At 64.7% G+C, this 57,671-nt stretch carries 44 protein-coding genes, 3 tRNA genes, 2 pseudogenes and 1 riboswitch (1 of these 50 running past the window's edge); of the genes and pseudogenes, 23 read left to right on the top strand and 26 right to left on the bottom strand.

Annotated features, from left to right (window positions below; all coding sequences use genetic code 11):
• Positions 1 to 245, top strand: partial view of a carbohydrate ABC transporter permease gene (locus tag IV498_RS06620; RefSeq protein WP_269045771.1) — the end only. Its footprint begins 595 nt before the window's first position; the window shows 245 of its 840 coding nt (coding positions 596-840); its start codon lies beyond the left edge, outside the window; the stop codon is at positions 243 to 245.
• Positions 246 to 268: 23 nt separating this feature from the next.
• Positions 269 to 2,209 (top strand): glycoside hydrolase 5 family protein, encoded by a 1,941-nt coding sequence (locus tag IV498_RS06615; protein WP_269045770.1) that lies wholly within the window; start codon positions 269 to 271, stop codon positions 2,207 to 2,209.
• Here the strand turns inward: IV498_RS06615 and IV498_RS06610 are convergent.
• The 3 genes from IV498_RS06610 to tgt form a co-directional block, all read right to left on the bottom strand.
• Positions 2,206 to 2,904 carry a DsbA family oxidoreductase gene (locus IV498_RS06610; RefSeq protein WP_269045769.1) on the bottom strand — a complete coding sequence of 233 codons (699 nt, stop codon included), beginning with the start codon at positions 2,902 to 2,904 and terminating at the stop codon, positions 2,206 to 2,208. The genes IV498_RS06615 and IV498_RS06610 overlap by 4 nt on opposite strands.
• A gap of 328 nt (positions 2,905 to 3,232) precedes the next feature.
• A complete protein-coding gene (locus tag IV498_RS06605) occupies positions 3,233 to 7,171 on the bottom strand; it encodes a S8 family serine peptidase (protein ID WP_269045768.1) in 3,939 nt (1,312 codons plus the stop codon).
• Between the two features lie 389 nt (positions 7,172 to 7,560).
• On the bottom strand, positions 7,561 to 9,003 hold the full coding sequence (gene tgt / locus IV498_RS06600) for a tRNA guanosine(34) transglycosylase Tgt (protein WP_442951304.1): 1,443 nt from the start codon (positions 9,001 to 9,003) through the stop codon (positions 7,561 to 7,563).
• Between the two features lie 63 nt (positions 9,004 to 9,066).
• Between tgt and IV498_RS06595 the strand changes: the two genes are divergently transcribed.
• Both IV498_RS06595 and mctP read left to right on the top strand, forming a co-directional pair.
• Positions 9,067 to 9,387 (top strand): DUF3311 domain-containing protein, encoded by a 321-nt coding sequence (locus IV498_RS06595; RefSeq protein ID WP_269045766.1) that lies wholly within the window; start codon positions 9,067 to 9,069, stop codon positions 9,385 to 9,387.
• A gap of 2 nt (positions 9,388 to 9,389) precedes the next feature.
• Positions 9,390 to 11,075: a monocarboxylate uptake permease MctP gene (gene mctP, locus IV498_RS06590; protein WP_269045786.1), complete on the top strand. Its 1,686-nt coding sequence runs from the start codon at positions 9,390 to 9,392 to the stop codon at positions 11,073 to 11,075.
• Between the two features lie 70 nt (positions 11,076 to 11,145).
• Here mctP and IV498_RS06585 read toward each other — a convergent pair whose 3' ends face one another.
• The 3 genes from IV498_RS06585 to IV498_RS06575 form a co-directional block, all read right to left on the bottom strand.
• Entirely contained in the window at positions 11,146 to 11,862 is a 717-nt protein-coding gene (locus tag IV498_RS06585; protein WP_269045765.1) for an SRPBCC family protein, read from the bottom strand.
• 227 nt (positions 11,863 to 12,089) lie between these two features.
• Complete coding sequence (locus IV498_RS06580) at positions 12,090 to 13,061, bottom strand: DUF6707 family protein (protein ID WP_269045764.1); 972 nt, start codon at positions 13,059 to 13,061, stop codon at positions 12,090 to 12,092.
• 72 nt (positions 13,062 to 13,133) lie between these two features.
• The gene (locus IV498_RS06575) at positions 13,134 to 13,673 is read right to left on the bottom strand and encodes an NUDIX hydrolase family protein (protein WP_269045763.1); all 540 of its coding nucleotides are present in this window, start codon (positions 13,671 to 13,673) and stop codon (positions 13,134 to 13,136) included.
• 154 nt (positions 13,674 to 13,827) lie between these two features.
• On the opposite strand from IV498_RS06575, the gene IV498_RS06570 reads away from it, so the two are divergent.
• Positions 13,828 to 14,427 (top strand): GNAT family N-acetyltransferase, encoded by a 600-nt coding sequence (locus IV498_RS06570; protein WP_269045762.1) that lies wholly within the window; start codon positions 13,828 to 13,830, stop codon positions 14,425 to 14,427.
• A gap of 9 nt (positions 14,428 to 14,436) precedes the next feature.
• Positions 14,437 to 15,027: a YdeI/OmpD-associated family protein gene (locus IV498_RS06565; RefSeq protein WP_269045761.1), complete on the top strand. Its 591-nt coding sequence runs from the start codon at positions 14,437 to 14,439 to the stop codon at positions 15,025 to 15,027.
• A 144-nt stretch (positions 15,028 to 15,171) separates the two neighbouring features.
• On the opposite strand, the gene IV498_RS06560 is transcribed toward IV498_RS06565, so the two are convergent.
• The 5 genes from IV498_RS06560 to IV498_RS06540 form a co-directional block, all read right to left on the bottom strand.
• Positions 15,172 to 16,305, bottom strand: a complete 1,134-nt coding sequence (locus tag IV498_RS06560; protein ID WP_269045760.1) for a glutathione-independent formaldehyde dehydrogenase — start codon at positions 16,303 to 16,305, stop codon at positions 15,172 to 15,174.
• Between the two features lie 179 nt (positions 16,306 to 16,484).
• Positions 16,485 to 17,576, bottom strand: a complete 1,092-nt coding sequence (locus tag IV498_RS06555) for an ABC transporter ATP-binding protein (protein ID WP_269045785.1) — start codon at positions 17,574 to 17,576, stop codon at positions 16,485 to 16,487.
• A 62-nt stretch (positions 17,577 to 17,638) separates the two neighbouring features.
• Positions 17,639 to 19,219: an ABC transporter permease gene (locus IV498_RS06550; RefSeq protein ID WP_442951306.1), complete on the bottom strand. Its 1,581-nt coding sequence runs from the start codon at positions 19,217 to 19,219 to the stop codon at positions 17,639 to 17,641.
• Between the two features lie 19 nt (positions 19,220 to 19,238).
• Positions 19,239 to 20,288 carry an iron ABC transporter substrate-binding protein gene (locus IV498_RS06545; protein WP_269045759.1) on the bottom strand — a complete coding sequence of 350 codons (1,050 nt, stop codon included), beginning with the start codon at positions 20,286 to 20,288 and terminating at the stop codon, positions 19,239 to 19,241.
• 151 nt (positions 20,289 to 20,439) lie between these two features.
• Entirely contained in the window at positions 20,440 to 21,732 is a 1,293-nt protein-coding gene (locus tag IV498_RS06540; RefSeq protein WP_269045758.1) for a glycoside hydrolase family 76 protein, read from the bottom strand.
• Positions 21,733 to 21,934: 202 nt separating this feature from the next.
• Between IV498_RS06540 and IV498_RS06535 the strand changes: the two genes are divergently transcribed.
• Together IV498_RS06535 and IV498_RS06530 are read left to right on the top strand one after the other, a co-directional pair.
• Positions 21,935 to 22,711 (top strand): 3-hydroxyacyl-CoA dehydrogenase, encoded by a 777-nt coding sequence (locus tag IV498_RS06535; protein ID WP_269045757.1) that lies wholly within the window; start codon positions 21,935 to 21,937, stop codon positions 22,709 to 22,711.
• A 65-nt stretch (positions 22,712 to 22,776) separates the two neighbouring features.
• The gene (locus IV498_RS06530; RefSeq protein ID WP_269045756.1) at positions 22,777 to 23,994 is read left to right on the top strand and encodes an acyl-CoA dehydrogenase family protein; all 1,218 of its coding nucleotides are present in this window, start codon (positions 22,777 to 22,779) and stop codon (positions 23,992 to 23,994) included.
• 72 nt (positions 23,995 to 24,066) lie between these two features.
• Here the strand turns inward: IV498_RS06530 and IV498_RS06525 are convergent, their stop codons facing one another.
• Entirely contained in the window at positions 24,067 to 24,873 is an 807-nt protein-coding gene (locus IV498_RS06525; RefSeq protein WP_269045755.1) for a DUF1684 domain-containing protein, read from the bottom strand.
• A 78-nt stretch (positions 24,874 to 24,951) separates the two neighbouring features.
• Between IV498_RS06525 and IV498_RS06520 the strand changes: the two genes are divergently transcribed.
• Entirely contained in the window at positions 24,952 to 25,167 is a 216-nt protein-coding gene (locus tag IV498_RS06520) for a hypothetical protein (RefSeq protein WP_269045754.1), read from the top strand.
• A 27-nt stretch (positions 25,168 to 25,194) separates the two neighbouring features.
• On the opposite strand, the gene IV498_RS06515 is transcribed toward IV498_RS06520, so the two are convergent.
• The 4 genes from IV498_RS06515 to IV498_RS06500 all read right to left on the bottom strand — a co-directional run bounded on the left by IV498_RS06515 (position 25,195) and on the right by IV498_RS06500 (position 32,615).
• Positions 25,195 to 25,872 (bottom strand): DedA family protein, encoded by a 678-nt coding sequence (locus IV498_RS06515; RefSeq protein WP_269045753.1) that lies wholly within the window; start codon positions 25,870 to 25,872, stop codon positions 25,195 to 25,197.
• A 72-nt stretch (positions 25,873 to 25,944) separates the two neighbouring features.
• The gene (locus IV498_RS06510; RefSeq protein WP_269045752.1) at positions 25,945 to 26,871 is read right to left on the bottom strand and encodes a pseudouridine synthase; all 927 of its coding nucleotides are present in this window, start codon (positions 26,869 to 26,871) and stop codon (positions 25,945 to 25,947) included.
• Positions 26,872 to 26,944: 73 nt separating this feature from the next.
• Positions 26,945 to 27,772, bottom strand: a complete 828-nt coding sequence (locus IV498_RS06505) for a DNA-formamidopyrimidine glycosylase family protein (protein ID WP_269045751.1) — start codon at positions 27,770 to 27,772, stop codon at positions 26,945 to 26,947.
• Positions 27,765 to 32,615, bottom strand: coding sequence for an ATP-dependent helicase (locus tag IV498_RS06500; RefSeq protein WP_269045750.1), 4,851 nt, complete (start codon positions 32,613 to 32,615; stop codon positions 27,765 to 27,767). The genes IV498_RS06505 and IV498_RS06500 overlap by 8 nt, the downstream gene beginning before the upstream one ends.
• Positions 32,616 to 32,805: 190 nt before the next feature.
• Between IV498_RS06500 and IV498_RS06495 the strand changes: the two genes are divergently transcribed.
• A complete protein-coding gene (locus IV498_RS06495) occupies positions 32,806 to 33,342 on the top strand; it encodes a hypothetical protein (protein WP_269045749.1) in 537 nt (178 codons plus the stop codon).
• Positions 33,343 to 33,402: 60 nt separating this feature from the next.
• Here IV498_RS06495 and IV498_RS06490 read toward each other — a convergent pair whose 3' ends face one another.
• Entirely contained in the window at positions 33,403 to 33,789 is a 387-nt protein-coding gene (locus IV498_RS06490) for a DUF4232 domain-containing protein (protein ID WP_269045748.1), read from the bottom strand.
• A 13-nt stretch (positions 33,790 to 33,802) separates the two neighbouring features.
• On the opposite strand from IV498_RS06490, the gene IV498_RS06485 reads away from it, so the two are divergent.
• The gene (locus IV498_RS06485) at positions 33,803 to 34,153 is read left to right on the top strand and encodes a hypothetical protein (protein WP_269045747.1); all 351 of its coding nucleotides are present in this window, start codon (positions 33,803 to 33,805) and stop codon (positions 34,151 to 34,153) included.
• Positions 34,154 to 34,380: 227 nt separating this feature from the next.
• Complete coding sequence (locus IV498_RS06480; RefSeq protein WP_269045746.1) at positions 34,381 to 34,899, top strand: ferritin-like domain-containing protein; 519 nt, start codon at positions 34,381 to 34,383, stop codon at positions 34,897 to 34,899.
• A gap of 79 nt (positions 34,900 to 34,978) precedes the next feature.
• Here IV498_RS06480 and IV498_RS06475 read toward each other — a convergent pair.
• Positions 34,979 to 35,068: transfer RNA gene (locus tag IV498_RS06475), tRNA-Ser, on the bottom strand.
• A 65-nt stretch (positions 35,069 to 35,133) separates the two neighbouring features.
• Complete coding sequence (gene tadA / locus IV498_RS06470; RefSeq protein ID WP_269045745.1) at positions 35,134 to 35,712, bottom strand: tRNA adenosine(34) deaminase TadA; 579 nt, start codon at positions 35,710 to 35,712, stop codon at positions 35,134 to 35,136.
• Between the two features lie 22 nt (positions 35,713 to 35,734).
• On the opposite strand from tadA, the gene upp reads away from it, so the two are divergent.
• Together upp and IV498_RS06460 are read left to right on the top strand one after the other, a co-directional pair.
• Positions 35,735 to 36,370 (top strand): uracil phosphoribosyltransferase, encoded by a 636-nt coding sequence (gene upp, locus IV498_RS06465; protein WP_269045744.1) that lies wholly within the window; start codon positions 35,735 to 35,737, stop codon positions 36,368 to 36,370.
• A gap of 58 nt (positions 36,371 to 36,428) precedes the next feature.
• A pseudogene (locus IV498_RS06460) lies at positions 36,429 to 37,880 on the top strand (lipase maturation factor family protein).
• A gap of 107 nt (positions 37,881 to 37,987) precedes the next feature.
• Here IV498_RS06460 and IV498_RS06455 read toward each other — a convergent pair.
• On the bottom strand, positions 37,988 to 38,656 hold the full coding sequence (locus IV498_RS06455) for a transglycosylase (RefSeq protein ID WP_269045743.1): 669 nt from the start codon (positions 38,654 to 38,656) through the stop codon (positions 37,988 to 37,990).
• A gap of 4 nt (positions 38,657 to 38,660) precedes the next feature.
• Positions 38,661 to 38,834, bottom strand: a riboswitch (cyclic di-AMP (ydaO/yuaA leader).
• 252 nt (positions 38,835 to 39,086) lie between these two features.
• On the opposite strand from IV498_RS06455, the gene IV498_RS06450 reads away from it, so the two are divergent.
• From IV498_RS06450 to IV498_RS06435, 4 genes are all read left to right on the top strand, one after another.
• A complete protein-coding gene (locus tag IV498_RS06450; protein WP_269045742.1) occupies positions 39,087 to 39,650 on the top strand; it encodes a MarR family winged helix-turn-helix transcriptional regulator in 564 nt (187 codons plus the stop codon).
• 5 nt (positions 39,651 to 39,655) lie between these two features.
• Positions 39,656 to 40,912: an MFS transporter gene (locus tag IV498_RS06445; protein ID WP_269045783.1), complete on the top strand. Its 1,257-nt coding sequence runs from the start codon at positions 39,656 to 39,658 to the stop codon at positions 40,910 to 40,912.
• 572 nt (positions 40,913 to 41,484) lie between these two features.
• Positions 41,485 to 42,369, top strand: a complete 885-nt coding sequence (locus tag IV498_RS06440) for a winged helix-turn-helix domain-containing protein (protein ID WP_269045741.1) — start codon at positions 41,485 to 41,487, stop codon at positions 42,367 to 42,369.
• 116 nt (positions 42,370 to 42,485) lie between these two features.
• Positions 42,486 to 43,013, top strand: coding sequence for a SixA phosphatase family protein (locus IV498_RS06435; protein WP_269045740.1), 528 nt, complete (start codon positions 42,486 to 42,488; stop codon positions 43,011 to 43,013).
• Positions 43,014 to 43,076: 63 nt separating this feature from the next.
• On the opposite strand, the gene IV498_RS06430 is transcribed toward IV498_RS06435, so the two are convergent.
• Positions 43,077 to 44,495: a dihydrolipoyl dehydrogenase family protein gene (locus IV498_RS06430; protein WP_269045739.1), complete on the bottom strand. Its 1,419-nt coding sequence runs from the start codon at positions 44,493 to 44,495 to the stop codon at positions 43,077 to 43,079.
• 155 nt (positions 44,496 to 44,650) lie between these two features.
• A tRNA-Arg gene (locus IV498_RS06425) sits at positions 44,651 to 44,726 on the bottom strand.
• Between the two features lie 297 nt (positions 44,727 to 45,023).
• On the opposite strand from IV498_RS06425, the gene IV498_RS06420 reads away from it, so the two are divergent.
• From IV498_RS06420 to IV498_RS06410, 3 genes are all read left to right on the top strand, one after another.
• Entirely contained in the window at positions 45,024 to 46,850 is a 1,827-nt protein-coding gene (locus tag IV498_RS06420; protein WP_269045738.1) for a phosphoenolpyruvate carboxykinase (GTP), read from the top strand.
• Between the two features lie 165 nt (positions 46,851 to 47,015).
• Positions 47,016 to 47,465: an RrF2 family transcriptional regulator gene (locus IV498_RS06415; RefSeq protein WP_269045737.1), complete on the top strand. Its 450-nt coding sequence runs from the start codon at positions 47,016 to 47,018 to the stop codon at positions 47,463 to 47,465.
• A 128-nt stretch (positions 47,466 to 47,593) separates the two neighbouring features.
• A complete protein-coding gene (locus IV498_RS06410; RefSeq protein ID WP_269045736.1) occupies positions 47,594 to 48,760 on the top strand; it encodes a globin domain-containing protein in 1,167 nt (388 codons plus the stop codon).
• A gap of 10 nt (positions 48,761 to 48,770) precedes the next feature.
• Here IV498_RS06410 and IV498_RS06405 read toward each other — a convergent pair whose 3' ends face one another.
• Together IV498_RS06405 and IV498_RS06400 are read right to left on the bottom strand one after the other, a co-directional pair.
• On the bottom strand, positions 48,771 to 49,199 hold the full coding sequence (locus IV498_RS06405) for a hypothetical protein (RefSeq protein ID WP_269045735.1): 429 nt from the start codon (positions 49,197 to 49,199) through the stop codon (positions 48,771 to 48,773).
• A complete protein-coding gene (locus IV498_RS06400) occupies positions 49,199 to 50,629 on the bottom strand; it encodes a phosphomannomutase/phosphoglucomutase (protein ID WP_269045734.1) in 1,431 nt (476 codons plus the stop codon). The genes IV498_RS06405 and IV498_RS06400 overlap by 1 nt, the downstream gene beginning before the upstream one ends.
• Positions 50,630 to 50,896: 267 nt before the next feature.
• Here IV498_RS06400 and IV498_RS06395 point away from each other — a divergent pair, with 267 nt between their 5' ends.
• The gene (locus IV498_RS06395; RefSeq protein ID WP_269045733.1) at positions 50,897 to 53,050 is read left to right on the top strand and encodes a RecQ family ATP-dependent DNA helicase; all 2,154 of its coding nucleotides are present in this window, start codon (positions 50,897 to 50,899) and stop codon (positions 53,048 to 53,050) included.
• Positions 53,051 to 53,112: 62 nt separating this feature from the next.
• On the opposite strand, the gene IV498_RS06390 is transcribed toward IV498_RS06395, so the two are convergent.
• Positions 53,113 to 53,200, bottom strand: a tRNA-Ser gene (locus IV498_RS06390).
• 180 nt (positions 53,201 to 53,380) lie between these two features.
• A pseudogene (locus IV498_RS06385) lies at positions 53,381 to 55,492 on the bottom strand (prolyl oligopeptidase family serine peptidase).
• 88 nt (positions 55,493 to 55,580) lie between these two features.
• On the opposite strand from IV498_RS06385, the gene IV498_RS06380 reads away from it, so the two are divergent.
• The gene (locus IV498_RS06380) at positions 55,581 to 57,527 is read left to right on the top strand and encodes an FAD/NAD(P)-binding protein (RefSeq protein ID WP_269045732.1); all 1,947 of its coding nucleotides are present in this window, start codon (positions 55,581 to 55,583) and stop codon (positions 57,525 to 57,527) included.
• Positions 57,528 to 57,671 lie beyond the last annotated feature (144 nt).

The following is a 57,671-nucleotide window of genomic DNA, read 5'->3' as shown; positions in this document are numbered from 1 at the left end:
GCCTGATAGCCGTGGCGATCTACTCTTTCATGACTTCCTGGGGGGAGGTCCTGTTTGCCTCGGTGATGACCACTGACGCCAACCGGACCCTGGCCGTGGGACTGCAGCTCTACTCCACCCAGACCAATGTGTACTGGAACCAAATCATGGCCGCGTCCCTGGTGGTCAGTGTCCCGGTGGTCATCGGCTTCCTGCTGCTGCAGCGTAACTTCGTTGCCGGACTGACCGCCGGGGCCGTCAAGTAATCCCGAACAGGAAAGGCACGAGGATGAGGCGGCACTTCGCCAAGGTTGCAGGAAACGACGACGACGACGATGGCGGCGCCGGCTCAGTGGTCTGGCTCGGGGCGAACTTCTGGTCCCGGACCGGAGGGCCGCTGATGTGGCGCAACTATGATGGCGCCGTGGTGCGCCAGGAACTGCAGGTGCTGGCGGAGCACGGGCTGAACATGACGCGGTCCTTCTTCTACTGGCCGGACTTCCAGCCGGAGCCGGACCGGTTGGATGAACAATGCTGCGCGCACTTTGCCGATTTCCTGCAGGCGCACCACGAAATTGGCATGAGCACCATTCCGACATTCATCGTGGGGCACATGTCAGGGGAAAACTGGGACCCGTCGTGGCGCGCGGGCCGGAATCTGTACACCGACGTCTGGTTCGTCAACCGGCAGACCTGGTACATCAAATCCCTCACCGCCCGGTATGCCGCCCATCCCGCGGTGGCTGGCTGGTTGATCACGAACGAAGTGCCGATCTACGGCGGAGAGGCCAGCCGCGCCGAGGTGGCGGCGTGGTCTGAACTGATGGTCAATGCGGTGCTGGCCGGCGGTGGCCGGCAGCCGGTCTCGATCGGTGACGGTGCGTGGGGAATTGAGACGACCGGTCATGACAACGGTTTTTCGCTCACGGATTTGGCGCCCTTTGTGGATTTCGTCGGTCCGCATGTGTACCGGATGGAAACCGACGTGCTCCGGCAGCACCTGAAGGCGGCCTTCATCTGCGAAATGGCCTCGATGACCGGACAGCCGGTGGTGATGGAGGAGTTCGGGCTTTCCAGCGACTTCGTCTCCAACGCCAACGCCGGCCACTACTACCGCCAACTGCTGTACAACACACTGCTGGCCGGAGCCACGGGCTGGATTGCGTGGAACAACACGGACTACGACGCCATCGTGGAGCAGCGTCCCTACAGTCACCACCCCTTTGAGCTGCATTTCGGCATCACCGATGCCGCCGGCGCCCCTAAGCCTGCGCTGCGGGAGCTGAAGGCCTTCACCGACACGCTGCGGGCGATCGATCTGCCGCGGCTGCAGCGGGCTGAGGTATCCACGGCACTGGTGCTGACCTCCTATCTCGCCGCGGACTACCCGTTCACGCAAGAGGAGGAGCGCACCCTGATCGTGCGGACGGCCGAGCAGTCCTATGTGGCCGCGCACGAGGCGCATCTTCCGCTCGCCGTCGTGCGGGAAACCGAGGACGGCGGCCTACCGGAGGGGTACGGCCTGTATCTGCTGCCCTCCATCAAGGCGCTGACCGGCCCGTCCTGGCTGCAGCTGCCGGAGCTGGCCCGTTCCGGTGCCACCATCTATGCCTCCTACTGTGTGGGTGAAACCGGGGCGCAGCGCGGGCCGTGGTGGATTTCCACCGAGGAAATCTTCGGCGTTGAACGCCAGCTGGTTTACGGACTGAACAATCCGATCCGGGACGAGGTGGTAGAGCTGACCTTCAACACGGATTTCGGCACGTTGAAGGCCGGTGATGTGCTCCGTTTTACCGCGGCCGGCAACGCCCACGCACGCGCCTTCCTGCCGGTTACACTCACCGATGGCACCGTCATAGCGACTGACGCGCATGGCAACCCGGCGCTGATCGTCAAGGAGCATGGCGCCGGGCGGACGGTGCTGTGCACCTATCCACTGGAGTACCTAGCGTCGGCGCAGGGAGGCGTTAACCCCGAAGACACCCACCGGCTTTACCAGGCGCTGGCTGCGGTTGCCTGCATCGGGCCCACGCTGGAGCTGGCGGACCCGCTGCTGTTCGTGGACTCGTTGCTGCATCCGGATGGTCGGGAGTTCGTGGTGCTCGTCAGCCAGCACGCCGAGCCTGCCGACGTATCGCTGCCGGCAGACGCCGGACTGCGGACCCTGGACGGTGCAAACGTGGAAGCGCTGCGGCTGGATCCCTTTGGGGTGGCCGTCCTGCAGCGCTAGCGGGCGCAGCCGTCCGGACCACAGGCCGCGGAGTCTCCGCTCGGCACCATGACCAGCGGATGAGTGGCTTGCCAGGCTTCGTTGAGTGCTTGGGTGAACAGCTCGGACGGCTGGGCGCCGGAGATGCCGTACGTGCGGTCGATCACGAAGAAGGGGACGCCTGTCACGCCGAGGCTGCGGGCCTCCTCAAAGTCCTGCCGAACGTCGTCGGCATAGCGTTCGGAGTCCAGCGCCTGATTAATCTCCTCCGGATCGAGGCCCAGGTGGGTCCCGGTGCGGACCAGAAACCCGCGGCTGCCGATGTCCTCGCCGTGCTCGAAATGACCTGACAGCAGGGCCTCTTTAACGCCGTCGGCCTGGCCATGCGCGGCGGCCAGATGCAGCAGCTGGTGGGCACCGAAACTGTTTGCGACCACCACCTTGCCGAAGTCGTACCGCAGTCCCACGCCGGCAGCCTGTTCGGTGACGTGCGCGAACATGCCGCGCAGCTGGTCCTCGGCCATCCCCTTGCGCTCGCTGAGGTATGCCAGCTCGGTCCCGTCGTAATGCTCCGGCAACGACGGATCCAGCTGGTAGCTGCGCCACTGGACCTCAACCTCGTCCTTGTGCGGGAAGGTTGCGAGGGCCGCCTCAAAACGGCGTTTGCCAATGTAGCACCACGGGCAGGCCACATCGGACCAGATTTCAACTTTCATGCCAGCTCCTCGCCTTCATGCCGCTTCCATGTTCACACTTGCCAACCCCGGCTGCCCCCACCCTATTCCGGCGGCGCCACCCTCTTCCGGAAGCGCCACCCTTTCCGGGACCCCCACCCGCTTCCGGCGGCACCCACCCTATTTCGGAAACGAGTGAGCGGTTGGTGCTCGATACGGGGCTGTATCGCGCACCACGCGCTCAGTCGATGGACGCAAGGGGCAGGGACGCAAGAGAGGTGGCCCGGAGAGCCCGGACCACCTCTGCTGCTTACCTACCTACTATTCACTTTCCGTGCTCACTGGCTCGCAAGCTCACCAGACGATCAGATCACGGGGTAGTGGGGTGGCACCCTCCATTGGCACCCTCATAGGTGTCCAAGCGGTGGATGAATGCGGCCATCGCCTCGCGGGTGTTAGCTTCCAGCGGGTGGTAGCTCCCATCCGGGTAACCGGTGGAGATCTTCGTGTCACCCATCCACGAGATTTCCTTGTAGAACTCGTTGTTCGTGGCGACATCCTTGAACTCGGAGGTTGCGGGAGCCTCGTAATCCTTCGCGGCCGGGATCATGCAGTAGTCCCCGGCGAATCGCTTCAGGAAGGCGGCCATCGCGTCGCGGTTCACGGCGGACAACGGTCGGTAAGACCCGTCGTCGTATCCCATGGACAGCTTCATCGAGGACATCCAGGACATTTCCTTGTAGTACTGGGTGTTCGGATTGATGTCCGTGAACGGCGACTTCGCGGGTGCGGAGTACGCCGGCGAACCAGCCAGGCGGTAGAGGAACGCCGCCATGGCATCGCGGTTCATGGTTCCGTAGGGCCGGTAGGTGCCGTCCGGGTATCCGGTGGTCAGTCCGTTGTCAGCCATCCAGTTGATGTCCGCCTCGAACTTCGTGCCGGGTACATCGCTGAACCGGAGCTTGCCATTTTCGGTTGCAACAACTTCAGCCTTCTGACCCGTTGCGTTGTGCAGGTGCAGGAACAGCGCCTTAGCCTTCGTGCCCTTCGACGCGCGGTGCACGGTCAGCTGGGTTGCGTTGGCATCGACAAACAATGAATCGGGGGCGGAACCCTCGAACCACAGATTCGGCGTGACCGGGTTGAAAGCGATTGCCGGGGTCTGGTCAACCGGCACGTTCTGCCCGGACTTGTCGATGCTGTAGGAGCTGTAGGTGACTACCTTGTAGCTGATCGGTGCCGACTTGGTCAGATCCAGACCCAACGAGGACGCCAGCACCGGCAGCATCACCGTGTTGGTGTCGTAGGTGTTGGTGTCAATCGTATTGCCCTTAGCGTCCGCAGGCAGGCCGTTGGCAAATTGCTGATCCACAGTCTCCCTGGTGCCGTCCGCTTTGAGCTCATCGGTGAACACCACGATGCCATCCAAACCGTCGACAACTGCGGTGTAGGTTTCGAAATCGGCTTTGCCGTCGCCGGTGGTGTCGATCTCCACGCTGATCCCGCTCGAGGCCAGCAATGCCGGCCAGTCGCCCCAGGTGCTGATACCAAAGTTGATCATGCCGTCCTTGGCGACGTCACCGCCGGCCTTGACCACGGCGGGAACCGTCGTGGATGCTCCAACGTACTGCAGATCCATGGATTTGTTGGTGACCGTTGCCACCGGGTTGTCTGCCTTACGCTCGCTGCTAGCACCGAGTTCGAACGGAGCCGCGATGGAGATGAACTGCTGTGTTCCCGTGCCCTGCAAAACCCCACGTCCAGTCAGGGTCACATTTGCCGTGGTTTCCGACGGTTTGAAGGTGATCTTCGAACCCGCAGTCATCGTGGAGACGGGCTTCGGTGCTGCATAGACCGGAACCCGCAGGGTGGGGGAATTGGCCGATTTCAGCTGTACCCGTCCGGAGGCATCCGCAAGGTACGTCCGCGGCACGCCACCCAACTGGGTGGCGGACATGGTCGGATCGAGGGATTTCGCCAGTTTGGTGGGATCGGCCACCGTCATGGTGATGGACACCTGAGCTGCCGATGAATTGGCTGGAACCATGATGGAGACGGGCGAAACGCTGTATGCAACTCCCGGCATTTCCGTAGCAGGCAGGTACGAGGCGTCAAACGTCTGCACCGAGTTGCTCCGGTTCTGTACGGTGATCTTCTTCGTCACCGTGACCGGCTGATCAGCCACCTCGACGACACCGAAGTTGACGCTGGTCAGCGACGGATCATTGGAAGCGAAGGCCAGCACACTGTCACTGACGGCATCCAAGGCGTTGACCCGGCCGGAACCTACCCGGTTGGGTCCATAAGCCACGTTACCGGCCATGATGTCCACATTGGCGGTGTTCATGATGGTGCTCTTGACCTGGTACGGCGTCATACCGCCCTTGGCGTAAAGCAGGGCTGCGATGCCTGCCACGTGCGGGGTGGCCATCGACGTGCCGCTCATGACTGCGATTCCGTTACCGGATCCAACACCAACCGAGCCGATCGATGTTCCGGGGGCAGCAACGTCGGGCTTGACGATGCCGTTGGAACCATGGACGCCGCGGGAGGAACTGGAATTCAGCGTATCCAAGGCCCCGGTGGGGGCAGAGGCAGCACCCTTGTAGTTCGGGTTGAGCTGAATCTGCAGAGTTCCAGCCTTGGCGGCGGGAGTCAGCGAATCCGTGGCCGCCTTATTGAACTGAACACCCGGGATCGTCGCGTTGCCGGCGATGCCGGCCTCGAAAACGGTCCGCTGGGAATCGAAGACGACGCCCTTTGCGCCGGCAGCTTCGGCATTGCCGTATCGCTTTGCGGAGCCGCATTCGCGGGTCGCGTCGTTGTCATCCCAACTGAGCATCACCCATTTGCCAGCAAAGACCGCAGCCTCAGCCGTCGTAAACGGATTGCAACCGGTGTTGTTCGTACCGGACGCGAACTGGACGGTGCCCTTGAGCATCGCCGGCGTGACCGCAGGATCGGAATAGTTGAAGTTAGCCGAATACTGGCCAGCAACGGAACCAACCTTGTCCGCCGGAGCCAGCACGTCGATCCGGTCCACTGCGGCCTGCGAGCCGACGGAGTTGGCGACCGTGAGCGCAGACTTGGCGTTGCCCGGGGAACCACCGATGTCGTACACATCGCCGGCATTTCCCGAGGCGACCACGGAGAGGACGCCGAGGTCGGTCAGGGCGTTAACAATGTCATTTTCCGGGTCGTCCGTCGGGGAGTAATCGGAACCCAGCGACATGTTGACCACGTTGGCGCGGTCGCTGAAATCGCCGTCCCCATTGGGGTCCAGCACCTTATCCAGTGCCAGGCCGACGACGTCGGAAGACCCCTCACAGCCAAAGACACGCAGCGAAACCAGCTTGGCCATTGGGGCGGAGCCGGGACCAATCTTCATCGCGTTGACTTCGGCCGCCGTCAATTTGGTGTAGTCGCCGGTGAAGGTGCTTCCATCCGCCTTCAGGCCGAAGCCTGCTGCGGTACCGGCAACGTGGCTGCCGTGGCCTGCGCAGTCCAGCGGGTTTCCGTCGGGATGCGGCATTCGTGCTGCCGGATCCGTCGAGCCCGCGTTGTAGTCATCGCCTACCAGGTCATAGCCGCCGGCGAACTTGGCCGGGTCGTAAAGGTTGGCGCTGGCAGGGGGCAAATCCGTCATCGCCTTGGCGGCCGCGAAGGCCGCCGTGGTTCCGGGGCCGCCGAAGTCCGCGTGCGTGTAGTCCAGACCGGTATCGAGCACGGCAATCGTCGCACCCGCTCCGGTCTGATGATTTTGCACCCAGGCGTTCAGGGCCTTGGTGTCGATGTCAGTGCCCTTGTTCTGGTAGGACTTTGCCACGATTGGGGTGATCTTGACGACGTCGTCCCGGTTGGCGAGCGCCCGGACTTTAGCGGCATCGCCGATGATGGCTACGCCGGGAAGGGTGTTGGTGGTGATGTATATCTGCTTGGCGGATGCCGCGCCAGTCACAGCCTTGGCTGTGGCTTCTATGCCAGCCCTGAGCTGCTTGACCAGCCCCGATTTGTCCACCGGCTTCGCTGTGCCGTCCTGGGCTTTTTGGGACTGGGTGGCTGCAAAGGTCCCCTGACCCTTGAACTGAACATAAACGGAAACCGGCCCCGAGGCGGAATTGAGGTTTCCGTGCATTTTTTGGGCCGGTTTCAGTTGTGCGGGTGCCTTCTGGCCCGAAATCCCCACTGCCAGATTGCTGGGTGGCTTGGAGTCGTCGGCCATGGCTGCGTTGCCCATGGTTGCGACGATGGCCAATCCCGTTAGAGTCGCCAGAATTTGTGATCTGGCTCGACGTGATTGCTTACTCATCGAACTCCTCATGCATGATCGCCACGGCGTTACTGAGCCGTGCATGAGGTGACTGCTGCCCCCAAGCGCCGCGGCAATACGGTGAAGTGGGGATCACCGAGCGGAATACCCAGGCCCCCAGCGGCGGCCTCTCAACGGAGAGGTGCAGCCACTGCTTCTACCTTTATGTGTAATGACTCACATGTAAAGGCTTTTGACTCTTTTTTATCAGCCCGCTTACAGCCGGATGTGTTTAGTGCCCATCGTGACCCACCGCTAACCTGAAGCCTGCTTTGTACCAACCTTCTTGGCCAGCGGAAAAGAAGGTTAGGACCTGCTGGGAGTGGTGCCGCAGCCCCAGTGCTGCTGTTCGCGACCCGACTGATTCAGGAATTTTCGTGTGCTCAGAGTCAGTGCCCGGCGTAGTAGTTCGCCAGAGTTTCGGCCTTGAAATCGAAAAAGCTGCCGTCCTCGATGGCGAGACGGGCGTCGTCGACCATCTTGACCACGAAGCGTTCGTTGTGGATGGAAACCAGTGTGGCCGAGACCATTTCCTTTGCCCGGAACAGGTGGTGGATGTAGGCGCGGCTGTAATTGGCGCAGGCATAGCAGTCGCAGCCCTCCACCAGCGGCCCGAAGTCACGCTTAAAGCGGGCGTTGGAAAGATTCCGACGTCCATGCGGGGTGTAGAACGCAGAGGTTCTTGCGACCCTGGTGGGGGAGACGCAATCAAAGGTGTCCGCGCCGTTCTCGATGGCGGCAAAGATGTCATTCGGCTCGGAAATGCCCAGCAGATGCCGCGGTTTGTCCTCGGGCAATTCCTCGCTGCACCAGCGCACGATAGTTCCCAGGTTCTCCTTTTCCAGCGCCCCTCCGATGCCGAAGCCGTCGAAGTTCATGCCACCCAGGTCCCGGCAGGCCTTCCGGCGCAGGTCCTCATATTGGGCGCCTTGGATGACTCCGAAAAGGCCCTGATAAGGCTTGGCGTCCCGTTCTTTGGTCAAGCGGAAATGCTCGACGACGCAGCGTTCGGCCCAGCGCCGGGTCCGTTCGAGGGACATCTCCTGATAGCTGCGGGAATTCATCAGGGTGGTGAGCTCATCAAAGGCGAACATGATGTCCGCGCCGAGCTGATGCTGGACGGCCATGGACACCTCGGGGGTGAAGCGGTGCCGGTCGCCGTTCAGATGAGACTTGAACCAGACGCCGTCGTCGTCGATGTGGGCCAGCCGTTCCTTGCCGGCCGCCACTCTGTCGTCGGGGCCTGCATCCCCGCTACCGCCGTCGGCCGCGCCGCCTGCATTAGTACCGCCGTCGGCCGGACCTCCGAGGTGACTTTGACCGCCGTCGCCCGCGCCGCCGTCGCCCGCCGCCGTGTCCATGCTGATCACCTTTTTGAATCCGGAGCCGAGCGACATCACCTGGAACCCGCCGCTGTCTGTGAAGGTGGGTCCCGCCCAGTTCATGAAGCGTCCCAGGCCGCCCGCTTCGTCCACCAAATCTGCACCGGGCTGCAAGTAAAGGTGATAGGCGTTCGCCAGCAGGGCCTGTGCGCCGAGGTCCTTCATTGCCTCAGGCAGCACGGCCTTCACCGTGGCTTTGGTGCCGACGGCGATGAAAGCCGGGGTTTGGATGACGCCGTGCGGAGTCGTGATAATTCCGGTGCGGCCCTGGAACGAGCCGCCATTGGCCACCGTTCGGCCGCCGCCGGGCGCGCACGAATCGGCAAGGCGCGTGCGGACGGCAAAGGAGAATTGGGATTGCTTGGCTGAGAAAGGCACCTCCTCATTTTGCCAGCAATTCCGGCTGCGGCCCGCGACACGGAATTTCGATCCGCCGCACGTGGAGCGCATAGTTGCGCAGGTCACTAAGATAAGCAGGTCAGAATCAGCGGACAGATGTCAGAGGAGTTGCGCATGTCCACCACCGAAAGCTCGCCGGATATACCCACACGGGGCCCGGCCAGACCAGCGCCGTACGTCATCAGCGGCATCTTGCTGGCTATCGCCATCATCTTTCCGCTGATCGTGCCAATGTACGCGCACGCGGATCCGTCCCTGGGCGGTTTGCCGTTCTTCTACTGGTACCAGATGATGTGGGTGCCCATCGATGCGGCCCTGATTGGCATCTCGTATTGGCTGATGACCAAGGAAGACCAGCGCCGGCGGAACGTCCTGAAGCAGGGCAACGGCGGGCAAACAACAACAACGGCCGACGGCGGCGGTGAGGTTAAGTGATCATGGAGCACAGTTCCTCGATTTTGGCGGCGGGAGGGGCGAAAGGCGTCGACGGCGTTGCCCTAACCGTTGTGATTATCCTGTTCATCCTGGTGGGCATCCTGGGCTTCTACGCCGCCCGTTGGCGCGGCGGTGGCAAGGAAGGACTGCACAGCCTGGACGAATGGGGCTTGGGCGGGCGCAAATTCGGTTCCTGGATCACGTGGTTCCTGCTGGGCGGGGACCTTTACACGGCGTACACCTTCGTCGCGGTGCCCGCGGCCATGTGGGCAACCGGGGCCGTCAGCGGATTCTTCGCGGTGCCGTACACCGTGGTCCTGTATCCAATTGTTTTCCTGCTGATGAGCCGGCTCTGGTCCGTCTCGCACCGGCATGGCTTCGTCACCACGGCGGACTTCATCGGCGGCCGCTACGGCAGCCGACCGCTTTCCATCGCGATCGCTGTGACAGGCATCGTGGCCACCATGCCCTACATTGCGCTGCAGCTGGTGGGTATTAAAGCCGTGCTGACAGTGCTGGGTGTCGGCAGTGGAGATAACTGGCTGCTCAACGACCTGCCATTGATCATCGCCTTCGTGGTATTGGCCGCGTACACGTACATGTCCGGCCTGCGTGCCCCTGCCATGATCGCTGTGGTCAAGGACGTGCTGATCTACTTGGCCGTGATCGTGGCCATCATTTACCTGCCCAGCAAGTTCGGCGGCTGGGAGCACATTTTCGGTGCCGCGCAGACCAAGCTGTCTGCGATCAACCCCACCACCGGCAAGGCCGTGGGTTCGATCATCCCGGGCGCATCCAGCTACTCCGCGTACTGGACCTTGGCCATCGGTTCGGCCATGGCGCTGTTCATGTACCCGCACTCGATCACCGGCGTGCTGGCCACCAAGAGCCGTAACACGATCCGCAAGAATGCGGCGCTGCTGCCGCTGTACTCGCTGGTGCTGGGCTTCCTGGCCCTGCTCGGTTACGTTGCCATTGCCGCCGGCACCAAGCCGATCGAGCTGAACGGAAAGATCAATCCCCAGCTGATCGTTCCGCAGCTGTTCCTGGACAACTTCCCGTCCTGGTTTGCCGGCATTGCCCTGGCCGCGATCGCCGTGGGCGCCCTGGTGCCCGCTGCCATCATGTCCATCGCGGCGGCAAACCTGTTTACCCGCAACATCTACCGGGACGTCTTCCGCCCCAACGCCAGTCCGCGGCAGGAAGCCAAGGTTTCCAAGCTGGTCTCGCTGCTGGTGAAGTTTGGTGCGCTGATCTTCGTGATTGCCATGGACCAGTCGGCGGCAATCAACATGCAGCTGCTCGGTGGGATCTGGATCCTGCAGACCTTCCCGTCCATCGTGGCCGGCCTGTACACCCGCTGGTTCCACCGCTGGGCACTGTTTGCTGGCTGGGCGGCCGGAATCATCTATGGCACGGTGGCAGCCTACAACGTCATCAATCCCGCGACAAAGGCTCACTTCGGCGGCTCAATCGCTGCGATTCCGGGCACGAGTGTCCAGGTCTACATCGCTGTGGTGGCGTTTGCGGTCAATGTGATTGTCTCGGTGGTGCTGACACTGGTCTTCCGTGCCATGAAGCTGGCCGACGGCAAGGACATTACCCGCGGCTCGGACTACGGTGCCAACGAAAATGACCCCAGAGTCGTCAAGGTGGCGCAGGAACTGCCGGTCACGCCGATTCCTTAGGCGCAGTCCCTGGTTCCCCCGTCCGGAGGTCGTCATTGCCCTCGTCCGGGCAGGGCCTTATGGAGCGGTACTACCCCTCGGGGTAGTGCCGCTCCATAAATGTTTCCCAGTGTTCCGCGACTTCTTGATACGCCGCCGCACCAAGGTCGTACGTCGACGCAATCACCTGTGCACCCTTATGCGGGCGGATCCCCTCCAGGGGTGCCTGCTCGGCCAGGATCAGCAGGCCGTCTCCGTGCTCGGCGTAGCCTCGCACTGTCAGACCCAGCTGGGTGGGACCGCGGTACCAGACCCTGCCGCCGAGGTCATGTCCGGTGGAGAGCCGCAGTGCATATTCCTCGCCCGGCTCGGGCAGCCAGCCGGTGTCGATGCCCAGCTTTTGCCAAAGCGAGGCCGACGACGGAGCGTTGCCATCCGCGTACACCGTCCGCCGGGTGCCGTGCGGGTGGCGCTCCAAAGCAAAGCGCAGCTGCTGCATGAACATCGACCAACCCTCGGTGATGTCGTCGTCGTACTTTTCCCACTCCCCGGTGGCCTTGCCCCGCTTCATGGTCAGGACAGTCCCGTCCGGTACGGGTTCAAGCCGGAAAATGTCTCCCATGTCCAGATCCAGGCTCAGGTGGTCGGGGCCCTCCCGGACGGAGCGGTAATAAATTTCCTGGATTTCGTCGGCGAGACCATCCATCTCCCAGCCGTGCCATTGCGCCAGTTTCGCCGGCTCGCGGAGCATCCTCCAGACCTGTTCCGCATCGGCATTGATGTGGACTGACAGCTGGTTCTTGTCCATAGCCCGAATCTACTCCGGTGAACCGTGGAGGGTCCAGACTTTGCCGTTACCCCCACCCCGTCCCGACCGCGCGCACCTACCCCGCACCTCCCCTTCGCCCGCGCCTCCCCTTCCCGCACTCCCCTTCCCGCGCACTCCCCTTCCCGCGCACCCCCCAACTGAGTGACAGCAGATGCACTCAAAACGGCTTTTGAGTGCATCTGCTGTTAGTCAGTTGGGAGCGGGGCTCATCCGGGGTGGTTGGCCCGGATCTCGGTAAGTTCGTTGCTGATCCTGCGCTCCAGCTCGGCGTCGTCGAAGGTTTCGGAGCCGCCGTGCGCCAGGAGATGCAGCAGTGTGTTCAGCCGGAGCGCGCGCCATTCCAGCTCCGTCCGCCGGTCACCGGCGGCAGCGGTGCGGCTGATTTCCTTGTCGTAAAGGTTCGGCTCATTCAGGCTGCGTTGCCGGACGACGGCGGAGATCTTGGCCCGGAAGGGATCCGTCTCCGCCCGGTCCGGCGCACGGAGAAGACCGGCCAGCCGCTCCGCCTCGGCGGTATTCCCGTGCAGACGGGCCATGTAGTGGGTTAGAGCCAGACATTGTTCCACGGGCGTCCAGCGGCCGGGATTCCCGTCGAAGGGCAGGCCGGTAATGAGCTCACTGACGGTCACGGCATTGGCCTCATCGCTGAGCTCCACAAAGAGGACCTGTGCCAGATCCCGGACGTCCTGCAGGTTTGCCCCGGATTTGAGGTTCAGTCCCTTGGCCAGTCGGGCGGCCAGCCGCTGGATGGTTTCGTGACCGCCGTGGGCCGCAGCGGTTCGGGCCACCACAGCCTCGGCGGTGCCAGCCTCCGCAGGAATGAGCGGCAGCGGGGGAGTCGAGGGTTGGCTCTGCGGCACGGACCGGCCGGAGAGGTGGACTCCGGCGCCCGCCGCAATCCGGATCTGCTGATCCTTGCCGTATCCAAGGATGGCGACGGCGTCGTTGCCATAGTCATCGCTTTCCCAGCGGATCGACAGGATTTCGACGGCGGCACCTTGCGGTGTCTTAACTGTGGAGCCCGGGGCTACCCGTTCCACAGGTACCTTTTGGAAGCGGACTGCTCTGTCCGGCTTCGGGCTGCCGCCTGGCTTTGGGTTGTCGGAACTGAGTCCGGCCCCCGTGTCGTCTTGGACGTTCTTGCGTGTCTTGTTCTCGTCCGCGGCAGTGTCAGTCATGTCCGGGACCTCAGCTCGTTATACATTGTTGTTCCAGTATAGAAAAGATGCCGGCCGGGCAGGGAGCCGGCCCTACGCGCTGATTCCGGCAAAGGCCATCGCTTGCCGGACCAGTTCGCCCTTGCCGCCGGTGAATTCACTTTGAACACCGGGGCTGAGCGCCTCGCGCGGTGTCATCCAGGTCAGCTCCAGGGCATCCTGCCGCGGGCTGCATTCGCCCGCAACGGCAACGACGTAGGCTAGGGCAACTGCATGCTGCCGTTCGTCAGTGAAGCCGGTGTGCGACGGCGCCGGAAAGTACTCAGCCACCGTGAAGGGGACGGGGCTCAGCGGCATCTGCGGCAGTGCCATTGGACCGAGGTCCTTTTCCAGATGGCGCAGCAGCGCCGCCCGCACCGTTTCCCGATAGAGAACCCGGCCGGAGACCAGCGTGCGTACCATGGCGCCGTCGTCATCCGCCTGCAGCAGCAGACCCACTTCGTTGACATAACCCAACGGGTCCAGCCGGACGGGCACGGCTTCCACGTAAACCATGGGGAGCCGGTGTCGGGCCTCGTAAAGATCATCTTCCGAAAGCCAGCCGGGATAAGGGTCTGGGGTGCGAACGCTCATACCTCTGTTCTACCGGATGGCGGGCGCTTCTCCGGTATCCGGCCGGTGGGCCGTCCGGTGTGCGGCGAATTCCGGCCACCAGGGAGGCATCCTTCCCGCGAGGCCACGCGCCTCACCTTCCGCGCGGGCACGCCCCATTGGTAGTCTCGGTTCCATGACCACCAGCCTTGCCGACAGTTTCGAAACGGCCCGGACTGAGCACCTGCGGCTGCGCCGGCCAGTGGAGTCGGATCTGGCGGCGGTGTACGCGATCCACGCCGATCCGGCCACCAACATTCACAACCCTTTCGGCCCTGATCTGGACAGGGAAGCGAGCCGGAGTCGCCTGCAGGGATGGATCCGGCACTGGCAGCGATACGGTTTTGGCTACTGGACGCTGGAAGTGTTGGACGAGAACGGGCGCGGCGGCGGTTTGGTTGAGCCGGACCCGGCGTGCGCGGTCACGGCAGGCTTTGCGGGTCTGCGGCGCGGGAGGTGGCTGGAGCGCGACATACTGAATCTGTATTACCGGCTTGCCCCGTCCGCCTGGGGCAGTGGTTTCGCCGCGGAGGCCGCCCGGCATGCTGTTGGGTCGGCCCGATTGCACTTTCCCGATACGCCGGTCATCGCCCGGACAACGGTCGGAAATTTGCCGTCCCAGCGCACCGCCGCCGCCGCCGGGCTGATCCGGCGGACGGACTTGGACCGGGACGATGGCTCTGGTCTGAGCGTCATTTTTTCCTCGTCCCAATGGCCCGAACAACCGGAACGCTAAGGTATCGGCATGGGAATTGAGCTGTCCGAACTTTTGTTGCCGGACGCCACCGCGTGGAACGGGTGGTTGGCCGAAAATTATGCGAGCAGTCCGGGGGTTCGGCTGGTGCTGCACAAAAAGGGCGGCACCATCACCGCTTTGACCTATGCCGCCGCGTTGGACGAGGCGCTGTGCTACGGCTGGATCGACGGCGTGATCGGCAAGCGCGACGGCGGCAGTTACCTCACCCGGTTCACCCCGCGGACCGCACGGAGCCGCTGGTCCAAAAACAACGTCGATAATATCGCGCGGCTGGAGGAGGAGGGCCGTTTGCAGTCCGCCGGAAAGGCCGCCGTCGCCGCAGCGCAGGCGGATGGCCGGTGGGAAGTCGCGTACTCCGGTCAGGGCGCCGCCGAGGTTCCCGCCGATCTGGCCACGGCCATTGCGGCCGACCCCGCAGCTCAGGCCATGTTCAATGTCCTCACCTCGGTCAATCGGTACGCCCTCATCTATCGGGTGAATGCAGTCAAGACAGCGGGTGTCAGGGCCGCGAAGATCACCGATTTCGTGGCGATGCTTTCCCGTGGGGAGACGCCCCATCCGCAGAAACGGCGACCCTGACGCGGTGCGAAACCCTACGGAAGCCGCTGGTACGTTCGCGAAACCGCACGGAAGCCGCTAATTCGTTCCCGAACCCCACCGAAGCCGCCAAACCCGAGCGAAACTGTTGGGGTCTGGCGGGAAGGCGGCGATGTCAGGGTCAGGTCAGGGGTGCAGCAATACCTTTGTATAGCCATCGACCCGCTTGTCGAACTTGTCATACGCATCGACCGCTTCATCCAGGGACAACTCATGGGAAACGATCCAGGACGGCTTGGCCTTCCCCCGAATGATGAGGTCGCGCAGCTCCCGGTTGTATTTCTTGACCGGACACTGGCCGCCCGCAATGCTGATGCCCTTGGTGAAGGCCTTTCCATAGTTGAAGGCAACGCGTCCCTGCTTGGCCAGCTCATTGGAGGCACCGGGGTCCTCCGGCATGTAAACGCCGACGACGCCGATGTGTCCGGTGGCGCGGACCACGTCCACCAGGGCATCGAGGACCATTTCGGGATGCTCCTCCCCGGTATGGTCGTGTGCCTGGTAACCGACGGCCTCCACGCCGCAATCGGCGCCAAAACCATCCGTCGCCGCCATGATGGCCTCGGTGGCGCTGGTGTCAGCAAAATTTATGGGCGTCGCTCCGATTTTTTCGGCCAGCGCCAGCCTGTCCGGTTCCTTGTCCACGACAAAGACCTGCGAGGCGCCCCGCAGGATGGCACTGTACGCAGCCATGAGCCCGACGGGTCCGGCGCCAAAGACGGCTACCGATTTACCAGGTGCCACCATCGCGGCTTCCGTGCCGTGGTAACCGGTGGGAAAAATGTCAGAGAGCATAGTGAAGTCTGATTCATGCTCCTTGCCCTTGGGGAGCTTCAGGAGATTGAAATCGGCCCATGGAACCCGCAGATACTCCGCCTGGCCGCCCCAGTAGGGACCCATATTGGGATAGCCGTAACCGGCCCCCGGCTGGCCCGACGGATTGGCGCGCAGGCAGGCGGAGGTCAAACCGTTGTTGCAATTCCGGCAGGTACCGCAGGCAAGGTTGAATGGTACGGAAACCCGGTCGCCGACGCTGATCCGGTTGACGGCGGATCCGACTTCCTCGACAATGCCCATATTCTCGTGGCCGAGCACCATGCCGGCATCCAGTTCGGCGCGCCCTTCGTAGGGGTGAAGATCGGAGCCGCAGATATTGGCGGTGGTAATGCGGATGACGGCGTCGAGCGGTTGTTCAATCTTAGGATCGTCGACGTTTTCGACGGAGAGCTTGTAGGGCGCCTTGAAGACTACTGCTTTCATGACTTCTCCTTCTTTTCACCTGGCGGGCGGGGAGCGGGCGGTCCGTAACCGCCATTCACGAGCCCCGCAGCGGCACGGTGGCTATGGCTTCACTTGCTTAGTAAGCAGCCTGATGATTTTCACGATACCGCGCTGCCTCGGGTGATGTATACCCCGGTGCCCGCGCAGCCGAAGCCGGCTTAGGCGAAGGGGAATGCCACGCCTTCGCCGACGACGCGCAGGCTTAGCTCGTTGCCTGGTCGGGCGAGCATGGCGTTCCAGTGCCGGATGCTGATGATTTCTCCGCCTTTGGGCTGGTGCGGATCGGGCGGTCGGCGGGGGTCCGGGGTTAGTGGGGCCAGTTGGATCCGCACGGTGGTTTCCGGACCGAAGTAGTCGGTGTCCACCACGACGCCGCGGATGGGGCCGTCCTCGGCGATGCGGATCTGCTCGGGCCGCAGCATCAGCCGGACCCGGCCCTGTGCCGGGGGCCGGCGGACTGGTATACCGCCGAGTGAGCAGGTGGCCAGGGTGCCTTCCATCCAGGCCTCGAGGATCACTGCGTCGCCGAGGAACTCGGCGGTGGCCTGATCGGCGGGCCGGGTGTAGACCACGAAGGGGTTTCCGATTTGGGCCAGTCGGCCGTCGCGCATGACGGCCACCTGGTCCGCGAAGGACAGTGCTTCCGCCTGGTCGTGGGTGACCAGGATGGTGGTGACGCCGGCGGCGGTGAGTGTTTTGGCGACCGCGCGGCGGGTTGCGGTCCGCAGCCCGGCATCGAGGGCGCTGAAGGGCTCATCGAGGAGCATCAGTTCCGGCTCGCGGGCCAGTGCCCTGGCCAGGGCCACGCGCTGTTGCTGGCCGCCGGAGAGCTGGTTGGGCCGGCGCTTGGCATAGGCCGGATCCATCGAAACCATTTCCAGCAGTTCCGCCACCCGTGCGGAGGCCGCGCGGCCATGCCTGCCCAGGCCGAAGGCCACGTTTTGACCGACGCTCAGGTGCGGAAAGAGCGCGCCGTCCTGCGCGACGTATCCGACCTGCCGCCGGTGCGCCGGGGTCCAGGTACCGCCGCCGGCCACGAGTTGGCCGTTGAGGGAGATGCTGCCCGCATCGGGGGCCTCGAAGCCGGCGATCAGGCGCAGCAGCGTCGTCTTGCCGGAGCCCGACGGTCCCACGATCGCCGTCGTGCCGCCCTTAGCAACGGCCAGGTTGACTCCCTTGAGGACCTGCGTTCCGCCAAAGGACTTGGTGGCACCGTCCACCTCCAGATGATTGTCGGTGCTGGCCGCGATGGACGCGGAAACCCGCTGCGGTGCGGCGTATTCCGGGCGGGGCCGGGTTTCGCGCGGTTGGCTCACTGTCCGGCTGCTTTCTTGGATTGGGCGAAAAGGAGGTAGGTCATCGGCGCGGAGAGCAGGATCATCAGCAGCGCGTAGGGTGCGGCGCCGGCGTAGTCGATCTCACTGCTCAAAGCCCAGAATTCGGTGGCCAGGGTGTGCGTGCCATTGGGGGAGAGCAGCAGCGTGGCGGTCAGTTCGTTCACGATGCCCAGGAACACCAGCGCCGCACCCCCGGCCGCCGCGGGCGCGCTCAGCCGCAGAGTCACTTTCAGGAACGCCACGAACGGCGGTTTACCCAGTGCCTGCGCCGCTTCGTCGAGCTCGCGCGGTGCCTGCGCCAGCCCGGCGCGCAGGTTCACCAGCGAACGCGGCATGAACAGCAGCACATAGGCGGCGACGACGACGGCGGCGCTTTGGTAGATCGCCGGCAGCGAGTGCACGGTGATGGTGACGAAGGCCAGCGCCACCACGATGCCGGGCATGGAGCTGGATATGTAGTTGACGCTTTCAAGGGCCCGGCTGGGCCAGCCCGGGTAGCGCACGGCCAGCAACGCCAAAGGAAACGCCAGCACGGTGGTCACCGCAGCCCCCGCCAGCCCGTAACCCAGGGTCTGCAGCAGGGAGGGCAGCAGCTCGGAGCGAACCCAGATCGAGGGTCCGCCGGCGATCAGCCAGCGGCAGACGAAGAACAGCGGCAGGCCGAAGGCCAGCAGCGTCAGTGCCAGCAGTCCCAGCTGGGCCGGCAGATGGTAAAGCCGCAGCTTTAGCCGGGTGGGGGCGGACTGGACACCGGAGCCGAGGCGTTCGTATCGGGCCCTCCCGCGGGCTCTGGTCTCTGCCAGCAGCAGCAGCAGGCAGCAGAAGACCAAGACACTGGCCAGCATGTTGGCGGCGGTGCCATTGAAGGTGGACTGGAACTGCTCGTAAATGGCGGTGGTGAAGGTGTCGAAGCGGACCATGGCGAAAGCCCCGTACTCGGCCAGCAGATGCAGGGAGACCAGCAGGGCACCGCCGGCCATGGCCAGCCGCAGCTGCGGCAGGACCACACGGAAAAAGACCCGCCAGGCGCCGAGGCCCAGCGAAGCCCCGGACTGTTCCAGCGAGGGATCGAGCCGGCTCAGGGTCGCCGCGACCGGGATGTACACAAGCGGGAAATACGAAAGTGTGGAAATCAGGACACCGGAAAAAACGCCGTGCAGCGAGGGGATGGCACTGACCCAGGCATAACTGTTCACGAACGCCGGAATGGCCAGCGGCGCGGCGAGCAGGATGGACCATGCCTTATGCCCGGCCAGGCTGGTCCGCTCCACCAGCCACGCGCCCCCCACCCCCAGGATCAGGCACAGCGGCACGGTGATCAGCACCAGCGCGACGGTATTACCCAGCAGTTCACCCACCCGCGGGCGGAAAATGAGTCGGGAGATATCGTCCCAGCCCGCGCTGACGGTCATGTCCACCACGTACCCCAGCGGGATCAGGGCAAAGAGCGCGATCAGGACCGAAAGCACGACGACGACCAGCGGAGGGCGCGGGCGTTTGCCCCTGCCCCCCGCTGGTCTACCGGCCGCCCGGGTATTCGCCGCGGTGGCGGTGATGTTTGCTGGTGCCACTGTTTTAGAGTAGTCCCGCCTTGATCATCAGTTCCGTGACCTTCTGCGAGTTCAGTTTGGCCGGATCGATCTGAGGTGCCTGCAGATCCTTTAGCGGCACCAGTTTAGGATTGGCTGCAACCTTGCTGGCCACCGGGTATTCGAAGGACGACCCGGTCTGCAGGATCTTCTGACCGGCGGTGCCGGTGATGAATTTCAGGAACTGCTGTGCCTGCTGCTGGTGCTTGCTGGAGGCCAGCACTCCACCGCCGGACAGACTCACGAAAGCGCCCGGATCCTGGTTCTTGAAGTATTCCAACGCCACATTGTTACTGTTTTCGGCCGTCTTGGCCTGATCGCCGAAGTAGTAATAGTGGTAGATGATGGCGCCATCAACCTGCCCGGCGTTTACTGCCTTCATGGCCGTGCTGTTGCCCTTATAGGTCTTGACGTTGTCCTTCATGGCCTGCAGCCAGGCCAAGGTGGCGTCCTCGCCCTTGAGTTCCAGCATGGCGGAAATGATGGCCTGAAAATCCGCCCCGGAGGGGGAGGCGGCCCAGCGGCCCTTCCAGCTGTCGTCGGCCAAATCCATGATCGACTTCGGCAGCTGGTCCGTTTTCAGTTTCGTCTTGTTGTAGGCGAACACGGTGCTGCGGGCAGCAATGCCCGTCCACTTGTTCGTCGAGGGCCTGTACTGCGCCGGAACCTGCGCCACCGTTGCGGCGTCAATATCGGCAAAGAGACCCGCGTTCGCGACCTGCGTCATGGCGGGGGAGTTCTCGGTGAGGAAAACATCCGCGGGCGAGTTCTCACCTTCCTGGATGAGCTGGTTGCTCAATTCAGAATCGTCCCCACTGCGCAGCGTGACCTTGATGCCCGTGTCTTTCGTGAACGCGTCCGCCCAAGCCTTCGTCAGTTCCTCATGCTGGGCGTTGTAGACCGTAATGCCATCCCCGTTTGCCGAGGAGCCCGGGCCGTCGGCAGCGCCGCTGCCACAGGCAGAGAGCACCAGGAGGGCGGCCGTGGCCGCGGCAACGGCCGCCGCAGGCTTGGATGCCTTGAAACTGAACTTCACGGAGGGGCCTTTCCTTGGCGGTTGAAAACTTCGGTCCCGGCGGACTTTCGCCGGCTTCCTGAGTCGACTGTAGGTTAGCCATACCTAAGTTACCAAGCCAAAAAGGCCGCGAGTGACGAGGATCACTCGAATTAAGCAACGTTTACGTAACTTAATTGTTTCTGGATGGCGGACCCGGTCGACGGCGTCCCTCTGGATTCTCCAGGGACGCGCTCGTGAGCCGATACGCCGCCTCGAAAATCGTCCATGCCTGCAGCTGGGGAGAAAGTTGAAGGGCGGCTCCATCCGGATAGTCCTGCCCGGCAGGGCAGGAAATGCTGGAGCTGAAAACTGGGTGGGGGCTGCCCCCGCGGCCGGTCCGCAGGCTCTCCGCCGTGTCCAGGACCAGAGCGGTGGCCTTCGTTCTGGCGTCCGCCGGCAGCCCGGGCCAACATGCCGCAGTGACGAGGTGGCGCACCAGAATCCCGGTGAACAGCCCGCCGTCGCCGCCGCCGTGCAGCCGCAGAGGACGGCTGGTTGAGGGCGCAGCTCCGCCGCTCGAATGGCCGTCGTCGCGCCTGGACGGCTCGGTGAGTCGGAGGGCGACGGCGTCAATAAGTTCCGCCGCCTGCGACAGATGGCGTTCGCCGCCCAGTTCCAGCAGCGCTGCAAGGATGGGTCCCTGGTTGTAGCTGTATATCGTCCGTTCGACGACGGGGCCGTCGGGATGCGGATGAACGCCGTCCATATACAACCCCTGTTCTGGATCGTAGAGGAGCCGCCGCAGCCAGTCAGCGAGGCGCAGGGCACGCTCCCGCTCGCCGCTGCGGACAAAAAACAGGGCCGACGGCGCCGTGGCTGGCGTGTTTTTGAAGTCGCGTGCGGTGGACCAGAAGGTCCCGCCGCCCAGATCCTGCGTATGGCCCCGGACCAGGCGCCCGCCAAGGGTGTGGATGGCACGCCGGGCGCCGGGCAGATCGCTGCCCGTGATGCCCCGGGCCAATGAGGTGGCACGGCCGGCCGCCAGCGCCAACCACGCCATGTCGTCGTAGTAACTGTTGGTTAAGCGCAGATAGTTACGGATCCGGATGGTGCGCAGCAGGCGTCCCGCCAGCAAGAGCGGAGCCGGAAGCGCCGGCTTGGCGGATTCCGCCGCGGACCGCGTCCTCACCGAAGCCGACGCTCTGGCAGCGTCCACGTCGCGCCGGCCTCCGCTGCCCGGGATCAGGAGCCCTTCGCCGTATTCTGTCTGCCGCCGCCCGGCCCAGTCCACCAGTGCGTCCATATAGTGCGCCTGCCACCAGTAGTGCCACTCGGTCCAAGGTGCCGGGGCAGCGTGTGCTGGGTGCTGAACGGAGGCGATCCACGTTCCGGGCAACCCAATCAATCGGTGCCCAAAGCGGCCTTGGACAGCTTCGGCCGCGATCTGGGCCCGGTCCGTCCATTCGCTGGCCTCGGTCCGCATGGAAGCAACGCTACCCGTGCGCCGCGGCGCCGGCAGCTTACTACCTGGATCAATTTCAGTTAGGCTTCACTAACAATTGAAGAACCCGCTGCGATTCTCCCCGGGACGGGTTGGAATGCCGCCTCCGCGAGGGGTTAGGGCCCCGACCGCGCGCTGGGCATCAACAGCTGGGCGACAAATCCGGAGAAGACGGGGTGCACAGATGGAAATAACAGATGCGGTGGCGCTGATCACCGGGGGCGCGTCCGGCCTGGGCGCCGCAACGGCGAGGCGCCTGCACGCCGCGGGTGCCGCCGTCGTCCTGGTTGATCTGCCGCAGTCCGCCGGCGCCCGCTATGCCGAAGAACTGGGCGATCGGGTTGTTTTTGTCCCGGCCGACGTCGGCGATGAGGCCCAGGTTCAGGCTGCGGTGGATGCAGCGGCCGAGATGGGCCCGCTGCGGATCGTGGTCAACTGTGCGGGGATCGCGACTCCGGGAAAGGTGCTCGGGCGGAACGGAGTTCTGCCGCTGGCTTCGTTCAGCAAGGTGATCCAGGTCAACCTCGTGGGTACCTTCAACGTACTGCGGCTGGCGGCGCAGGCAATGGTCGGAACCGAACCATTGGCAGGCAGTTACGGGACCTCCGAGCGCGGCGTCATCATCAACACCGCTTCCGTCGCGGCCTTCGACGGCCAGATTGGCCAGCCCGCCTATGCGGCCTCCAAGGGCGCCGTCGCCGCCATGACGCTCCCGCTGGCCCGCGAGCTGGCGCGGTCACTGATCCGGGTCATGACCATCGCACCGGGAATCTTCGAGACGCCGATGATGGCCGGGCTGCCGCAGGAGGCGCAGGACTCGTTGGGGGCTCAGGTGCCGCATCCGTCCAGGCTGGGTAAGCCGGATGAGTACGCGGCGCTGGTGGAGCATATCGTGGCCAACCCGATGCTCAATGGCGAGACGATCCGGCTGGACGGCGCCATCCGGATGCAGCCCAAATAAGCCTGGGGCCGTCGGTGCTGCAGCGGCCGCTCAACTTCGTTTGCTATCCATGAAAGGCGGACTCGATGACGAGTCTTGATGGGGTATTGCCCCCGGCCGACTTTTTCGGTTTTGAATCGCTGCTGAATGCGGCCGAGCGCGCCAAGCTTGCCGAATTGCGCGACTTCCTTGCGGCCGAAGTAGCCCCGTCGGCGGAAGCCTGGTGGAACGCGGCGGAATTCCCGGCACATATTCTGCCCAAATTGGCCGCCCTGGGGCTAAGCACTCCGGCCCAACGCGGCTACAGCAACCTGTTCTCCGGCCTGGTCGTGGCGGAAATGACCCGGGTGGACACGTCCCTGGCCACTTTTTTCCTGGTCCACCACGACCTGTTCGTGCAATCCCTGCATTCCTTCGGCTCGACGGAGCAAAAGGACCGGCTGCTGGCCGATGCCATGAGCCTGCGGATCACCGGGGCGTTCGCTCTCACCGAACCCGCCCACGGCAGCGACGTCGCGGGCGGCATGGCGACCACCGCTAGCAGGGTGCCGGGGAAGGACGGAGCCGACTCCTGGGTTCTGAATGGCTCCAAGCGCTGGATTGGCAATGGTACGTTCTGCGACTACATGCTGCTGTGGGCGAAGGACTCCGAGAGCGGTCAGATCCGTGGTTTCATCCTCGACGCCACGTTGCCCGGCGTGACGCGGACCAAGATTGAAAACAAGATCGCACTGCGGACGGTCCAGAACGCCCACATCCTGCTGGAAAACGTCCGCGTTGACGAGCGGGACCGCTTCGCCGGAATCAATACGTTCCAAGACACGAACCACCTGCTGCGCGGTTCCCGAATCATGGTGGCCTGGCAGGCGGTGGGTCAACAACTGGCTGCCTTTGACGTGGCGCGCGCGTATGCAGTGGAGCGCCAGCAGTTTGGCCGGCCGCTGGCCGGATTCCAGCTGGTGCAGCAGCAGCTCGTACAGATGCTCGGCAACGCCACCGCATCGATGGCCATGATGGTCCGGATCGCGCAGTTGCAGGATGGGCAGCACCAGAACGCGGACGGACAGCCGCAGTGCGGCGCGCAGATGGAGCAAGTGGCGCTGGCAAAGGCGTACACCACTGCGCGGATGCGGGAGTCGGTGTCGATGGGGCGTTCGCTGCTGGGCGGCAACGGCATTGTCACGGACTACCGGATGGCGAAGATTTTCGCCGACGCCGAGGCGATTTACACCTACGAAGGATCACACGAGATTAATACGCTGATCACGGGTCGAGCCGTGACAGGCATCTCGGCCATCGTCTGAATCAGCGCGTGCCCCATTGAGCGCCCTCCGGCCCGGCGGCGCGTTTTGTGCGGCGGAATCAGCGCCTGCCCCTCAGTGCGGTGCCATTTCGCCGGCTTCGAGCGGCACACCAATAGTGTTCCCGGGCACCGGCATGGGGCAGGTGCCAAATGGGGTAAAGGCGCTGGGATAATTGACGGCACGGTTGAAATCCACCCGCACTTGTCCGCCATGGTCCGGTATGGCAGTGACCACTTTGCGCCAACCGGCGGTGCTGCGGCCGTTGCTCGCGTCGGAAAAGGTCAGCCTCAGAGCCCCCGACGCATCCGCCTCCGCGGCCAATCGATGCGTGGTTCCGTTCAGCTCGAAGGCAACAGCCCCGACGACGACGGCGGTGCCAGACACGTGCGGGTTCGCCGTTCCGATGGCCACTCGCCGGGGCTCGGCATAGCGTTCGAACCGCGCGGTCAGCACCAGCTCGGGGCGATAGGCAAAGGTTGGGACACCGCCAAAATTAGTCAGTACCGGCGATTGCCTGTCCCGCGTGCGGACTGCGTAATGGCCGCCGCGCCGGGCCAATTCCACCACGATGCTGCCGAACTGGACCCACAGCAGAGATTCCTCATCCGCCAGGCTTGCTGTCAGGGTGCCATCCACCGGCAGCTGCGTCGCCTTCACTACCAGGCCGTCGGCAGCGGCGGCATTCAGGACCGCCTTGCCGTCGGCGGCATGCCACAATCCCGGCAGCAGGTCCAGCGGCGCGGGCTCGGTGCCCAGCCACTGCAGCGACGTTAAGGTCAGCCAGCCATGCTCCTCGGTCAGCTCTGCCTCGCGGCTGCTGCGGAAGCGCAGCCAGTTCGCAGGGGCAGCAGCGTTGGGGGCGGTGGAAGTTTGCGTCATGCCAGAACCAACCCGGAGAGCGCCCCGGAAATTCCAGCCGGCTGCTTCCCTGAGCCATGCGGGCGGTAGTTTGGAGTCATGCCTTCTTTCCGTGCCACGCTGGCGATTGTGGCCGGAGTTCCGCGGATCACGGTCCGCTTCACGGTGCAGTCCAGCCAGGCAAGTGTTGAAAATCGGCAGGCGTTGGACGCCGGCGCGAACATGGACCATGCCGTCAGCGCGGTCGCCAGAACCGGAGCTTTGCGGGTGCTTCGGCGCAGCCGCGGAAAGTGGATCACGCTGAACCAGCTGTAGGAGCGGGCAGGGAACGAGGGTGCCCGATCAGCCCCGCGGCTGGGGATCTGTTCCAGAATCAGAATCAGAACCGGAACCGGAACCAGAACCGGAATCGGTCGAACCGGAATTACGGTGCGACGCGCTGCGGTGTCGGATCCCAATCACGGCCGCCATCAGGACACCAAAGCCGACGCCCAGGCAGACCCCTATCAGCGAGTTCGCCCAGAACGGGAAGTGGGTGGACCGCCCAGTGACATATCCGAGGCCCACCATCCAGCTGGCCCACAGGACGGAACCGATGGCACTGGCACGCAGCACCCGAACGGCAGGTATTGCTGCGATTCCGGCGGCGGCCATGGTGGCGGTCCGGCCGGCGGGAATGAACCTGCCCGCCACCATGGCGGCGGCCGTGGACGACCTCCCACCGCGGTTCACGGCTTTGCGGATGACGCGGTGAACCGTACGTCCCCAGCCGAAGCGGTCCAGCACATTGGTCAAACGCCGGCGGAAAATGGTGTAAACCAACAGGTCGCCGGCGACAGATCCGGCCGCCGCCATCAGCAGGGCCAGAGGCAGGATGACCTTGTTGGTAGCCGAGAGGGCGCCCGAGGTGACCACCATAATTTCGGACGGGATCGGAGGCAGTGCGGCATCGAGTGCCACGGCAACCATAGTGAGCGGATAGAGAGCCGGCGCCCAAGCGCCCACGCTCAAGATGTCCACAACCTTAATCTAGTCGTTGGACAGGTGCAGGGGTAGAGGTGGCTGTTACCTGCAGGCGCCCGGTGGGACCGTTCAGTGGTTCCCGGCGCCGGTAAAGCTGGACAGGTGTCGCCGGCTGGTGTACTCGACCTCCCGGTGGCTGAGCGGATCGGTGAAACTGATGCTCCGCGCGAGCAGCTGCAGGGGATTGGCATAGTCATCCGGAGCCTGCGGGAGCAGGATCGGATAGAACGGATCGGTCAGAATGCCAAGTCCCAGCGATGCCATATGAACGCGCAGCTGGTGCGTCTTGCCGGTGTGTGGCTCGAGCTTGTAGCGCCCACGGAGGAGGCCGTCGTCGTCGTACGTCTCCAGCAGCTCTACTCGTGTCTCCGCGTTGGACTCGCCGGTCACCTCTTGGGAGAGCAGATAGGTTCGGGACTTGAGCATCCGGCTTCGCACCACGCGAGGCAGCGCCAGCTCCGGCCGCACGGATGCGACAGCTTCATAGCTCTTGCGAACGTGCCGCCGCTCGAAAAGCAGCTGGTACTTGCCCCGTGTGAAGGGATTGGCGGCGAAAAGCAATACCCCGGCCGTCATTCGGTCCAGCCGGTGAATGGGCACCAGATCCGGAAGATCCAGCATCAGCCGCAGCCGCACTAGGGCGGACTCGGCCACATACATTCCGCCGGGTGTGGTGGGCAGGAAATGCGGTTTATCCACCACCACCAGGTCCTCGTCCTGGTGCAGGACCGCCAATTCCACGGGCAACTTCTGCTCCACCGGGAGCTCACGGTAATACCAGATGAAGGTGTGCTCGGCCAGCGGAGTGGACGGGGTGAGGACCGTTCCGCCGAGCGCCTGGACCTCGCCGCGTTTGAACCTCGCCACGATGCCGTCAGGATCCACGTGGCCAAAGCGCTCCAGCACGTAGTCCATCGCGGTGGCCCACGGCCCCGATTCCGGCAGTCGGAGACGGGTTGCATTGACGCCGTCGCGCACCGGAAGGGGGGATTTCATCACCCCTTAAGGGTACCCGCCGCGGTGGAGCTGCTCCTGGGGATTGCCGCAGGGGTGGAGCTGCTCCCTGCGTTTAATCGCGCGGCGGCTGGCAGCGCGGGCAAAAATAGATGTCCCGGAGCCGCTGCTCGGCTTGGCCGGGACGCAGGGATTCCCCCAGAGTGCCATGCCGGATGTACGTGCCGCAGCGTTTGCAGGGCTTGCCTTCACGCCGGTAGACCCACACGGCCGCATCGCCGCGCGCCGGAAGGCCCGTAGTGCTTCGAGGTCGGTCTTTGTTGGCTTCCAGCAGGCGCTTGGCCGTGTCCACAATTCGCTCAAGCCGCTCGAGTTTCTGCACCTGTTGCACCGTCGCCGCAGGATGGACACCGGCCAGGAAACACAATTCGTTGCGGTAGATATTGCCGATGCCGGCCAGATTGCGCTGATCCAGCAGAGCGGTCCCAATGCTGCGGCCCGGCTGCGCGGCCAGCCGGCGGACCGCTTCCGCAGCGTCCCAGTCGGCCCCGAGCAGGTCCGGACCGAGATGGCCAACTGCCTCGCGCTCCTGCTCCGGCGTCAGCACCTCCAGCAGGCCGAGGGAAAAGCCGACGGCCGTGGCCGCGTCCGTGCCGAGGATGCAGCGGGCGGTGTACGCCGGCCGCCGCCACTTCTGCGGGCTCCGCGGACCACCGGGGTAGACGTGCCAAACGCCCTCCATTTTCAGATGGGAATGGATCAGGTGCCCGGCGACGCTGATCAGCAGATGCTTACCCCGGGACCGAACGGCATCCACCATGCTGCCGCTGAAATCCACTGTGGCGTACTTCGGGACGCGGATGTCGCAGCGGACCAGCTGCCGACCGGTCAGCGCGGCTCCGAGCAGCTTGGCATCGCGCCAGACATTGTCTCCCTCAGGCACGGATTCGAAGCCCCCGGGGCGTGCTGTAGGCACCCGCGTCGATCAGGGACCGGGCGAGTTCAGTATCGAGGATGCTTTGACCGTTGACTTTTTCGATGGCCAGTTTATCCACCGCGCCGCGCTTCACTACATCAGCCAGGGCCCCCGCCGCCAGCGCCAGCGGCTCCGGCTCTGCGGTGAAGGCGAGGAGCGTCTTTCCACCTCGTTCAACGTAGAGCACCAAGGCGCCGTCGACCATCACCACCAGGGCGCCGGCCTTCCGACCCGGCCGGTGCCCCGCCTCCAAGGTGGGCCACGGCAGCGCAGCACCGTATGGATTGGCGGGATCAGTGGCAGCCAGGGCCAGCGCGGACGGGGTGCCGTGCTCCGGCTGGGCATCCTGGTTGAAGGAACGCATCCGATCCACTGTGGTGGGAACGGCGAACTGGGCCGCGCCCAGGTGTTCGATGAAATAGCCTCGTCGGCAGCGGCCGGTCTCCTCCAGCCGCGCCAGCACTTTGTACATCAGCGCGAAGCCGCCGGGAATGTTCTCCGTTGCCACCGAACCGCGGGTCACCACGCCGTAACGGTCCAGCAGGAGTTCCGCGGTGGCATGGGCATGCACGGTTGTCTCGGCCTCGATGGGTGGCAGGATGGCCCACCGGCCTACCGCCAGCGGGGGTGCCGAACGGGGCTGTGCCAGTCCGGCCAGGGCCGACGAGTCCGACCCGGAAGCCCGGCCCAGCCGCCCGTAGCGTCCGGAGGAGCGGAGCCGGGGGGCGGCGGGACGCTGCCGGTGCGCGGAGTGTCCACCGGAAAGCAGGGACCGCACCGGGTTGAAAGTGTCGTTGCTGATCCGACCGGCCCACACGAGTTCCCAGAGCGCCGTGGTCACCTCGGCGTCGCTGAGGACCGCGTCCATTCCGCCGGCAACTTCCCGCAGCTGATGGAAGAAGTATGCGCCCCCTCCAGCCAGATGGTCCAGCAGCCGCTGCTGGGGGTCCCCGGGCGCAAAGTCCGGTGCCGGACGCAAAGTCAGCGCTGCAGATTCGGCAATGTGCAGACTGATCCAGCCGTCATTGCCCGCCAGTGAGCCGACTCCGGACCAAAGAATCTCTCCGGTGGCGGCGAGTTCATCGAGCATCGCCGGCGAGTAGTTGGCGACCCGTGAGGCGAGCACCAGCGGTTCCCACGCCGACGCGGGCACGGGCACGCCGGCCAGTTGGTCCACGACAGTAAGCACACCGTCAAGACCGCGGAGCTGGCTGGGCTGGCCAGGTTGGCTGCGTGCGCCCGCCCGGGCCGGAATGGCCACGTGCTGCCAGGCGGGCAGGAAACGGGCATAGCTGGCCGGATCCACCGGCTCAACCTCTGCGCGCAGCGCGGCCAGGGACCGGCGTCGGAGTTTGCGCAGCACCTCAACGTCGCACCACTCGGAGGCCGCCGGGGTGTGACTGGCGGGGATGGCGGGTTGCTGTGGCGCTGCCACGAGTTCGTCGGCAGCTGCGCTGGCGGCGGAGTCGCTGGCCGCCTCGCCCTGCTGCTCCACCGTTTGTACCCCGCCGGGGAACGTCCGGGTGGGCCGAAACTCCCCCTCGACCACTCTGCCGTCGGCGGCTAGACGGGCCAGACCGGTGCCGACGACGGCGACACCGAGTCCCAGCCGGTCGGCGGCTTCCGCGGCGGTGAAGGGGCCGTGGGTTCGCCCATAGCGGCCGAGCAGGTCGGAGAGAGGATCCGCGACCGGCTCAATAAAGGCTTGTGGGACGCCCATCGGAAGCGGAATCCCGAGCGCATCGCGGAGCCGGGCCGCATCCTCAATGGCAGCGTAGCGTGGAGTGGAGGCCATGTTGATCCGCAGGGCCCGGTTGACTTTGACGAGTGCTTCCAGGTGATCTTCGGCGGCCGCAGCCGCATCCATTCCACCAAGCGGACTGCCTGCGCTGCTGCCGTCGTCGGCCTCTGGATCCAGCCGCGCGGCCACCTCCTCTATGCTGAGCGGTCCGAGTAAACGGAGCAGATCGGCCACCCCTTCCAGCCCGCGGGCCCTGCGTCCGGGGGCGAGGCGCTGCAACTCTGCTTCCGTCTGGGCAATGACCTGCGGATCCAGCAGCTCGCGCAGCTCAGCCCGCCCCAGCAGTTCGCTGAGCAGCGTGGGATCCAAAGACAGCGCCGCGGCCCGGCGTTCGGCCAGCGGCGAGTCGCCCTCATACAGGAACGAGGCGACATAGCCGAACAGCAGCGAGCGGGCAAAGGGCGAGGGCTGCTGTGTTGTGATCTCCATGATCCGCAGCTCGCGGCGCTCGATGCCCGCGGCGATCTCCTTGAGCGCGGGAAGATCGTAGACGTCCTGCAGACACTCACGGACGGTTTCCAGCACGATTGGAAACGTCGGGTACTTCTTCGCCACATCCAGCAACTGCGCGGACCGCTGGCGCTGCTGCCACAGCGGGGAGCGTTTGCCCGGATGCTGCCGGGGCAGCAGCAGTGCCCGCGCGGCGCATTCCCTGAAGCGGGCGGCAAACAGCGCTGAACCGCCCACCTCTGCTGTGACAATGCTATCGAGTTCATCGGCCTCGAACAGGAACAGTTCCGCTCCGGGCGGCTCGTCATCCATCATCGGCACCCGCAGCACGATGCCGTCGTCGGACGCCATCGCCGAGCCGTCCAGACCGTAGCGTGCGTGCAGCCGGGCACCGACGGCAAGCGCCCACGGCGCATGCACGGGCATACCGAAGGGGCTGTGCAGGACAACCCGCCAGTCGCCAAGTTCATCGTGGAAGCGTTCGACCAACAGCGTGCGGTCATTGGGAACCAGGTCCGTGGCCTGTTTTTGTTCGGTGAGGTATCCGAGCAGGTTGCCGGCGGCCCAGTCGTCCAATCCTAGGGCCCGGCAGCGGGCAAGGGCCGCGGCCGGGTCCGCTCCCACCAGTTCCCGGGTGAAGGCTCCCACGGCGCGGCCCAGCTCCACCGGCCGGCCCAGCGAATCTCCTTTCCAGAACGGGAGTTTGCCCGGTTGGCCGTACGCAGGTGAGACCAGGACGCGGTCGTGCGTGATGTCCTCAATGCGCCAGCTGGTGGCGCCAAGGGCAAAAATGTCTCCCACCCTGGACTCGTATACCATCTCCTCGTCGAGCTCACCTACCCGACGGCCACCCTTGGCCTTGGCGCCCGCCGGCGCTTCTGCCTCGGAACCGACAATGTAGACGCCAAAAAGACCGCGGTCCGGAATGGTTCCGCCGGAGGTGACCGCCAGCCGCTGTGCGCCCGGCCGGCCGGTGAGGGTTCCTTCCACCCGGTCCCAGACGATGCGGGGGCGCAGTTCGGCGAACTCGTCGGAGGGATACCGTCCGGCCAGCAGATCCAGCGTGGCATCGAAGGCGGATCGGGGGAGCGAGGCGAAGGGTGCACTGCGACGCACCGTGTCAAACCATTCCTCCACATCAATGCTGCCCAGGGCCGTTGCGGCGACAGTCTGCTGGGCCAGAATATCCAGCGGGTTGGCCGGGATGTGCAGAGATTCAATCTTTCCGGCGAGCATTCGCTCCACCGTCACGGCCGAGTGGACCAGATCGGCACGGTGCTTGGGGAAAAGGATGCCTTGGGAAATCTCACCCACCTGGTGACCGGCGCGGCCCACCCGCTGCAGGCCGCTGGCAACCGATGGCGGTGATTCCACCTGGATTACCAGGTCCACGGCTCCCATATCGATGCCCAGCTCCAGGCTGGAGGTCGCGACCACGCAGCGCAGCCGGCCGGACTTCAGATCGTCTTCGATCAGCGCCCGCTGGTCCTTGGACACCGAACCGTGGTGTGCCTTGGCCAGCACCGGTTCAGCTCCGGAGGATGCACCGGCCTGCGCCATAATCTGCGCTGGCGGTGGATTTCCGGCGCCAGCTGGAACCGCCGCGGCCATCAACTGCCGGTCGGCGTAGATCTCATTCATCCGGGCCGTCAGCCGCTCGGCAAGCCGGCGCGAATTGGCGAAGACAATGGTGGAGTTATTGGCCAGCACATAGTCCACGATTTTTTCTTCCACGTGGGGCCAGATGGAAGCGTTGGGCGCCAGCCCGGACGCTGGTCCCTGATCATGGGCAGCGCTGGCAGCCGGCAGCGCGGTCATGTCTTCCACCGGGACTGTGACCAGCAGATCCCAGTTCTTCTCCGTCTTCGGCGCCACGATTTCCACCGGCGCCGATCCGGCCAGAAAATGTGCCACCGTTTCGGGTGGCTCAACGGTTGCCGAGAGCCCGATGCGTTGGGCGGGCTTGGGCAACAATTCATCCAGCCGCTCCAGGGACAGCGCCAAATGCGCCCCGCGTTTGGTCCCCGCAACGGCGTGCACCTCGTCCACGATGATCGTCTCTACCCGGGCCAGCGTGGACCGTGCCTTCGAGGTCAACATGAGGAAAAGCGACTCAGGCGTGGTGATCAGGATGTCCGGCGGGTGGCTCAGCAGCGACCGCCGCCCGGCCGCCGTCGTATCTCCGCTTCGAACACCGACGGAAATGTGCGGTGCCGGCAGGTCGAGCCGTTTGGCTGTTTGCGTGATGCCGATCAGCGGCGCCCGCAGGTTCCGCTCCACGTCCACGCCCAGTGCCTTCAGGGGTGAGATGTACAGTACCCGGGTGCCGGTTGTGCCTGGCTCGCGCTCATCGGCGATCAGCCGGTCCAGTGCCCACAGGAATGCAGCCAGTGTCTTGCCGGACCCCGTCGGGGCAATCACCAGCGAATGCGATCCGGCCGAAAGAGACTTCCAGGCGCCGGTCTGCGCCGGCGTCGGCGCGTCAAAGGCGCCCTGGAACCAATCGCGGGTTGCCGCCGTGAACCCGTCCAGCGCCGAGTTCGTCCCTGCCGACTTCATTCGTTCTCCGCCACCGTTCCATCATCTCCCACCAGCCGGACATTTTGCCTGCCTCAGGTGCGCCTGCATGCCCGTGGAGTGTTGTGGTTGTACTCTGACGGTACTAATGGCATTGCTGTCCCTGCCGTCCCCTATGGTCACAAGGGGGTTCGATCGGCGGGAGGGACAGAAAACCGGGGATGGAGGAGCCGTGAGTTCGCGGCATGTGGGGAACAACTGGGTCCCCTTGGTAGGCATGAGCGCGCTGTTTTTGGGCGGTGCCGCGGTGGATCTGATGTCCACCTCGAATATCGCCGCCGTTTCGGCATATTACGCTTTCGGTACCCTCCTGCTCGTCGTCGTCACGGCCATCTGGTTTTTCCGGCATCCGCCGGCACTGCTGGGCGCGTGGAAGGCCTACCTGTACACAGTCTGCGCGATCGGTGCCGGTGTCCTGTTCACCAGTACGGTGGCTCCGCTGAACGGCTGCGGTACCTGGCTCATCCTCGGTGGCGCCTGCATCTACTACGGTGTGTTGGAGCGCGCCCGCGTCATCGTCACCGCGGGTGCCGCATCGGTGCTGATGGCGCTGCCCGCGGCTTTCATCACCGCTCCAGTGTGGGGCGGCGCACTTCAGGCCATCGCCGCGGCGGCAGTTGTGACAGCTGGTTACCGTCTGCATTTAACGAAATACGGCCGGCGGACGCCGGGCAGGGACATTGAGCTTTCGACGCTGAACCTGCTGTAGGCCGCGGCGCGGCCTTGAGCTATTAGGACGACGTTCGGGTTGGGACGAAACGCGAAGCCGTCAGACGGCTTTGAAGGCGCCGATGGTCAGCAGCACGATGCTGCTCTCGGCGCAGCCCGTCACCGGATGCGCGATGAACAGTGCATCGGTGGCGCTGGGCGGGTACACCCGGAATCCATCCGCCGGTGTCTGGGTGCAGTTCTGGTAGTTCCCGGCCTGCGTGTAACGCAGCTGGGCCACGGCGGTTGCCCCAGGAGCCAACTGGATGGGACCGGCGGACGGCAGCGCGGGGTCACGCGTCGCCGCGGCCCCGAGCTGGGTACCGTTGCCGCCGCCGACAAGCGAAACACCGGGGTATCCGTCCAGCACGCACGCCTGCGTAGACGTGTTCTTGACCTGCAACTTGAGGTAAATGTGGCCGGCCGCACCGCCGCCGGAATCGTCCACGGACCCGGCCAACATGCCCGCTGAGCAGAGTCCGGGAGCCGCCGTCGTGCTACTTGCCGGCGCCGAACTGCTCGGCGTTGACGATGCCGTCGCACTGGCAGTGACCGAAGCAGAGGCACTGGGCGTACTGCTGTCCGTCGCCCCGGCACTGTCCGTGCTGCTGGCCTCCGGTGCCGAAGCGACGGCATCGACGGAGGTGGAACCGGTTGTGGACCCCGAGGTGCCACTGCAGCCGGTCAAGAGCAGGGCAGAAGCCGCCACCGTGACCAAAAGTGACAGGGCGCGCGGACGTCCAAAACTCTTCATGACTACAGCCTGCTGGGAAGTGTTACTGGAGTCAACTCCTCGGCCCTGTGATAGCTGAAGTGGCGTCTGAATTGTAATGTCGTGACAGCGCTGACGGAAATTCGGACCGTTCGCCGCTGTTTGGGCCTTGGACGGGATGCCGCCCGGTGCTAATGTCTAATGATAAGCGGGCTTAGTATTGGGAGGTCTCCGGCTGCAACACAACCGGCGACGGGGCCCGAACGAAGCGCTGGCGCTGCAGAAACTCCGCCGGCGCCGGTCTCAGCCGACCTAAGGAGAGAGCTAATGTTCGAACACTTCAATACCCCGGAAGAAATTTTCAGCTTCAAACTTGGATCCGCCTTGTCGATGGAGCGTGACTCGCTGGACATGCTGACCCAGCTTCAATCGCAGGCGCAGCGGCCCGAGTTGGCAGACCTGCTGCGCGAGCATGCGGACGAGACACGCCAGCAGATAGCCAATGTGGAGCAGTGCTTCCAGTTGCTGGGTGAGGAGGTCAACGACTCGCCGTCCCCGACCACCAAGGGCTTGGCTAAGGAAGGGGCATCCACCATCAAGAAAACGGACGTAAGCCTCGTCGACGACGTGGTGCTCGCCGGAGCACTCGAAACGGAGCACTACGAGATAGCCGTCTACGAAACCTTGGTCATGAATGCCGAGGCCCGGGGCACCAAGGACGTGGCAAGCCTGCTGCGGCAGAACCTCGAGCAGGAAGTGGCCGCAGCGGGCAAGATCAAAGACATGGCGCAGCGGATTTCGCGGGAGGGCATTGCCTACCGGAAAGCGCCCCACCAGGAACGCTGATTAGTTCCGGCTTCGACGGCATGCCCCACGACAGGAAAGGCCCCTATCTTTCCACTGGAAGGTAGGGGCCTTACTGGTTTGGCGGTGACGGTGGGATTTGAACCCACGTTAGGCTCTCACCTAAACAACATTTCGAGTGTTGCACCTTCGGCCGCTCGGACACGTCACCAACGCAATTACCTTACCGGACGCAGGGCGCGCTTCCCAAAGCGGCGGGGTGCATAGGTTCCGGGGCTACCGGTGGGAGGCGAAGAAATCCTGAAGCAGTGCCGCGGCTTCCTCCTGCCGGACGCCCGGGAAAACCTCCACCCAGTGGTTCAGGCGGCGCTCCCGCAGGACGTCAAAGACGGATCCTGCGGCGCCGGCCTTCTCGTCCCAGGCGCCGAAGACGACGGTGGGTATACGGGCCAGCACAATCGCGCCCGCGCACATGGCGCACGGTTCGAGGGTGACGATCAGGGTGCAGCCTTCCAGCCGCCAGGACCCCATCGCCTTGGCCGCCTCCCGGATGGCCACCACTTCGGCGTGGGCGGTCGGGTCCGACGATGCCTCGCGTTCGTTCCGTCCGAAGCCCAGAATGTTCCCGTCCGGGCCCACGACGACGGCGCCAATTGGCACGTCCGAGGTCGCCAGCGCCAGCCGCGCTTGACTTAAGGCCAGCTGCATCCACTCCCGGTGCTTGGCGGCGCGCAGTGGTGCCAGCCCGGCCCCTGCCGGGGTGCGTTCTCCTGGCGGAGGCGTGGTCGGCCCAGGGACGCCCTCCGACGAGGCTTCGGGGGACCCGGAGGGGTTCGGCTGGGCGGTTGGGGGCATGGCTCAATGGTAGCTTTTACCTATGCGCGTAATTGTTGTGGACCACCCGCTCGTTGCCCACAAACTCACCGTTTTGCGGGACAAAAACACTCCGTCGCCGGTCTTCCGGCTGCTGACCGAAGAGCTCGTGACCTTGCTCGCCTACGAAGCGACCCGTGAAGTTCGGGTTGAGCCGGTAAACATCGAAACTCCCGTCACCTCGGCGGTTGGGACCGGACTGGTTAAGCCAACGCCGCTGGTGGTCCCCATCCTCCGCGCGGGTCTTGGCATGCTGGAAGGAATGACCCGGCTGCTGCCGACGGCGGAGGTCGGTTTCCTTGGCATGGCCCGCAACGAGGAGACGCTGGAGGCGATCACTTACGCCGAGCGACTGCCGGATAACCTGACCGGCCGGCAGGTCTATGTGCTGGATCCGATGCTGGCAACCGGCGGAACGCTGCGGGAGGCCATCAAGTTCCTGTTTGCCCGCGGCGCGGCCGACATCACCTGCATCTGCCTGCTTGCCGCTCCCGAGGGCCTGGCGGCCCTGCGCGAGGAGCTGGAGGGCAAGAACGTCACGATCGTGCTGGCGTCCATCGACGATCGACTGAACGAAAAGTCCTATATCGTGCCCGGCCTCGGGGATGCCGGCGACCGGCTGTACGGAGTCGTGGGCTAGGCGTCCGCGCTGCCTTAATCCTTGCCGATGGCGGAGGACGCAACTAGCGTTAACCCCGATGGACTGGTTGGATTCCACGGGATATGAGCTGGCACGGCAGGTCCTCCAGCGGGGGATAGCCGCGGTCTACCTGGTTGCCCTCGTGTCCACGGCCGCGGAGTTCCGTCCGCTGCTGGGAACGAAGGGGCTGCTGCCCGTGCCGGCTTACCTGACGCGTATTGCCGGCCGCCGTGTTCCCACACTGTTTCACTGGCATTACTCCGATACCTTGATGCAGGTCATCTGCTGGGTCGGAGCGGCGCTCGCGGCCCTGCTGCTGGCCGGTGTGCCCCAGGCTGGTCCGCCCTGGCTGCCGATGCTGGTCTTTGGCCTGATGTGGGGCGGCTACTTGTCCATTGTGAATGTGGGCCAGGTTTTCTACGGCTTCGGCTGGGAGATCCTGCTGCTGGAGGCGGGCTTCCTGGCCGCTTTCCTGGGCTCGGACGCCGTGCCGGCCCCTGTCACAGTAATCTGGTTGAGCCGTTGGCTGTTGTTCCGCCTTGAGTTCGGGGCAGGGCTGATCAAACTGCGCGGCGACAGCTGTTGGAGGGATCTGACCGCTCTGTACTACCACCACGAGACGCAGCCCATGCCCAATCCGGCCAGCCGGTTTTTCCATCATCTACCCAAACCACTGCACAAGGCCGAGGTGGCCGGAAACCATTTTGCCCAGCTGGTGGTGCCGTTCTTCCTTTTCGCACCCCAGCCAGTGGCCAGCGTGGCAGCGGCCATCGTTATTGTCACCCAGCTCTGACTGGTGCTCTCCGGGAACTTCGCGTGGCTGAATGCGCTGACCATCCTGCTGGCGTTTGCCGCCGTCGGCGACCGGGCCGCGCACTGGCTGGTCCCGGCCTTGCCCGACGCCGTGCCTGACCGCGCGCCGACGCCGCTGTGGTTTGCCGTCGTCGTGCTGGTGGTCAGTGCTGGGCTGCTGCTGCTCGCCTACCGCCCGGCCCGAAACCTGCTCTCGCGTCGGCAGTTGATGAACGCCAGCTTCAACCAATGGCATTTGGGCAACGCCTACGGCGCTTTCGGAAGCATTACGCGCCATCGCTATGAGGTGATTATCGAGGGTACCGAGAGCGAGGATCCCGGACTTGGGGCCATCTGGCGGGAGTATGAATTCAAGGGCAAGCCGGGGGATCCGTCCAGAATGCCGCGGCAGTTCGCGCCGTACCATCTGCGCCTGGACTGGCTGATGTGGTTCCTGGCCCTGGGTTCACCCGGATTCAACTGGTTTTTGCCGCTGCTGAAACGGCTGCTGAGCGCGGACTGCGCCACGCTTCGGTTGCTGCGCACGGACCCGTTCGGCGGTACGCCGCCGCGCTGGGTGCGTGCCCGGCTGTTCCGCTATCGGTTCACGACCCGGGCCGAAAAACGCTCGACGGGGCTGTGGTGGAAGCGTGAGGCGGTGGCGGACTACGTACCGCCTATGACCGCCGACTCCGCGGGGAGGCGGAGCCGCGGCTGAAGGCGTTGTTGCCGCGTCCAACTACGGCCGGGGGTGTATCCAACGGACGGCGGGCCAGCCGCGCTGACTCCACTCGGCTCCGCTGGTCCCGCGGCACCGGCTCCGGATCAGTACCAGCCGATGGACACTTCGTGATCCCAAGCGCCGCACGGGGATCCGTAGCGGTCCTTAATGTACCCCAGACCCCAGCTGATCTGGGTCCGGTAGTTGGTCTTCCAGTCCTTGCCGGCGCTGTTCATTTTCTCCGCCGGCAGTGACTGGGCGATGCCATACGCCTGGCTGGAAGGGTTCTCGGCAGTGGTGGTCCAGTCTGATTCCCGGTTCCACAGCGGCAGCAGGCAGGTCATTTGATCCTGGCCCCAGCCAAAGTCAGCTAGCTGGCTGCCGGCGAAGGCTTGTGCTCCGGCCGGGTCATTGACCGGGCCGGAGCTGGCGGTGGTTTTTTTAACGGACGACGACGAACTGGTCACCTTGGCGGGGCTGCCGGCGGCGTGCGTCGTGTCGAGACTGGACTTCACCCCGGTACGGATGAAAGACAGTGCGGCATCCTTGGGAACGGAGATGGGGGTATCGGCGGGGGCCGGCACCGCCACTGCCTGGTTCAGACTTTTATCCGACACGCCCATGCCCACGAGCAGGGCACCTGCCATCGCGACAGCTGCCACACGCTGGCCGACAGGAGTCGGCTTGGGGGTCGCGTTCAGTATTTGTAGGACGCCGGATTTGCGGGCTGCCGGTTCTGCGCGGCGTCGACCGTGGCGGGTGGAACTGGACATGAAAGTAGCCTCTCTCAACGCCTGCGAGGTGAGCTGTCGGATTCGGATGAGAGCACCCGGCCAATCGGTTCGGCACGTTTAAGACGCACCGCGCCCGTGGCTTAACCCCAAGGACTTCACTGGGAGCCCCAAGAAATGGTTCCCCCGTCTCTGCCTAAAGATTAGGTATGTGAAGGGACCGCGGGCTGCGGCAGAGTTCGGCGAACGGCCCGCGGGCGTCAGCGGGCCGGGAATGGCCGTAAATAACGCTCTCTTCACGATACCGGACTTGCACTCGATAGTCACATTTTGATAACGAGCCCGCAGCTCACTGCAATGTACTTAGCAAAGGTAATGACTTATGCTAAGTAAAAGATTGAGCGGTGCAGGGTAACGGCTGGGGCCGAGGCGGCGGACGGCCGATGATCGTGGAGTAACGGATGAGTGGGCTATGACAGTGGCAACAAACGGCAAGGCAATACAGGAAGAATCCGTCCGCGAAAATGGGGGAGGAAATGGGGGATCGGAGGCGGTTCCTGCGATGCAAGGCGGCGGCGCAGGGAACACGGAACCGGCTGCCAGCCCAGTTGGCCCGAAGATTGCCGCAGCGCCTCTCGCGGTCGAGGTGCGGATCGCCGTCATGCGCACCTCCCGCAGGCTGCGTACTGAGGCCAGTGGCGATGCCGTTTCACCCGGGCAGTACTCCGTCCTCGCCGCCATCGCCCAGGCGCCGCTGACGCTGCGGCAACTGGCGGACCGCGAGCACATGCAGGCGCCCTCAATGACCAGGATCGTCAATGCGCTTGAGGAGTCGTCCCTGGTGGCGCGCAGGGAGCACCCGACGGATGGCAGGCAGGTGCTTGTGGAGATCAGTCCCTCCGGGCTGCGTACGCTGAACGAGGCCCGTACGCGAAGGACCGAATGGCTGGCCACCAGGATTGCCGCGCTGTCGCCGGAGGAGCGGGCGGTGCTGCGCAAGGCGGCCCGTCTGCTGCAGGATATGAGTGCCAAGTGAAATCGATGTTCCGGGCGCTGAGGGTCTACAACTATCGGCTCTGGGTCAGCGGTGCGCTGGTGTCCAATATCGGCACCTGGATGCAGCGCGTGGCTCAGGACTGGCTGGTGCTGACAGTTTTGACCCACAACTCCGGCACCGCCGTCGGCGTCACCACCGGCCTGCAGTTTCTGCCCATCCTGTTCATCGGTCCGTATGCAGGCCTGCTCGGCGACCGGATCTCCAAACGCAAACTGCTGATCTGCACGCAGACGGCTATGGGTTTCTGCGCCCTGTTGCTGGGCATTCTGGTGGTCACCCAAACGGTGCAGCTGTGGGAGGTGTTCGCACTGGCGCTGGCCCTCGGGGTCGCCAGTGCCGTTGATGCACCGTCGCGGCAGGCCTTTGTCTCAGAAGTGGTGGAACAGCAGGATGTGCCCAACGCCGTCGCCCTGAACAGCGCGTCCTTCAATCTCGCCCGGTTGGCCGGCCCCGGTGTGGCCGGATTGCTGATCGCGTGGCTGGGTACCGGCCCCGCATTTCTGCTCAACGCGGCAAGCTTTGCCGGCGTGATTTGCTCGCTGCTGAAAATGCGGCCGCACGAGCTTCATCCGGTCGCCCGGGCAGCCCGGGGCAAGGGGCAGATCCGGGAAGGACTGCGGTACATCAGGCAGCGGCCGGATCTGACTATGATCATGATCCTGGTTGGGGTGGTGGGAACCTTCGGAATGAACTTCCAGATCACCAACGCCCTGATGGCCAGCGCGGTCTTTGGTAAGGGAGCGGGCGAGTATGGGCTGCTGGGCTCGGTAATGGCAGTGGGGACGCTGGCGGCGGCCCTGCTGGCCGCCCGGCGCCAAGGCACCCGGATGCGTTACGTCGTCGGCGGGGCACTTGCGTTCGGAATCCTGGCCGGAACGGCCGCCTTCATGCCCACATATGCCCTTTATGCCGTCGCCTTGATCCCGGTGGGTCTGGCTGCACTGACCTTCATGAATGCCTGCAACACCAGTGTGCAGCTCTCCACCGATCCGGTGATGCGGGGCCGGGTGCTGGCGGTGTACATGGTGGTTCTGCAGGGAGGGACGCCGATCGGCGCTCCCTTGGTGGGGTGGATTGGCACGGAATTTGGTGCGCGCTGGTCCGTTGGGGGCGGGGCGGGCATCGCCCTGCTGGCCGGCGTCGTCGCCCTGATCCTGCTCAACCGCCGCAACAATGTCCGTTTCCGGGATCAGATGCACTCCGTGACGCACTACTCATTCCGGCGCCCGCTGGCGCCATAGCCGACCGATGGGCAGGCGGCGTCCACTGGCGCTGCGGCCGCGGATGACTCGAACGTCCACTGGCGCCGAGCCGCAGCTGAACATTGCACCCCGGCTGCGGCATCGTCGACGTCCACCAGTTGGGCACCCGAAGCCGTCGAAAGTCAGAATCAGGCAGCAAGGCTGGACGAAACATGCTGAAATAACGGTTTGCGTGGATGTTTGTCGCCCGGAGTGACCTATTGAGCGCTCCTGTGACGTTTTTGTCTATGGTGATTTAGGTCACAAAAGATGATAAAATCTCACATGCTGGACACCTGAGAGCTTTGTTACTTGCCAGTCACCTTTGTTACGTTGCAAACTCGAACTGTGAACATCAACTCCACACCATCTGCAGCCGCAGCGAACCGTCTCAGCGCATCCGCTGGTGAGTTCATGTGTTGTTGTCGAATGCGCGCCTGACTTAGCACCCCCAAGTCCAGACACTCATTGGCCTCCGGGCCGGCCCCTCGACGGGCATTCATCCCCTGATTCAGCGGGGACCCAGCAGCATTCGAGCCGCAATGACGGCCACTTCACATTGAGGTAATCCCATGTCAGTAGCATCCGGATACGTCCACATCTCCGTCCGCAACGCCAGCAAGGCCGCATCCAGCACTGCCGGTCACCCACAAAACGGCTGGCGCCAGCCCTTTCCGGGTCGCCCGTCCCCGGTCTCATCCGGCGTCAGGCAGGGGCCCGTGCAGGGATATCGTCAGGGACCGGAAAGCAACCAATCCGGGTACGAACAGTTGCGCCCCGTCCCTGAGGCGCCCTCCGCGCCGCTCACGGCGCCAACTCCGGTTGTTTCCGGCGGCGAGGGCCTCCGCGGTGTCGGAGCGGACAATGTGGCGCACGGCTTTGTGCTCTACGTGGGAGTGGACGAGGACGCCGCAGCAGCGGCCGGGACGTCGCTGGTTAAACTTGCTCAGGATATCCGCGCTTATGCGCAGTCTCTAGTGCCGCCGGCGCAGAGTTACGCCGCCGTCGCGATAGCACCGTCGGACGCTCCTGGAACAGCGCTGGACGTGGTGCGCTCCACCTTCGGTGATCCCACCGTGGCGGCGCGCCAGCGACAGGAAGCCGCTCGGCTGCAGGCGGTCACGGAACCCCGGCCCACGGGTGTCCTGATCGATCTGGCCAGGCGGGAAGTCCATCTCGATGGGGACACTTTGAACCTGACGTTCAAGGAGTTCGAATTGCTCAACTACCTGGTCGAGAACGGAGCACGTACGGTAGGCCGCGACGAACTGCTCGGCGGGCTGTGGCGCAATGCCGAAGAGGTGCCTAACGAGCGCACCATCGACGTGCACATCCGCCGGCTTCGGTCCAAGCTGGGACGGTTGGCGAACACGGTCCGTACGGTGCGTGGGGAGGGCTACCGGTTCTATGAGCATCCGGAAGTGATTGTCTGGGCAGCCCCGGAGTACTCAATTTAGCCTGCCGCCCGCCGCCGCGCACGGCAAGGGATATCCCACCCATCCGGACCGTGCGGGAGGCGCCGCCCCGGCTGCCCGGGAATGGGACCTTCCGGTCCGCAACCTAAACTGGGTTCATGAGTGAGCACCACGTGAAGCGGCTGATCCTGATGCGCCATGCGAAAGCGGCGTACCCGCTTGGCGTGGCGGATCATGACCGGCCACTGGCGCAGCGCGGGCATGCCGACGCTGCGGTGGCGGGCCGATGGATGCTCGAGCATGAGGTGGTGCCTGACTTCATTGTGTGTTCCAGCGCACTGCGTGCCCGACAAAGCTGCACCTGGGTCTGTTCGGAGCTGGGAGCCAAGGCGCCTACTCCTAAGCTTGAGGATCAGCTCTATGATGCGCCGGCTGCGCAGATGCTCTCGGTCATCAATCATCTCCCCGAAACGGTTCGTACTTTGCTGTTGATCGGCCATCTCCCGGGAGTGCAGGAGCTGGGGCTGCGGCTTGCCTCCCGGGATTCGGACGAGGACGCGTATACGCATCTGGCCATGAACTATCCCACTGCTGCGCTGGCCGTCTTTGACTACCAGCACCCGTGGGCCGAACTGGACGGACGGGACGCCAGGGCCGTTGCCTTTGAGGTCCCCCGCGCCGGCTGACTTCGTTTAGACAAGGCCACCTATGTGCCGGCATCGCGCCGACCGTGCGTCGTCGTCGTACTCTCAGAGTCCGTACTTCTCCAACAGGCGCAGCCAGACTTCGCTGATGGTGGGATAGGACGGCACGGCGTGCCACAACCTTTCCATCGGAACCTGGCCGACGACGGCCACGGTGGCGGAATGCAGCAGTTCGGCAACGCCCGGGCCGGCGAAGATGGCGCCAACCAGAACCTTGCGGTCCTCATCAACGACCAACTGCGCCCAGCCTTTGTAATCGTCCGCGTACAGCGACGATCCGCCCACCGCTATCGGCAGCGACACCTCCGAGGCATTGATGCCCGCACTGCGCGCCTGGTCCAGCGAAAGTCCCACCATGGCGATCTCCGGATCCGTGAACACCACATTCGGCACGGCGTGGTCATCGGCGGTCTGACTGCAGCGGCTCCACGGTTCCGGGGTGCCCTGCAGCTCTCCGGCGGCACGTGCGGCGATGGCACTTCCGGTGGCCCGGGCTTCATATTTGCCCTGGTGCGTCAGCAGGACCTTGCTGGCGGCATCCCCCACCGCATACAGCCAGTCATGGCCTGCTACCCGGCCGGTGGTGTCCGTGTCCAGTTTTTCGGTCCCCAGGCCCAGGCTTTCCAAGCCCAGTCCTTCCAATGCCGGGTGCCTGCCGGTGGACACCAGCAGCTCGTCCGCGACGATCTGCTGGCCACCTTCGAGGTCCAGCACAATTTCCCCGGCATCGTTGCGGGATACACCGGTGCTCGAGGTGTTCAACCTCAAGTCAACTCCATCGGAGCGCAATCCGGCTGCCACCAGTTCGCGGGCGTCGCGTGGATACATTGCCAGCAGCTCGCCGCGGGCGACAAGCGTGACGGCCGATCCCAGCCGGGCGTAGGCCTGGGCCAGCTCTGCACCGGAAACCCCGCCGCCCAGCACGGCAAGCCGGTTGGGCACGGTCTGTGCAGACGTCGCCTCCCGGGTGCCCCAATAGTGGATATCGGACAGCCCTGGCAATGGCGGAACTGTGGGGGTGGAGCCCGTGGCCAGCACCACGGCGTGCCGGGCGCGCAGGTGGTGCGTGCCGCCGTCGTTCGTGGCTACTTCAACCGTCCGCTCCCCGGTCAGCCAGGCGTGCCCGCGGAGCAGTTCGATGCCCGCGTCCCGGACCCAGTCCGCCTGACCGTCGTCCTGCCAATTAGAGGTGAACGTGTCGCGTCGTTTGAACACCGCGGACGCGTCAAGGGTTCCGGTAACGGCCTCGCGGGAGCCAGCCACCGACTGCGCGGCCAGCAGCGCGGTGCCGGAGCGCAGCAGCGCCTTGGAGGGCATGCAGGCCCAGTAGGAGCACTCGCCCCCCACCAGCTCCGCCTCCACCAGGACGGCCGTCAAGCCGCCCTGGACCACGCGGTCCGCGGCGTTTTCACCCACCGCGCCGGCACCAATGATTACAACATCAAATTCTTGTGGCTCCGTCATGAAACGAGCCTACGTCGAGTGAGCACTTGATGCTCGATGCCGGGCTGGACCGAGCACCATTTACTCACTCGATGGGGGGTTAGTGGCCGTAATGGGGGTATGGGCATCCGGGCATGAAAAATGCGTGACACCCAGGGTGCCACGCATTTCTTGTCTGGTGCGCGCGAAGGGATTCGAACCCCCAACCTTCTGATCCGTAGTCAGATGCTCTATCCGTTGAGCTACGCACGCAATGTTTTTCCGCAGAACCGATACCAGCATTCCGCTTGCCCGTGAGCTTTTTCCATGCCTCTCGAACCGAAGACAACTCTAGCTTGAATCTGTCCCCGTGAACAAATTACCACTCATATGGTCATTGAAGTATATACCGGTCTAGGTGATGTATATCACATAAGCGCACCCTAATTTGGCCCGAAAACCGCGAAAAGCCGCGGATTAGGAAATTGCTGGCCGCCGTCCCGCCGCGGAACGGGCCTCCCAGACCCCATAGCATTTAGTCACACTGCTGACCCAACGAAGGGAAGAGTCATGGGAGATACGCCGAGCCAACAGGTAGCTGAGCGAGCGGCCACCACGCACCGGCGTTTGCTCAGCTGGATTGACGAAGTGGCGGAGCTCACGCAGCCGGACCGAATCCATTGGGTGGACGGTTCAGCCGATGAAAATCAGCGGCTGACCGGCGCGCTGGTGGAGGCCGGCACCCTCGTTGCCCTTAACGAGGCGAAGTTCCCTAATTCCTTTGCCGCTTTCTCGGACCCCAAAGACGTCGCCCGGGTTGAGCAGCAAACGTTTATTTGCTCGGAAAAGGAAGGCGACGCGGGTTTCACCAACAATTGGATGGAACCGGCGCAGATGAAGGCAAAGCTGCAGACCCTGTTCGCGGGGTCGATGCGCGGCCGGACCATGTATGTCATTCCGTTCGTCATGGGCCACCTGGACGCCAATGATCCCAAATTTGGGGTGGAAATCACGGACAGTGCCTACGTCGTCGCGTCGATGCGCATCATGGCCCGCATCGGCACCGACGTATTGCGGAAGATGGAGGAACTGGATGCCTTCTATGTTCCTGCTCTGCACTCGGTGGGGGCACCGCTGGCCGCGGGCCAGGAGGATGTGATCTGGCCCTGCAGCGACGAGAAATGGATTGTGCACTTTCCCGAGGAGCGTTCCATTTTCTCCTTCGGCTCCGGCTACGGCGGCAATGCACTGCTGGGCAAGAAATGCTTTGCTCTGCGCATCGCATCTGTGATGGCGCATGACGAGGGATGGCTCGCCGAGCATATGCTGATCCTCAAGCTGACTTCCCCGCAGCAGAAGACCTACTACATCTCCGCGGCTTTCCCCTCCGCCTGCGGCAAAACCAACCTCGCTCTGCTGGACCCCACCATCAAGGGGTGGAACGTGCAGACGCTGGGCGATGACATCACCTGGATGCGTTTCGGCGCAGACGGCCAGCTGCGGGCCGTCAATCCGGAGGCGGGTCTGTTTGGCGTGGCCCCGGGTACCGGTTGGAACACCAATCCCAATGCGATGCGCGCCATCGCCAAGGGCAACTCCATCTTCACCAACGTTGCTCTAACGGACGACGGCGGTGTCTGGTGGGAGGGCATGACGGCGGAGGTGCCGGCGCACTTGACGGATTGGCAGGGTGACTCCTGGACCCCCGATTCGGGCCGTCCCGCAGCGCATCCCAACTCCCGCTTTTGCACGCCGATCGATCAGATCGACATGCTGGCGCCGGAGTACAACGAGCCCAACGGAGTGCCGATCTCGGCGATCCTTTTTGGTGGCCGCCGCAAAACCACCATTCCGCTGGTGACCGAGTCCCGCAGCTGGACCAATGGCATCTTCATGGGGTCCACCCTGTCCTCGGAGACCACGGCGGCCGCCTCCGGCCAGGTCGGCGTGGTGCGGCGGGATCCGATGGCCATGCTCCCGTTCATTGGCTACGACGCCGGCGACTACCTCAAGCACTGGATCACGCTCAGTAAGACCGGAGATGCCGCGAAGCTGCCGCGGATTTTCCTGGTCAACTGGTTCCGGCGCACGGCCGACGGCGGTTTCGCCTGGCCCGGCTTTGGCGACAACTCGCGCGTGCTCAAGTGGGCCATCGAGCGGCTTGAGGGCACAGCCGAGGCTGTCGAGACCCCGATTGGTTTTGTCCCCGCTCCGGGTTCGCTGGACGTATCCGGACTGGAGATGACGGACGACGATGTTCAGGAGGCCGTGCGGGTCGATCCGAAGGAATGGGCTGCCGAAGTCGAGAGTATCGAGCAGTGGTATGGCCAGTTCGGAACCTCACTGCCCGCGGAGCTGACGGCCGAGCTCGAGGGGCTCAAGGCTCGTTTGGGCTGACCCCGGTTGCTCACGGCGCCTTGCGGCGACTCCGTTCGTATTTACTACCCTTTGGCCTGATACCCGGGGCTGAAGCCGGGCGGTCCCCGCAGTCACCAGAGAGGGTCGCCCGGCGTCATACTGCGCCACGCGGAGCGCGGACCGGGAGCCGGTTAGTCTTAGAACGTGCGGCTTAATGCTTTTTCGGATCTGTGCCTTCGTGTGGTCATGCTGCTGGCGGCCGCGCCGGATGGCAGAGTGCTGACCTCCCGGCAGGTCGCCGAGGCTGTTGAGATCCCGTACAACCACGTCAGCAAGGCCATGATTCGGCTGCGTGAGCTGGGCCTGGTGGACGTCACCCGTGGTCGCGCTGGAGGCGCAGTGCTTTCCGGCCTCGGCCGGACGACGACGGTGGGTTGGCTGCTGCGGCGCCTGGATACCCGACCCACGGTAGCTGATTGCAGTACTCCGAACGGAAACTGCCCGCTGAACCGCGACTGTTCCCTGCGGAGCGCCTTGGCCCGCGCCCGCGAGGCCTTCTATGCCGAGCTGGACGCCGTCGTCATTTCCAGCCTTCCGCACGAGAATCAGATGGCACCCGTCTTTGTGACCTTAAGCACCCTCAGGCCCGTTTAGCGCGCCATTCCAAGGATTATTTCTACGTGGTGTAGAAATAATCCGGCCGGGCGCGGGTATGCGACTAAATGTTGCATTTCAAATGCTACTTTTGTCCTGTAGGTCATTTCCAAACCTCAGGAGTTCATATGCTTTCGGACCAGGCACTTCCCATCATCGAAGCCACGCTGCCTCTGGTTGCCGAGCGTCTACCGGCGATCACTCCCAATTTCTACGCCCGCATGTTCACCGCTCATCCGGAACTCTTTGACGGCCTGTTCAGCCGTTCCAATCAGAAAAACAGCACTCAGCAGCAGGCCCTGGCCGGCAGTATCGCCGCCTTTGCCGGGCACTTGGTGAAGAACCCGGACAGCATCCCGGAAACGGTGCTCGTCCGCATTGCGCACAAGCATGCATCGCTGGGTATCACCGAGGATCAGTACCCGATCGTGTACAAGTACCTGTTCGAAGCCATAGCGGAGGAGCTCGCCGATGTAATCACCGAGGACATCGCCAACGCGTGGAGCGAGGTGTACTGGCTGATGGCACATGCGCTGGTCAAGATAGAAAAGGGGCTTTACGCCGCCGCGGCCAACGACCGGCCCTTCCAGCCGTGGAGAGTCGTCGGCAAGCAATCGGCAGGGATCAATTCCATGACCTTCACCTTGGAGGCGGCCGATGAAACCCCGGTCAGCCCCGCCGCTCCGGGACAGTTCGTCAGCGTCAAAGTCCGGATGCCGGATGGAATTTTCCAGGTGCGCCAGTACTCGCTGCATTCGGGCAGCCAAGACCAGCGCCGAGTCTTCACCACAAAAATCGACACCGATGGCGAGGTTTCCCCAGTGCTGCACAATTCGGTGCAGGTCGGCGATGTCCTGCAGCTGTCCAATCCCTATGGCGACGTGACTTTGGGTGCGGGGGACCACCCCTTGATTCTCGCCTCCGCCGGGATTGGGTGCACGCCAACGGCCTCCATCCTGCGCTCATTGGTGGAGTCGGAGTCCAGCCGCGAGGTGCTGGTGCTGCATGCGGACCAGGGGCTGGACAACTGGGCACTGCAGAAGCAGATGAGCGACGACATTGCCAGCTTGGATTCGGCCACGCTGCAGCTGTGGCTGGAGCGTCCGGAAGAGGGGTCCAACGAGGGTTTCATGTCGCTGGCGAACCTGGACATTCCCGCGGACGCCTCCGTCTACCTGTGCGGACCGCTGCCCTTCATGAAATCAATTCGGTCCCAGGCACTGGCCACCGGAATCCCGGCGGAGCGCATCCACTACGAGGTCTTTGGCCCCGACCTCTGGCTCGCCTCCGCCTGAGCGCAGCGGATCAGGGCCAGATCTGCGGGGTCTCGGTTTCCCAGATTGGATCGCTGAAGGTCCAGGAGCCATCAGCTTCCGAATAAGGCTGTACGGCCGCAATCACAACGCCGCCGCGATGTTCGCTTAGGACGTGTATGGCGTCCGTCGCGTCGTCGGGCAGGTGGATGTCGCAAACGACGGCGGCGGCGCGGTGGGAACCTTTCTGCTGCCGCAGCACTTCATAGAGGTCAGCGATCATCGCATCCGCATCGAGCCCGGGGTCCTGGACCCCGTCGGTCTGCGCCGGCGCGACGCCCACCATCCGGATTTCGCCGTCGCCGGTCACCACCAGTGCAGTGGGCAGGAAGGAGCCGTGGTTTTCCAGCTGCTCCTGGGCCATCCCCAAGCCGGTGCCGATCAGCGAATTCAGGTCCGCCTTGACGTCGTTCTCAACCATTACTGCCGCACCAGGTCCAGGACGTCGTCGCGCACCTTGGCCATCGTCGCCGCATCCGGGGCTTCGGCGTTCAGGCGAAGGTATGGCTCGGTGTTCGACGCCCGCAGATTGAACCACCACTCCCCGTTGTCCGCTGTGAACGTCAGACCGTCGAGCTCGTCCACCGTGACGCCGTCGCGCTCATAGGCGTTCCGAACGCGGGCTACCGCACCGGCAACGTCGTCGAGCTTGGAATTGATTTCACCTGAGGAAACGTACGGCTCGTATTCGCGGCCGAGCTCGGACAGCGGACCGTCCTGTTCGCCCAGCGCTGCCAGCACGTGCATCGCGGCCAGCATGCCGGTGTCCGCGTTGTAAAAGTCGCGGAAGTAGTAGTGCGCGGAATGCTCGCCGCCGAAGACCGCTCCCTCGGAGGCCATCAGGGCCTTGATGAAGGAGTGGCCCACCCGGGTGCGGACCGGGCGGCCGCCGTCCGCGCGGACGAGTTCCGGTACGGCGCGGGAGGTGATGAGGTTATGGATGATGACCGGGGTCGCCTCGGGTGCATGTTCCGCGGAACCGGTCTTGGCGCGGGCGATTTCGCGCCGGGCCACCAGCGCGGTGACAGCCGACGGGGACACGGGCTGGCCCTTCTCGTCGATTACGAAGCAGCGGTCCGCATCGCCGTCGAACGCCAGACCGATGTCCGCGCCATGGGCGACGACGGCGGCCTGCAGGTCGCGCAGGTTCGCCGGTTCCAGCGGATTGGCTGGATGGTTCGGAAAGGAGCCGTCCAGCTCGAAGTACAGCGGCACGATCTGCAGCGGCAGGGCGGGCAGCAGCTGGTCGCCGAGCACGGCGGGGGTGGTCATTCCGGCCATGCCATTACCCGCGTCCACCACAATCTTCAGCGGCCGGGAGCCGCTCAAATCAACGAGTTTGCGCAGATACTGCGCGTAATCCTTGAGCACATCCTGGACGCCGAGCAGGCCGGGCTGCTGCACGGCGGGAATGCCGTCGGCCAGATACTTCTCCGCGAGCTCCCGGATCTGCGTCAGCCCCGTCTCGGAGGACACCGGGACTGCACCGGCTTTGGCCATCTTGATCCCGTTGTATTCGGCTGGATTATGGCTGGCGGTGAACACCGCACCCGCGGCGTCCAGCGACCCGCAGGCGAAGTAGAGCTCATCGGTGGAAATCAGATCCAACATCTTTACATTCGCCCCGCGCGCAGCGGCACCCTTGGCGAACGCCGCCGCGAATTCCGGCGAGGACGGGCGCATGTCCCCGCCCACCAGCGCCGTCTTCCCAGCCAGCTCCAGGACATCAGCGAATGCGGCGCCGACGGCCTCGACAATCGCCACCGTAATCGTTTCACCGACGAGTCCGCGGACGTCATACGCCTTGAACGAGGCGGACAGGTCTATACGAGTGTTCTCTGTGCTAGTCACGAGCTAAGCCTAGCGCGGGGCCCCGACGCAGAAGCGCGTGCCCTGCTCCTTACGGGGCCCCGACGCAGAAGCGCGTGCCCTGCTCCTTACGCGGCCCCGACGCAGAAGCGCGTGCCCTGCTCCTTACGCGGCCCTGCTCCTTAAGCGCGGCCCCCACTCCTTACGCGCGGCCGGGCGCAGCCGGCGCCACCCCTGACGCAGGCGGAGTTTGTCCACAGCCAGTCCGCGGTGAGGCATCCTGTCGGCAGGGGCTGGAATACTGGATGAATGACGCAGCCACACATCGATTCCTCAACCACGTCGGAATCCGGGACCCGGCCGCAGGCTTTGGCCATGCTGGGCAAGCTGGTCGGGTCTTCGGACGCACAGTTTCACACCGGGCAGTTCGAAGCGATCGAGGCGCTCGTCGACGGCGGCCGGCGTGCCTTGGTTGTCCAGCGGACCGGATGGGGAAAATCCGCCGTCTACTTCGTGGCATCCCTGCTGCTGCGGGCACGGGGAGCGGGTCCGACGCTGATCGTCTCGCCCCTGCTGGCCCTGATGCGGGACCAGGTTGCCGCCGCGGAACGTGCAGGCGTGCGTGCCATGGCCATCAACTCGGCCAATGCGACCGAATGGGATCAGGTGCGCCAAGCGCTGGCCGCCGACGAGGTGGATGTGCTGCTGGTATCTCCGGAGCGTCTGACCAACCCGTCCTTTCGGGAGAACCAACTGCCGGAGCTGATCCGGCGCACAGGGCTGCTGGTTATCGACGAGGCCCATTGCATCTCGGACTGGGGCCATGACTTCAGGCCGGACTACCGGCGCATCGCAGACCTGATTGCACAGCTGCCCGGCACGGTTCCCGTACTCGCCACGACGGCGACAGCCAATTCAAGAGTGGTGGCGGACATCGAAGAGCAGCTTGGGACAGGGGCCCTGACCATCCGTGGCGCGCTGACCCGTGAATCCCTCCGACTGGGGGTGCTGCGGCTGCCCCAGTCGCGGGACAGGCTGGGCTGGCTGCTGACGCATCTCGACGAGCTGCCCGGCAGCGGGATCATCTATACGCTGACCGTCTCGGCCGCAGAGGATACCGCCCGGTTGCTCTCCGGTGCCGGACACAAGGTGCTGGCCTACACCGGCCGCACGGACCCGGGAGATCGGGAAACGGCGGAGCAACTGCTCAAGGACAACCAGGTCAAGGCCCTCGTGGCCACCAGCGCGCTCGGCATGGGATTCGACAAGCCGGACCTGGGCTTCGTGATCCACCTGGGCGCGCCGTCGTCGCCGGTGGCGTACTACCAGCAGGTGGGGCGTGCCGGCCGCGGCCGGGCCAATGCCGACGTGCTGCTGATGCCCGGGACGGAAGACAAGGATATTTGGCAGTATTTCGCCACGGCTTCCATGCCGTCGGAGACGAAGGCGTCCGCCGTGCTGGATGCGCTCGCCGACGCGGGAGCCGCCGTGTCGACGGTGGCATTGGAGGCGCGCGTGGACCTGCGCCGGACACCGCTGGAACTACTGCTCAAAGTGCTGGCAGTCGACGGCGCGGTGGAGCGCGTCGGTGGCGGCTGGTGTGCCACGGGCCGGCCATGGGAGTACGACGGCGAACGGTATGGGCGCATTGCGCAGGCGCGGGTCCACGAGCAGGACTCCATGATCGTGTACGAGCAGACCTCGGGATGCCGGATGGAATACCTCACGTCCGCGCTGGATGACGAAACCGCCGCGCCGTGCGGGCGCTGCGACAACTGCGCCGGCCGCTGGTTCTCCGCCGGGGTGAACGATGCTGCTGCCGCTGCTGCCGGCGACACGCTGAACCGCGCCGGCGTTGCCCTCGAACCCCGGCGGCAGTGGCCTGCCGGCATGGAGCGTCTGAGCGTCCCGGTCAAGGGCAAACTGAAGTCCGACGAGCTCAGCGCGGAGGGGCGTGCGCTGGCCCGGCTGACGGACCTCGGCTGGGGAGGTTCGCTGCGCGAACTGTTCGCCGCCGGCGCCCCGGACACGGAGCTTGCGCCCGGAATGCTGCAGGCGTGCGTCACAGTGCTCCGGGATTGGGGCCAGGACGGCTGGGCCGGCGAGGGCCGTCCGGCCGGTGTAGTGTCGATCGCGTCCCGGAGCAAACCGGAGCTGGTGAAGTCGCTGGCGCGGGGAATCTCCGGCATTGGACGGATACCGTATCTCGGTGAGCTCAACCTGGCCTTCGGCGGTCCCACCGGTGGCCGCGGCGGCAACAGCGCCTACCGGGTGGCGGGGGTGTGGGAGCGGCTTGAGGCCGGGCCAGAGCTGGTGGCTGCACTGGAGGCAGTGCACGGTAAGCCGGTGCTGCTGGTCGATGACCTGGCGGACAGCCGCTGGACACTCACCGTGGCCGGGCGGGCACTGCGGCGCTCCGGCGCCGGCCAGGTGCTTCCGTTGGTGCTGGCCCAGGCCGGCTGAGCCGGCAGAGTCCCGCCAGCGAGCGGGAATGCAAAAGGCCCCCTCCGGAGAGGGGGCCGACGCGGAGACGGGGGGATTTGAACCCCCGGTGGAGTTGTGCCCCACACTTCATTAGCAGTGAAGCCCATTCGGCCGCTCTGGCACGTCTCCAGCGCTGGCCCCGGTAGAAGCCCGGAACCAGCCCACTAAGATTACCCAGAACAGGCGGCCGTTAGCAAAACGCCCGCCTCCCCTCATCGAGTGAGCGGTACGCGTCCGAGCCACGGCTGGATCGCGCACGAAGTGCTCAGTCGATGAGGGTACACGAGTGCGGCCAGGGTTCACCCGGGTTCAGGGGGCTGGGGTGAGCGCCTGCCAGAGGAAGGCATGAGAGGCGGTGTGCAGCCGGGCACCTTGCCGGTTGTCCGAAGCGCCGGCATGCCCGCCCTCAAGAGACTCGTAGAACAGCAGATCCGGGATGTCCATGGCCTCCATTCGGGCGGCCATTTTCCGTGCCTGCACCGGCCCCACCCGGTCATCCGAGGTGGCCGTCCAAATGAACGTGGCCGGATAATCCGTCCCTGGGCTGAGCAGGTGATACGGCGAAAAGGTGCGCACGTAGTCCCACTGTTCGGCCACGTCCGGATTCCCGTATTCGGCAATCCAGGAGTAGCCGGCGGAGAGCTTGGTGTACCGGCGCATGTCCAGCAGTGGAACTCCGCAGGAGATCGCCCCGAACAACTGCGGGTACTGGGTGAGCATGTTACCCACCAGGAGTCCGCCATTGCTGCGTCCCTCGCAGCCCAGACGCTCCCGGGAGGTCACGCCACGGTGGATCAGGTCCTGTGCAACGGCGGCAAAATCCTCGTAAGCGCGGTGGCGTTTGTCCTGCAGCGCGGCCCGATGCCAGCTGGGACCATATTCCCCGCCGCCGCGGATATTGGCCACCACCTAGACCCCGCCGCGGGCAACCGAATTGATCACGGTCCGCCGTTCCAGCCAGGTCCGTCCCACGGCACCGCTGTACGCCGGTGTGCGGGAAACTTCAAAGCCCCCGTAGCCGCTGAGCAGTGTGGGATTCGCACCATCGAGGATCAGATCCCGGGCGGCAATCTGAAAGTACGGGATGCGGGTGCCGTCCGCGGAAACCGCGAAGTGCTGCTGGACCTCGTAGCCGGAGTCATCGAAAAATGACGGAGACGTCCGGATGAGTGCCGGGGCCGTCGGGTTTTCGCCGAGGCTGCCGCGCAGCAGCGAGAGCGGCGTCAGGAATCCGGTGGCCGTCAGCCAGTAGTCATCGCTGTCCTCGTCATCGACGGCGGAAGCTTCCACGGAGTGCAGCGGTGGACAGGCATCGAGCCGCCGTGAACTCCAGTCCGCCGGGTCCAGCACCCGGATTTCCGAGGAGACGTCCTGGAGCAGGTTCAGCAGCAGATAGTTCTTCGTCCAACTCCAGGACTGCAGCGAGGTATGCGCATCAGGGACGAAAACCGTGCGGAGCTCCCGTTTCCCGGCCAAAAACGAGTCAAGTTCGGTGACGAGCAGCGAACCCGCTGCATGCAGTACGCCGTCGAGATTCCAGTCTCCCTGCGGCCGCAGCAGCAGCCACTGGCGGTGCAGCGAAACGTCGACATCGTCCGGCACTTCAATATCAAGCCATTGGTCGCCAGAGCGCAGATAGCTCCGGCTGGAGAAGAAATCCAGCACATCGTGCGCCTCGTCGCGTTCGAAACCGGGGGTGGAATCGTGCACCACACCGCCGGCCAGATGATCTTCCGGTACCTCGAAGTAGGGCACCGCGTCGGCCAGGGATTGCCCGCGTTTGAGGATCCGGGTCGTGCGCGGATAGGACGATGTGGTCAGCGAACCGGGGCCAAAATCCGTGCCCACGTAAAGCGTGTCCTCGTCCAGCCAGCTCAGCCGGGTTTTGGCGGTGGGCAGGTTGAATCCGGCGCTGCCCACGAAACTGCGGCGTTCGACGTCGAACTCTCGGTAGTTGACTGCGTCCCCGCCGTCGGGGGAGAGCGCCAGCATGGCCCGGCGGTAGGGCGTGCCTTCCGCGGCCGGGCGGAGCATCCGGGCGCCGGCGAAGACCCACGGGGTCCCTTCGGCGGCGCTGAGCGCGTCGAGGTCGAGCAGGATCTCCCACTCGGGACTCGGGGTCAGATAGCTCTGCCAGCCGGTGCGCCGCCACAGGCCACGGGGATTGCGTTCATCCCGCCAGAAGTTGTAGTACCAGTCGCCGCACTTGGTGACCATTGGAATTCGGTCGGTCGAATCGAGCACCTCCAGTACTCCGGCTTCAAGGGCCTGGTACGACGGCGTCAGCAGCTTCGCATCGGTGCGTGCGTTGCGCTCGCGGACCCAGTCCAACTGGGTTGGACCGTAAATGTCCTCCAGCCAGAGGAATTCGTCGACGGGCTCTGCTGCCGTTGCCGCCAGGGCGGTGGAATCGTTGCTCATACTTCATCCTAGAGCGCCCCTAGCGTTGGCCCGGCGGGGTGCGGCGGCCGGCGCGCTCCGAAGCCGAAGGGTCCATTAGGCTCGAACCATGGCTGAAGCGCGGACGATACGGGTGGCAATTGTCGGTGCCGGGCCCCGCGGCACGTCCGTCCTGGAGCGGCTGCTGGCTCAACTTTCCGCGGCGGAGGCCGGTCCGCTGCGGCTGGCCGTGGAACTGATTGATCCCTACCCGGCGGGTCCTGGACATGTCTGGCGCACCGATCAGTCACGGCTGTACCTGATGAATACGCAGTCTTTTTACCCCACGTTGGTCCCCGGAAGAGAGCTGCACGCAATTTCACCCACGGGGGCCAGCTTCGACGCCTGGCGGCTGGCGCGGCGCCGATCGCCAGAGGCAGGCCTCAGCGCGGCGGATGTCGCCGAACTGGCAGCACTCGAGTCGACGGGCTTCCCCAGCCGGGCCCTGTATGGCCGGTACCTGCGTTGGACCTTTGAGCGGCTGGTCGCCGAGCTGCCCGCGAACGTGACAGTCCGCCAGCGGCGGACCGAAGCACGCGCCGTGCGGCCGGGCGCGGCCGGCGGGTACGTCGTCGAACTCGCCGACGAAACCGTGCTGCAGGCGGACAAGGTGGTGCTGGCGCTGGGACATGTGCCGTCCCGGCTGGGAGAAGACCAGGTGCGTCTGGCCACCGGTGCGCGGAAAGCTGGACTGCGGTACTGGCCCCCCGCGGTGCCCAACGACGTTGACTGGTCAGCGCTGCCGGAGCAGGAGCCGGTGCTGGTCCGCGGCATGGGACTGAATTTTTTTGACATTGTCGGCCAGCTGACCGAGGGCCGGGGTGGCCGCTTCGTGGACACCGGAGAGGCCGCCGGGGAAGCCGTGCGGTACCTGCCTTCCGGCCGGGAGCCGCTGATCCTTGCCGCCTCCCGCCGTGGCGTTCCCTACCGGGCAAAGGCGGAGCTGCAAAGCTACTATCCCAAATCCGTGCGGCTGGGCTTCCTCACCGCCGATGCGGTATCCCGGCTCGTTTCCGGCATCGGGCGGCCCGGCTTTGACCACGACCTATGGCCACTCCTGCTCCGGGACACTTACTGGGCGTACTACGAAACGCTGTGCCGGGTCCGGCCACGGGCAGTGCAGTGTGCCGATTTCCTGCCCCGGCTCAACGCTGCACTGCAGTCTGAGGGCCCGCACTGGGAGGATGCGGCGGTCTCGGCGGTGCGCGCGTGCGTGGAACCGGCGGAGCAGCTGGACCTGCCCGCACTGGTCCGACCGTTTGCCGGCCGCCATTTCGCCGGGCACAGCGCGTTCGATGCAGCTGTCCACGATTATCTGCAGGCGGATGCCCGTGGTTCGGCGGCCGGCGAGGACGACCCGGTGAAGATGGCCATTGGTGCGCTGAACGCAGGCCGCGCGGTGATCAAGACGGCAGTGGCCGACGGCGGCATTCCCGAGGCGTCCTGGCTCGGCGAACTGCGGGGCTGGTTTGAAGGCTTCGTGGAGGGTTTGGCCAGCGGGCCGCCCGCGCTGCGCACAGAGCAACTCGCGGCCTTGGCCCGCGCCGGCGTTGTCCGGTTCCTGGGACCGGACCCGGTATTCAGCCTCGATGAAGACCTGGCGGTGTTCACCGCGGCGTCGCCATGGGTGGGCGGCGACGACTTGCAGGCCCGCGAGCTTGTCGAGGCCATGGCACCGGCCAACCGTGTGCTGCAGAGTGCTTCAACACTCTTGGAACAGTTGCTGGCGGACGGGCTGGTGCGGCCCAAAATCATGCTGGCCGGAGACGGCGAAGCGGTGGCCACCAGCGGCCTGGACGTCAGCCTTCCTCCCTACCGGGCGCTGAATGCTGCCGGAAAGGTGGCGGACGGTCTGTATGTCCTGGGCCTGCAGCTGTCCTCGGTTCAATGGGGAACTGCCATCGCCGCCGAAGCCGATTCGGCCTATCCTAGCGGCTACCAGACCCTCAAGGATGCCGACGCCATTGCGTCACACGTGCTGGCCCGGGACGTTGGGCCGGACCCGGTTCGGCTCTAGGAGCCCGCTGATTAAGGCGGATCTATTATGCCCGGGTTTTTCCGGTGGGCCATTTTTCGCGCCGGAGCCGGACGCCGGATTGGGCTCTTCTGGGCTGAAGTCCTGATCCGGAGCCGGTCTTGGGCGCTCCATGGGGCTTCTCGC

The sequence above is a fragment of the Paenarthrobacter sp. Z7-10 genome, assembly GCF_026932795.1.
GTDB lineage: Bacteria > Actinomycetota > Actinomycetes > Actinomycetales > Micrococcaceae > Arthrobacter_M.
The sequence above is the reverse complement of the archived record's forward strand: the minus strand, read 5'-3'. Positions and strand labels throughout refer to the sequence as shown.

Bases quoted from the DNA above. Each gene is read 5' to 3' on its own strand.
- IV498_RS06615 (WP_269045770.1), top strand. From the start codon at position 269: ATGAGGCGGCACTTCGCCAAGGTTGCAGGAAACGACGACGACGACGAT.
- IV498_RS06610 (WP_269045769.1), bottom strand. From the start codon at position 2,904: ATGAAAGTTGAAATCTGGTCCGATGTGGCCTGCCCGTGGTGCTACATT.
- IV498_RS06605 (WP_269045768.1), bottom strand. From the start codon at position 7,171: ATGAGTAAGCAATCACGTCGAGCCAGATCACAAATTCTGGCGACTCTA.
- tgt (WP_442951304.1), bottom strand. From the start codon at position 9,003: ATGCGCTCCACGTGCGGCGGATCGAAATTCCGTGTCGCGGGCCGCAGC.
- IV498_RS06595 (WP_269045766.1), top strand. From the start codon at position 9,067: ATGTCCACCACCGAAAGCTCGCCGGATATACCCACACGGGGCCCGGCC.
- mctP (WP_269045786.1), top strand. From the start codon at position 9,390: ATGGAGCACAGTTCCTCGATTTTGGCGGCGGGAGGGGCGAAAGGCGTC.
- IV498_RS06585 (WP_269045765.1), bottom strand. From the start codon at position 11,862: ATGGACAAGAACCAGCTGTCAGTCCACATCAATGCCGATGCGGAACAG.
- IV498_RS06580 (WP_269045764.1), bottom strand. From the start codon at position 13,061: ATGACTGACACTGCCGCGGACGAGAACAAGACACGCAAGAACGTCCAA.
- IV498_RS06575 (WP_269045763.1), bottom strand. From the start codon at position 13,673: ATGAGCGTTCGCACCCCAGACCCTTATCCCGGCTGGCTTTCGGAAGAT.
- IV498_RS06570 (WP_269045762.1), top strand. From the start codon at position 13,828: ATGACCACCAGCCTTGCCGACAGTTTCGAAACGGCCCGGACTGAGCAC.
- IV498_RS06565 (WP_269045761.1), top strand. From the start codon at position 14,437: ATGGGAATTGAGCTGTCCGAACTTTTGTTGCCGGACGCCACCGCGTGG.
- IV498_RS06560 (WP_269045760.1), bottom strand. From the start codon at position 16,305: ATGAAAGCAGTAGTCTTCAAGGCGCCCTACAAGCTCTCCGTCGAAAAC.
- IV498_RS06540 (WP_269045758.1), bottom strand. From the start codon at position 21,732: ATGCGGACCGAGGCCAGCGAATGGACGGACCGGGCCCAGATCGCGGCC.
- IV498_RS06535 (WP_269045757.1), top strand. From the start codon at position 21,935: ATGGAAATAACAGATGCGGTGGCGCTGATCACCGGGGGCGCGTCCGGC.
- IV498_RS06530 (WP_269045756.1), top strand. From the start codon at position 22,777: ATGACGAGTCTTGATGGGGTATTGCCCCCGGCCGACTTTTTCGGTTTT.
- IV498_RS06525 (WP_269045755.1), bottom strand. From the start codon at position 24,873: ATGACGCAAACTTCCACCGCCCCCAACGCTGCTGCCCCTGCGAACTGG.
- IV498_RS06520 (WP_269045754.1), top strand. From the start codon at position 24,952: ATGCCTTCTTTCCGTGCCACGCTGGCGATTGTGGCCGGAGTTCCGCGG.
- IV498_RS06510 (WP_269045752.1), bottom strand. From the start codon at position 26,871: ATGAAATCCCCCCTTCCGGTGCGCGACGGCGTCAATGCAACCCGTCTC.
- IV498_RS06500 (WP_269045750.1), bottom strand. From the start codon at position 32,615: ATGAAGTCGGCAGGGACGAACTCGGCGCTGGACGGGTTCACGGCGGCA.
- IV498_RS06485 (WP_269045747.1), top strand. From the start codon at position 33,803: ATGCCCGCTGAGCAGAGTCCGGGAGCCGCCGTCGTGCTACTTGCCGGC.
- IV498_RS06480 (WP_269045746.1), top strand. From the start codon at position 34,381: ATGTTCGAACACTTCAATACCCCGGAAGAAATTTTCAGCTTCAAACTT.
- tadA (WP_269045745.1), bottom strand. From the start codon at position 35,712: ATGCCCCCAACCGCCCAGCCGAACCCCTCCGGGTCCCCCGAAGCCTCG.
- upp (WP_269045744.1), top strand. From the start codon at position 35,735: ATGCGCGTAATTGTTGTGGACCACCCGCTCGTTGCCCACAAACTCACC.
- IV498_RS06455 (WP_269045743.1), bottom strand. From the start codon at position 38,656: ATGTCCAGTTCCACCCGCCACGGTCGACGCCGCGCAGAACCGGCAGCC.
- IV498_RS06450 (WP_269045742.1), top strand. From the start codon at position 39,087: ATGACAGTGGCAACAAACGGCAAGGCAATACAGGAAGAATCCGTCCGC.
- IV498_RS06445 (WP_269045783.1), top strand. From the start codon at position 39,656: ATGTTCCGGGCGCTGAGGGTCTACAACTATCGGCTCTGGGTCAGCGGT.
- IV498_RS06440 (WP_269045741.1), top strand. From the start codon at position 41,485: ATGTCAGTAGCATCCGGATACGTCCACATCTCCGTCCGCAACGCCAGC.
- IV498_RS06435 (WP_269045740.1), top strand. From the start codon at position 42,486: ATGAGTGAGCACCACGTGAAGCGGCTGATCCTGATGCGCCATGCGAAA.
- IV498_RS06430 (WP_269045739.1), bottom strand. From the start codon at position 44,495: ATGACGGAGCCACAAGAATTTGATGTTGTAATCATTGGTGCCGGCGCG.
- IV498_RS06420 (WP_269045738.1), top strand. From the start codon at position 45,024: ATGGGAGATACGCCGAGCCAACAGGTAGCTGAGCGAGCGGCCACCACG.
- IV498_RS06410 (WP_269045736.1), top strand. From the start codon at position 47,594: ATGCTTTCGGACCAGGCACTTCCCATCATCGAAGCCACGCTGCCTCTG.
- IV498_RS06405 (WP_269045735.1), bottom strand. From the start codon at position 49,199: ATGGTTGAGAACGACGTCAAGGCGGACCTGAATTCGCTGATCGGCACC.
- IV498_RS06395 (WP_269045733.1), top strand. From the start codon at position 50,897: ATGACGCAGCCACACATCGATTCCTCAACCACGTCGGAATCCGGGACC.
- IV498_RS06380 (WP_269045732.1), top strand. From the start codon at position 55,581: ATGGCTGAAGCGCGGACGATACGGGTGGCAATTGTCGGTGCCGGGCCC.